The sequence below is a fragment of the Arsenophonus endosymbiont of Apis mellifera genome (genome assembly GCF_903968575.1).
GTDB classification, from domain to species: domain Bacteria; phylum Pseudomonadota; class Gammaproteobacteria; order Enterobacterales; family Enterobacteriaceae; genus Arsenophonus; species Arsenophonus apicola.
Genome location: NZ_CAJCFU010000078.1, coordinates 57,672 through 115,342, shown reverse-complemented (window position 1 = coordinate 115,342; position 57,671 = coordinate 57,672). Strand labels below are relative to the sequence as shown.

General features: G+C 32.5%; 49 protein-coding genes, 1 tRNA gene and 1 pseudogene (2 of these 51 cut by a window edge). 42 read left to right on the top strand and 9 right to left on the bottom strand.

The window, feature by feature from the left end:
- The 25 genes and pseudogenes from H1X92_RS13155 to H1X92_RS13030 form a co-directional block, all read left to right on the top strand.
- Positions 1-686 carry the 3' portion of a SpaN/EivJ family type III secretion system needle length determinant gene (locus H1X92_RS13155; RefSeq protein WP_180560568.1) on the top strand. The gene continues 364 nt to the left of window position 1, outside the view, so only the last 686 of its 1,050 coding nucleotides appear in the window; its start codon lies off the left edge, out of view; its stop codon occupies positions 684-686.
- The gene (locus H1X92_RS13150; protein WP_180560567.1) at positions 680-1,612 is read left to right on the top strand and encodes a FliM/FliN family flagellar motor switch protein; all 933 of its coding nucleotides are present in this window, start codon (positions 680-682) and stop codon (positions 1,610-1,612) included. The genes H1X92_RS13155 and H1X92_RS13150 overlap by 7 nt, the downstream gene beginning before the upstream one ends.
- 34 nt (positions 1,613-1,646) lie before the next feature.
- Positions 1,647-2,309 (top strand): annotated as a pseudogene (locus tag H1X92_RS13145) (EscR/YscR/HrcR family type III secretion system export apparatus protein).
- A gap of 12 nt (positions 2,310-2,321) precedes the next feature.
- On the top strand, positions 2,322-2,576 hold the full coding sequence (locus tag H1X92_RS13140) for an EscS/YscS/HrcS family type III secretion system export apparatus protein (protein ID WP_180560566.1): 255 nt from the start codon (positions 2,322-2,324) through the stop codon (positions 2,574-2,576).
- A gap of 9 nt (positions 2,577-2,585) precedes the next feature.
- Complete coding sequence (gene sctT / locus H1X92_RS13135) at positions 2,586-3,356, top strand: type III secretion system export apparatus subunit SctT (RefSeq protein WP_180560565.1); 771 nt, start codon at positions 2,586-2,588, stop codon at positions 3,354-3,356.
- 9 nt (positions 3,357-3,365) lie between these two features.
- Entirely contained in the window at positions 3,366-4,403 is a 1,038-nt protein-coding gene (locus tag H1X92_RS13130) for an EscU/YscU/HrcU family type III secretion system export apparatus switch protein (protein WP_180560564.1), read from the top strand.
- A gap of 109 nt (positions 4,404-4,512) precedes the next feature.
- Positions 4,513-5,043, top strand: coding sequence for a SycD/LcrH family type III secretion system chaperone (locus H1X92_RS13125; RefSeq protein WP_225507018.1), 531 nt, complete (start codon positions 4,513-4,515; stop codon positions 5,041-5,043).
- Positions 5,044-5,182: 139 nt separating this feature from the next.
- A complete protein-coding gene (sctE, locus tag H1X92_RS13120; RefSeq protein ID WP_180560563.1) occupies positions 5,183-7,063 on the top strand; it encodes a type III secretion system translocon subunit SctE in 1,881 nt (626 codons plus the stop codon).
- A gap of 15 nt (positions 7,064-7,078) precedes the next feature.
- Entirely contained in the window at positions 7,079-7,948 is an 870-nt protein-coding gene (locus H1X92_RS13115; RefSeq protein WP_180560562.1) for a hypothetical protein, read from the top strand.
- 15 nt (positions 7,949-7,963) lie between these two features.
- A complete protein-coding gene (locus H1X92_RS13110) occupies positions 7,964-8,170 on the top strand; it encodes a hypothetical protein (protein ID WP_180560561.1) in 207 nt (68 codons plus the stop codon).
- A gap of 116 nt (positions 8,171-8,286) precedes the next feature.
- Entirely contained in the window at positions 8,287-9,411 is a 1,125-nt protein-coding gene (locus H1X92_RS13105) for an IpaD/SipD/SspD family type III secretion system needle tip protein (protein ID WP_180560560.1), read from the top strand.
- Positions 9,412-9,427: 16 nt separating this feature from the next.
- Entirely contained in the window at positions 9,428-10,549 is a 1,122-nt protein-coding gene (locus H1X92_RS13100) for a hypothetical protein (protein WP_180560559.1), read from the top strand.
- A 212-nt stretch (positions 10,550-10,761) separates the two neighbouring features.
- Positions 10,762-11,019, top strand: a complete 258-nt coding sequence (locus H1X92_RS13095; protein ID WP_180560558.1) for an acyl carrier protein — start codon at positions 10,762-10,764, stop codon at positions 11,017-11,019.
- A 136-nt stretch (positions 11,020-11,155) separates the two neighbouring features.
- Entirely contained in the window at positions 11,156-12,340 is a 1,185-nt protein-coding gene (locus tag H1X92_RS13090; RefSeq protein WP_180560557.1) for a PrgH/EprH family type III secretion apparatus protein, read from the top strand.
- Between the two features lie 13 nt (positions 12,341-12,353).
- A complete protein-coding gene (gene sctF / locus H1X92_RS13085) occupies positions 12,354-12,665 on the top strand; it encodes a type III secretion system needle filament subunit SctF (protein WP_180560556.1) in 312 nt (103 codons plus the stop codon).
- A 36-nt stretch (positions 12,666-12,701) separates the two neighbouring features.
- Positions 12,702-13,001: a type III secretion system inner rod subunit SctI gene (sctI, locus tag H1X92_RS13080; protein ID WP_180560555.1), complete on the top strand. Its 300-nt coding sequence runs from the start codon at positions 12,702-12,704 to the stop codon at positions 12,999-13,001.
- A gap of 1 nt (position 13,002) precedes the next feature.
- Positions 13,003-13,794, top strand: coding sequence for a type III secretion system inner membrane ring lipoprotein SctJ (gene sctJ / locus H1X92_RS13075; protein WP_180560554.1), 792 nt, complete (start codon positions 13,003-13,005; stop codon positions 13,792-13,794).
- Positions 13,795-14,058: a hypothetical protein gene (locus H1X92_RS16280; protein ID WP_180560553.1), complete on the top strand. Its 264-nt coding sequence runs from the start codon at positions 13,795-13,797 to the stop codon at positions 14,056-14,058.
- A 271-nt stretch (positions 14,059-14,329) separates the two neighbouring features.
- Positions 14,330-14,995, top strand: a complete 666-nt coding sequence (locus tag H1X92_RS13060) for a hypothetical protein (RefSeq protein ID WP_180560552.1) — start codon at positions 14,330-14,332, stop codon at positions 14,993-14,995.
- Positions 14,973-15,209: a hypothetical protein gene (locus H1X92_RS13055; protein ID WP_180560551.1), complete on the top strand. Its 237-nt coding sequence runs from the start codon at positions 14,973-14,975 to the stop codon at positions 15,207-15,209. The genes H1X92_RS13060 and H1X92_RS13055 overlap by 23 nt, the downstream gene beginning before the upstream one ends.
- Positions 15,210-15,752: a hypothetical protein gene (locus H1X92_RS13050; RefSeq protein ID WP_180560550.1), complete on the top strand. Its 543-nt coding sequence runs from the start codon at positions 15,210-15,212 to the stop codon at positions 15,750-15,752.
- Positions 15,753-15,924: 172 nt separating this feature from the next.
- Positions 15,925-16,203, top strand: a complete 279-nt coding sequence (locus H1X92_RS13045; RefSeq protein WP_051296968.1) for a helix-turn-helix domain-containing protein — start codon at positions 15,925-15,927, stop codon at positions 16,201-16,203.
- 368 nt (positions 16,204-16,571) lie between these two features.
- Positions 16,572-17,222 carry a hypothetical protein gene (locus H1X92_RS13040; protein ID WP_180560549.1) on the top strand — a complete coding sequence of 217 codons (651 nt, stop codon included), beginning with the start codon at positions 16,572-16,574 and terminating at the stop codon, positions 17,220-17,222.
- Positions 17,223-17,281: 59 nt separating this feature from the next.
- Positions 17,282-20,758, top strand: coding sequence for a hypothetical protein (locus tag H1X92_RS13035; RefSeq protein WP_180560548.1), 3,477 nt, complete (start codon positions 17,282-17,284; stop codon positions 20,756-20,758).
- A gap of 547 nt (positions 20,759-21,305) precedes the next feature.
- Positions 21,306-22,577 (top strand): glycoside hydrolase family 68 protein, encoded by a 1,272-nt coding sequence (locus H1X92_RS13030; RefSeq protein WP_180560547.1) that lies wholly within the window; start codon positions 21,306-21,308, stop codon positions 22,575-22,577.
- Between the two features lie 565 nt (positions 22,578-23,142).
- Here the strand turns inward: H1X92_RS13030 and H1X92_RS13025 are convergent.
- The 4 genes from H1X92_RS13025 to H1X92_RS13010 form a co-directional block, all read right to left on the bottom strand.
- Entirely contained in the window at positions 23,143-24,261 is a 1,119-nt protein-coding gene (locus H1X92_RS13025) for an MFS transporter (RefSeq protein WP_180560670.1), read from the bottom strand.
- An 80-nt stretch (positions 24,262-24,341) separates the two neighbouring features.
- Positions 24,342-24,971: an HAD family hydrolase gene (locus tag H1X92_RS13020; RefSeq protein WP_180560546.1), complete on the bottom strand. Its 630-nt coding sequence runs from the start codon at positions 24,969-24,971 to the stop codon at positions 24,342-24,344.
- A gap of 20 nt (positions 24,972-24,991) precedes the next feature.
- The gene (locus tag H1X92_RS13015) at positions 24,992-26,053 is read right to left on the bottom strand and encodes a zinc-dependent alcohol dehydrogenase (RefSeq protein ID WP_180560545.1); all 1,062 of its coding nucleotides are present in this window, start codon (positions 26,051-26,053) and stop codon (positions 24,992-24,994) included.
- Positions 26,050-27,300, bottom strand: a complete 1,251-nt coding sequence (locus H1X92_RS13010) for a class-III pyridoxal-phosphate-dependent aminotransferase (protein WP_180560544.1) — start codon at positions 27,298-27,300, stop codon at positions 26,050-26,052. The genes H1X92_RS13015 and H1X92_RS13010 overlap by 4 nt, the downstream gene beginning before the upstream one ends.
- 661 nt (positions 27,301-27,961) lie before the next feature.
- Between H1X92_RS13010 and umuD the strand changes: the two genes are divergently transcribed.
- Positions 27,962-28,345: a translesion error-prone DNA polymerase V autoproteolytic subunit gene (gene umuD, locus H1X92_RS13005; RefSeq protein ID WP_225507002.1), complete on the top strand. Its 384-nt coding sequence runs from the start codon at positions 27,962-27,964 to the stop codon at positions 28,343-28,345.
- Between the two features lie 8 nt (positions 28,346-28,353).
- Positions 28,354-29,625: a translesion error-prone DNA polymerase V subunit UmuC gene (umuC, locus tag H1X92_RS13000; protein WP_180560542.1), complete on the top strand. Its 1,272-nt coding sequence runs from the start codon at positions 28,354-28,356 to the stop codon at positions 29,623-29,625.
- Between the two features lie 328 nt (positions 29,626-29,953).
- Here the strand turns inward: umuC and H1X92_RS12995 are convergent, their stop codons facing one another.
- The gene (locus H1X92_RS12995; RefSeq protein ID WP_180560541.1) at positions 29,954-30,166 is read right to left on the bottom strand and encodes a hypothetical protein; all 213 of its coding nucleotides are present in this window, start codon (positions 30,164-30,166) and stop codon (positions 29,954-29,956) included.
- 187 nt (positions 30,167-30,353) lie between these two features.
- On the opposite strand from H1X92_RS12995, the gene H1X92_RS12990 reads away from it, so the two are divergent.
- From H1X92_RS12990 to H1X92_RS12930, 12 genes are all read left to right on the top strand, one after another.
- A complete protein-coding gene (locus H1X92_RS12990; protein ID WP_180560540.1) occupies positions 30,354-30,671 on the top strand; it encodes a hypothetical protein in 318 nt (105 codons plus the stop codon).
- Between the two features lie 171 nt (positions 30,672-30,842).
- Complete coding sequence (locus H1X92_RS12985) at positions 30,843-37,208, top strand: pentapeptide repeat-containing protein (protein WP_180560539.1); 6,366 nt, start codon at positions 30,843-30,845, stop codon at positions 37,206-37,208.
- Between the two features lie 483 nt (positions 37,209-37,691).
- Entirely contained in the window at positions 37,692-38,018 is a 327-nt protein-coding gene (locus tag H1X92_RS12980; RefSeq protein WP_180560538.1) for a calcium-binding protein, read from the top strand.
- Positions 38,019-38,030: 12 nt separating this feature from the next.
- Positions 38,031-38,681, top strand: coding sequence for a calcium-binding protein (locus H1X92_RS12970; protein ID WP_370520700.1), 651 nt, complete (start codon positions 38,031-38,033; stop codon positions 38,679-38,681).
- Positions 38,682-38,790: 109 nt separating this feature from the next.
- Positions 38,791-39,012 (top strand): hypothetical protein, encoded by a 222-nt coding sequence (locus H1X92_RS12965; RefSeq protein WP_180560536.1) that lies wholly within the window; start codon positions 38,791-38,793, stop codon positions 39,010-39,012.
- Positions 39,013-39,200: 188 nt separating this feature from the next.
- The gene (locus H1X92_RS12960) at positions 39,201-39,938 is read left to right on the top strand and encodes a hypothetical protein (RefSeq protein WP_180560535.1); all 738 of its coding nucleotides are present in this window, start codon (positions 39,201-39,203) and stop codon (positions 39,936-39,938) included.
- A gap of 171 nt (positions 39,939-40,109) precedes the next feature.
- Positions 40,110-41,909: a hypothetical protein gene (locus H1X92_RS12955; protein WP_180560534.1), complete on the top strand. Its 1,800-nt coding sequence runs from the start codon at positions 40,110-40,112 to the stop codon at positions 41,907-41,909.
- Between the two features lie 107 nt (positions 41,910-42,016).
- The gene (locus tag H1X92_RS12950; protein WP_180560533.1) at positions 42,017-45,082 is read left to right on the top strand and encodes a pentapeptide repeat-containing protein; all 3,066 of its coding nucleotides are present in this window, start codon (positions 42,017-42,019) and stop codon (positions 45,080-45,082) included.
- A 483-nt stretch (positions 45,083-45,565) separates the two neighbouring features.
- Positions 45,566-46,492, top strand: coding sequence for a calcium-binding protein (locus H1X92_RS12945; RefSeq protein ID WP_180560532.1), 927 nt, complete (start codon positions 45,566-45,568; stop codon positions 46,490-46,492).
- 457 nt (positions 46,493-46,949) lie between these two features.
- Positions 46,950-48,053 carry a hypothetical protein gene (locus tag H1X92_RS12940; RefSeq protein ID WP_180560531.1) on the top strand — a complete coding sequence of 368 codons (1,104 nt, stop codon included), beginning with the start codon at positions 46,950-46,952 and terminating at the stop codon, positions 48,051-48,053.
- A gap of 48 nt (positions 48,054-48,101) precedes the next feature.
- Positions 48,102-48,572, top strand: coding sequence for a hypothetical protein (locus H1X92_RS12935; RefSeq protein WP_180560530.1), 471 nt, complete (start codon positions 48,102-48,104; stop codon positions 48,570-48,572).
- A gap of 35 nt (positions 48,573-48,607) precedes the next feature.
- A complete protein-coding gene (locus H1X92_RS12930; RefSeq protein WP_180560529.1) occupies positions 48,608-51,817 on the top strand; it encodes a hypothetical protein in 3,210 nt (1,069 codons plus the stop codon).
- Between the two features lie 36 nt (positions 51,818-51,853).
- On the opposite strand, the gene H1X92_RS12925 is transcribed toward H1X92_RS12930, so the two are convergent.
- The 4 genes from H1X92_RS12925 to mutY all read right to left on the bottom strand — a co-directional run bounded on the left by H1X92_RS12925 (position 51,854) and on the right by mutY (position 54,590).
- Positions 51,854-51,929: transfer RNA gene (locus H1X92_RS12925), tRNA-Phe, on the bottom strand.
- Between the two features lie 183 nt (positions 51,930-52,112).
- Positions 52,113-53,183: a membrane-bound lytic murein transglycosylase MltC gene (mltC, locus tag H1X92_RS12920; RefSeq protein ID WP_180560528.1), complete on the bottom strand. Its 1,071-nt coding sequence runs from the start codon at positions 53,181-53,183 to the stop codon at positions 52,113-52,115.
- A gap of 69 nt (positions 53,184-53,252) precedes the next feature.
- Positions 53,253-53,525: an oxidative damage protection protein gene (locus tag H1X92_RS12915; protein WP_180560527.1), complete on the bottom strand. Its 273-nt coding sequence runs from the start codon at positions 53,523-53,525 to the stop codon at positions 53,253-53,255.
- A 24-nt stretch (positions 53,526-53,549) separates the two neighbouring features.
- The gene (gene mutY / locus H1X92_RS12910; protein ID WP_180560526.1) at positions 53,550-54,590 is read right to left on the bottom strand and encodes an A/G-specific adenine glycosylase; all 1,041 of its coding nucleotides are present in this window, start codon (positions 54,588-54,590) and stop codon (positions 53,550-53,552) included.
- Between the two features lie 246 nt (positions 54,591-54,836).
- On the opposite strand from mutY, the gene trmB reads away from it, so the two are divergent.
- The 3 genes from trmB to glsB all read left to right on the top strand — a co-directional run.
- Positions 54,837-55,556 (top strand): tRNA (guanosine(46)-N7)-methyltransferase TrmB, encoded by a 720-nt coding sequence (gene trmB / locus H1X92_RS12905; RefSeq protein WP_180560525.1) that lies wholly within the window; start codon positions 54,837-54,839, stop codon positions 55,554-55,556.
- Complete coding sequence (locus H1X92_RS12900) at positions 55,556-55,882, top strand: YggL family protein (RefSeq protein ID WP_180560524.1); 327 nt, start codon at positions 55,556-55,558, stop codon at positions 55,880-55,882. The genes trmB and H1X92_RS12900 overlap by 1 nt, the downstream gene beginning before the upstream one ends.
- A gap of 920 nt (positions 55,883-56,802) precedes the next feature.
- Positions 56,803-57,671: the 5' portion of a glutaminase B gene (gene glsB, locus H1X92_RS12895; protein ID WP_180560523.1), read on the top strand. Its footprint extends 64 nt past the window's final position; the window shows 869 of its 933 coding nt (coding positions 1-869); it begins with the start codon at positions 56,803-56,805; its stop codon lies beyond the right edge, outside the window.

Below are 57,671 nucleotides of genomic sequence, written 5' to 3'. Positions count from 1 at the left end.
CCAATGGAGAAGAGATAAAGAATGATAAATTTAACAGTCATAAAAATTATCATTCCAGCAATAAAATATCTAGCCAAATACATGCTATAAAACATGAAGATAGCCTTGTAAAAAAAGAGAACATTATCAATGAATTAAGCATCAATAATACGATTGATGCAAACTATATAACGACTTTAATTGACACTGTGGATTTAGGATCTTGTGGGCAAAACAAAAAAAGTAGCGTGAATAATTTATTTGATTCTCCAGAAATGAATTTGATAGCAAGTTATGAAAAAATACCAATGACTGATAAAGATAGTTATGATTACCCTACTACATTTTTGTTATCCAAAAAAACATTTAATCAAAATATAGAGTTACCTTCATCAGAAGATCCACAAAAAAATAACAATATAAAAAATAGTTTTATTAGTTCTAATGAAAATAGAGAATTAAAATATTATTTCAGAAAATGGGGAAAAACACATTATGTAGATATAAGTATAAATAAGAATCTACAGCATTATCCATTATTTAGCTTTTGTCCATCAGATTCATTAGTTGATAATAGAATTCATAACTATTTAAATAGTAATAGCAATTGTGAAAAAAATTTTTTCATTATAAGAAAAGATGACAAAGATGAAGATAATAAAAAAAATAATAAATATCAAATGGTTATTGAGGATAAAGAATGTTAAAAAATTATTTGTCTACAAAAAGCCACAAGGAAATTAATTTCAAACAATTGTTAATTTCTTGGCAAAAAAAAGGAATTAGTCAAAAAAAATTTCCACTGCCAATTGGAGAATTCTTATTATCTTTTTTTACTGATAAAAATTGGAAAGGAATAATAGACTTAAGTGAATGGTTAGAATTAATAAAACCAGATTTAAACGGTTTATCTATGTATGCCTGGAAATTTGAAGAATTAGAAGCCCTTTTTTTAAATAGCTATACAATAAATGAACTTTTACCTTTTGAATTAGAATTTAATGCTATATATAGTAATGGGAAAGTTAATTGTAACGATAGCGATTATAAAAATATCATAGCTATGCTTAGGACAGATTATGGTAATATATGGATCCATGATATTGATAATGACTTAAATTATGTAAGTAAATTAGAGAAATATAAATGTGATCATATCCCAGTGGAATTAACTTTAAGAATGGGTTTTAGCAAGATCACAGTATTAACTTTAAATAAAGTCAATGTAGGTGATATTTTATTTGTAAATCAGCAAACGTACGATGTGGTTATTCAGAACAAAGTTATTGGTCGTTTTACTAACGATAATGGAGTTTATATGGTAAATACAAATTTTTATGATGAGAATATTGATGATGCAATCAGTGACGATAATATTCTAATTAATTCTAGCGATAAAATAAGATCTAAAGATGATATTCCTATCACTCTTGAATATATTTTACAAAAAAACAAAATTCCTTTATCGGAGTTAGAAAGTATTTTCCAAGGTAAAGTGTTACCATGTGATTTAGCAGCAGAAAATAATGTTAAAATTGTTGCTAATGGAGTTTTAATTGCAAAAGGTAATATAATTTGCATTGAAGATCGATTAGGCATAGAGATCACTCATTTATTTCATAACGAAAAATAACTAATTATTAATAAAGCGAGTATAAGTAGAAATTATGAATGATGATATTTCTCTGATTACCCTATTAGCGTTTTCAACCTTATTACCATTTCTTATTGCGACGGGAACATGCTATATAAAATTTTCTATTGTTTTTATTATGGCAAGGAATGCTTTAGGACTACAGCAAATTCCTTCTAATATGGTGTTAAATGGGATTGCATTAATGTTATCTTTTTTTGTATTACTGCCAATAGTGAAAACCAGTTATTAAGAATTTAATAAGGTCAATATAGATTATAAAGATATTGATTCTATTATTAATTCAGTAAATTCTGGGCTCAGTGGATATAAAAATTATCTAATAAAATATTCAGATGAAGATTTAGTCTCATTTTTTGATAAGTTACATCAAAACGCCAATGATGGAAATGATAATCACAATGAAAATGGTAATGATAGCTCTATTATTTCATTACTTCCAGCATATGCTTTAAGTGAAATAAAAAATGCCTTCACTATCGGTTTTTATTTATATTTACCTTTTGTTGTTATCGATTTACTTATTTCAAGTATTTTATTATCACTTGGAATGATGATGATGAGTCCGGTTACAATATCGGTTCCTATAAAATTAATTCTATTTATATGTTTAGATGGATGGAGTTTATTGTCAAAAGGTTTAATAACTCAGTATATTGAATTAGCAACAGGATAAGATATAAAATTTATGACTAATATTATTTTTGCGAGTAATAAAGCATTATATCTAATATTGATCTTTTCATTATTACCGGTCATAGTCGCAACAGTAATTGGTTTGGTTGTGGGACTTTTTCAGACGGTTACTCAACTACAAGAACAAACGTTGCCTTTTGGATTAAAGTTAATTGGGGTAATGGGATGTTTATATTTACTTTCAGGTTGGTATAGCGAAGTTCTTTTAAGTTATGCACAAGAAGTTATTAAATTAGCCTTATCGTGATGTAATATTATGCATATAGAACCTAATGCTTATTTTAATATTTATAATTTTTTATCTCATGTCGTTGTTATAGCATCCCGTATTTTTCCAATATTTTCTATTATTCCATTTTTATCTAACAATATTTTATCTCCCACAATAAAATTTCCTCTTGCGTTATTTATTGCTATCGGTATATGGCCTTATGATACCTATGATTTACCTCAACTAGAATCGGTGGGTTATTTAGTTATCTTGTTAAAAGAAATTATTATTGGGTTAATGATTGCTATTTTTATTTCTTTACCTTTTTTTGTGTTACAAATAACCGGAAATATTATTGATAATCAAAGAGGAGCGACATTAAGTAGTAGTATTGATCCTATCAATGGTGTAGATACATCGGAACTGGCTAATTTTTTTAATTTATTTGCGGTGACACTATTTTTAGCTAATGATGGAGTGATAACAATTTTGCAAATTTATCACCATAGTTATCGTTTGTGGCTACCTTTTGCAATGGAATTTCCATCAGTTACAAATATTTTAACTTTTATTTCTTATGCAATTTCAAAAGCAGTAATGTTAGCCAGTCCATTAATTATTATTTTTTTGGTCACAGAAGTTATGCTTGGACTCCTTGGTCGATATGCACCCCAATTAAATCCGTTTTCTATTGCTTTAACTGTTAAAAGTTTAATTTGTTTTACTATGTTGATGATTTATTTTTCTTCATCTTTTAGTGAAACGGTATTAATCATGCAGCAAATATCTTTTAAACTAATTCAAAACAGTATTTAATGGAATGCTATGTCAGCAAACAAAACAGAAAAACCAACGCCTAAGAAGTTAAAAGATGCAGCACAAAAAGGAAAAAGTTTTAAAAGTAAAGATTTGGTTATTAGCTGCCTTATTTTTTTAGGTTGTTTATATTTAATGAATTATATTAATTTTAAAACTATAATAGATATTTGGGCGAATACATTAAAAAATAATCATAGTATCAGACCATTAAACTATACTTTTATTCTTCTTTTTACAGCGTTAAAGATTTTTTTGCCCTTCCTTTTTTTATGTATATTAATTATTATGCTAACAACGATGGCGCAGACAGGATTTAAAATTGCAACTAAAGTACTTAAGTTAGATTTTAATAATTTAAATCCCATTAATGGGATTAAAAAGATATTTGGCATTAGAACTATAAAAGATTTTATTAAAACATTTTTATTCATTATAATATTTTTTATTGTTACATATATTTATTGGAATAATAATAAAAAAATTATTTTTTCTCAAATTTATTTAAATATTGAAAGCATTTTTATCGTTTGGAAAGAGTTAATTAGTGATTTTATTATTATTTTATTATCTTCATCTATTATTGTTTTAATTTTGGATTCAATTGCAGAATATTTTATTCACATTAAAGATTTAAAAATGGATAAAAATGAAGTTAAACGTGAATATAAAGAACAGGAAGGAAATCCTGAAATCAAATCAAAAAGGAAAGAATTGCATGTCGAGATTTTATCTGAACAAGTAAAAAGAGATATTAAGAGTTCCAAATTCATGCTCGCTAATCCAACACATATAATTATTGGTATCTATTTAAATCCGCAGATAGTTGCAATACCCATGGTTTCGGTACTTGAAACTAATCAACGTGCACTTGCTGCGCGAGCTTATGCTGAAAAAGAGGGCGTACCTGTGATAGAAAATATTGCATTAGCACGTCGAATATATAATACACATCAACTTTATTCTTTTATTAATTTAGAGGAAATTGGTGAAGTAATTAAAATTCTTAGTTGGTTACAAAAAGTAGAAAATGAGTGGGATAACTAAATTACATAAAGAATTACTATTTTTTAATGAGCGTTATTTATGTGAACATGATTTATTTATCTGTTTTAATTATGAAAATGAATGCTAATAGCAATTCAGGAGATTTACTATGCCCTGTAATAATGAAAATATATCTCTTACTCAGAATGAACAAGATAGTTTTGGTCTTGAAGAAACTATTCTGACAGTTATGAATACGGGTGCCACATTAAAAGATATCTATGAAATAGATGAAAATGTTTTAGAGAATATTTACGCCCATGCTTATGAATTTTATCAACAAGGTAGGCTTGATGAAGCCGAAAAGTTTTTTAAATTTCTATGTATGTATGATTTAAAAAATGCAGATTATTTCATTGGCTTAGGCGTTGTTTATCAGCTTAAAAAGGATTATGCCAAAGCTTGTGATATTTATGCTTTATCTTATGTGATGGCAAAAGATAATCATTGCCCTGTTTTTTATTCAGGCCAATGCCATTTACAAATGGGCGATATTGCTAAAGCTCTTTATTGTTTTGATTTAGTTTGTAATGAAAGCACGGATGCTAAATTAGTAAAAAAAGCTGAAGTTTATCGTAAGGTTATTAAAGAAACGAAATTATCAGAATCAGAAGTGAAAACAGAAAGTTCAACTTCGTAATAATATATATTTAATTAGGAGTTATTATATAGGAGAGATAGACACATTAAATATAAGGAAAAATTTTTCTAATAATTTTAATAATGAAAATATCAGTGATGATCATTTTAATGAAATTGCTAGCGTTATTAAAAATAAAATGACTATTTCTCCCAAAGAAAGAACTCAGTTAAGTAATAAAGCCAAATTAGAACTAATTCTAAAATCAGATCCTAATAATAAAGAAATTTGTAATAGTTCAATTGATATTCCTCAAATTAGAAAGCCAAATTCTTCACTACCAGGAAAAGGTAACTTATTATTTATTTTGGCTGAAATGCAAAAAATTACTGTCGATCTTCAAGGGGAAAATTTAAAACAGAGAATTGAACTGTTTAATGTTAAATTAAAGGCTAGGACTGAAAATGCTAATCAATTATCAAGCGAAATTGATCAATTGAATCATGAATATCAACAACAATTAGCGTATTTAAATAGCATGACGATGAAACTACAAGAAGCAAAATCTTGTAAACAAGCGCTTGAGAATGAACTTCATGCTAAAAAAAATGAACTGAATAATAAGCAGCTAGATTATAAAAATTTAACAGAAAATATAAAAGAAAATCTTACTGAAAATAGTTTGCTCTTAGAAAAAAAGTTAGCAGAGGAAATAAATACCCTTACAAATTTTATTCAGCAAAAAGAAAGTGAATTAATTGAATTAAATAACTTATTTGAGATGGGATCAAATGAGTGTGAAACTGCTATTAATAATGTAGCTCAATGTGCTGATTTACTTGATGATGCACTAAATAAATTGCGTGAATTTAAAGCATACGAGATAGAAAGCCATAAACCTATTGAACATCATATTGAAGAGGCTATGTCAAACACAGCTAAGTTGTTAGAAATTTTAACAACATTAATTATTATTATTGGCAATAGCGCCGTTGATAAATTACAGGATGATCTTGAAATCAATCGTAAACGAGCAACGGCGAATCAAAATGAACTAAAACGCAAAGCTGAAGAATATGAAGAACAGGTAAAAAAAGCCGAAGAAACGCAAAAAATAGCCAAATGTGTCGGACAAATTTTGGGTGGTTTGGTTATGGCTATTGGTGCAGTCGGTGCACTATTTGGCGGCGCTGGCATTGCTTTAATGGCGGTTGGCGTAGCGTTATTAGCAGCAGATTTTATTGCTGAAAAAGCGACAGGTCGATCATTAACCGATAGGATCATGAGTCCGTTAATGGAGCATGTTTTTATGCCATTAATGGAGATAATAGGTAAAGTTGTCGATGCGATATTCGAATATACGCCACTTGGTTATTTATTAAAAGAGATCGATAAGGCGGCTGGCACTGATTTATTGTCAATAGCAAAAGGCATTGCAACTGCGGCGGTCGCGGTTGCTGCAATGATTGCTTTAGCTTATGTGGCGAAATCTGCGGCAAAATTTCTCTTTGAAAAGATGTCGCAAACTTTTATCAACTCAATTATGCAAGTCGCTAAACAAGCAATTACTCAGGTAATAAAGAAAATTATTCCAAACGCAGTAAGGAATATGAGTAATCAAACATCTGCGCTAGTAAAAAAAATAATCAATGAAATTGCTAAAAAGTTAGAACAAGTTGCCAGTAAGATTTCAGCAATGATGGAAAAAGCAACTCACCACGTTAATAAGTCGGTATTTAAAAATATGAAGCTAAGTACACCGGAAGAAATTCATCGTTTGCTGAGAATTACCAGCAATAGATTAGCTATGGCTAATCAAGTAATCATGTTTAGCAATACCGCAACCCAAGGAGGATTGAGAATTAATGTTGCCAATGCTGAATTACAGAAAGCCAATATCAATGCTAATATGTTGTTAGAACGGTATGAAATTGACCGTTTAATGGATGATTCACAGCATTTATTTACAACTTATAAACATCTGCAAGAGGGCATCATGAAATTATTTTCTGATATTGCAGAGATAATTACTGCTCAAAATGATACTGGTAAACATATCAGTAAGTCTTTGCGTGCTTAAATTAACGAGGAAAATATGACAGCAATAAGTAATTCTGATAATAAAGCTATCTCATACCCAACTAATCCTAATATTGATGATCCAGAGATTATTTCTAATACGGAAAAACCTTCTTTAGCTGGATCTGCACCAACAGCAGCCGATATAAAAAATATAATAAATAATATAAATATAACAGGCGATGAATTGGTAAAACTTGTATTACGAAAACCTGTCAAGATTGGCGGAAAAGATTTAGCTAGTGATGTAAAAGAAGCTGTTGAAAGCTTACTCGCTAATGTTGAAAATAGAGCAGAATTATTTAACTTTTTGCTATCAGTTAAAGATAAAGAAGGGCTTATCAAAATTGATGATAACATAAATGATTGCAATCGTTTTGAGATCACCCAATTGGCTAATGGCTATACCGGTAACCAGGATAAATTAATTCAGGCAATGTTGATGGCGGCTTTAAGTCAGTTAGAGATGCGTCGTCAATTAGCTAATATGGAGGTTAAGATCGCCTATGATTCAATTAAATCAAGCGCTAATAATATGGTTGAAGCGGCTCAGGAAGGGAAAAAACAAGCAATAACAACGGCAATGGTTTCTATTGCCATGGCTGGTGCTGGAACTTTTGGGTCAATTAAGAGCTTAACTAAACAAAATTCGTCACTCAAACTTCATGATACTCAAGCCGTTAAATTAAATGCAGATGCAATAGAGCAACGAAATGCAGCCTACAATGCATCGCGTGCCGGTACGGATAATGAGACTGCATCAGTTTTTATGGCTCAATCACAGGAATCTCAAACTAAAGCACAGATGTTTCAGCTGACTGGGCGAGAAACGCAAAATGAGGCGCAGAAAAGTTTAGTGGCAGCAAATGCAGTAAATCAAAATTAGGCAGTGGTAGGCCAGATGGCTGGACAGCAGAATGCAACAGCGCAGGCAGAAAAATCGGCTGAATCGCAGGTTGATTTGGCAAAAGAACGTGCCTTTAGTGACATAGCGCAAATCTCTAAAAAAGCCCAAGAAGAATTTATCACATTGTTAAAACAAATTTTAGATATGTTCATGGAAGAATATCGACGTAGAGCTCAAACTTGTCGAGCTATTATTGGTTAATTTGTTAACGGTATTCGAGATAAAAAGTAAACTGCTAGACTAATACGACTAAAATTTAAGGCTGATATTAAGCGCCCTTATTGGAGTTTTTAGTCAAGATCCTTACAGGAATTGAGATGGAAATTTATAACCCTTTTATAAATCAGGCATTAATTTTTTATAAAAATGATGATAACGATGATAAGGCTGATAGTAATTCTTCCCAGGCAAGTCATAATAAAACGGTTATTGCTAATCAGGATGGTGAATTAAATAAACTAAAATATTTGCGTAACCGTAATGAAGATTTAGTTAGGAAAAATAAAAAGTTAATTCAGGCAATGAAAAATCCAGCGGGCAGTGAAAAATCAAATCAACAAGCAGCACAGATAAACAATAATGAACGTTTGTTGTCATCTGCAGACGCCCTACGAGGCGGACAACAGATAGAAAGTCAGGCAATAATACCGTTTTTGGATAGTCTTGATTATGAGGGGAAAAACAGTGAAGAGATTGCTACAAAAATAAGAATAATGCGTAGTGTAATAGATGAATATACAGAAGAAAATATACCTGGTGCAAAAAAATTATTATTTAATCGTGCTAATTTTTCTAAGGTTAAATCAAGCGTGGAAATAGCTAAAAGTTTATTTGAAAGTATTACTAATATTAATAAAGATTATTTGGAAGTTTTTCAACGTAGCGCTAAATCTTATGCGGATGCGCTAAGAGAACTTAATGAAATACTCGCCTCATTTAAAGATGCTATAAAAACCGATAAAGATACGATTGAGTTTAAATTTGATGAAACAAAAAAGATAATTGATAAGCTTACAGAACTGAAAAGTAAATATAGCCATAGAAGGCTGGTACCTGCTGAAGGTAGTCTAAAAAATCAAGATGAGGCGATTGCATGGGCTAAACAGCTGGGTTTGAATGCCAAGAAATCCATTAGTATTGAGAAGAATAATATCTATCTTAAAATGGATGTCAGCTTTATTGATGAAATCATCAACAATTTTCCAAAAGTTAGCGCGAAGAAAGGTGAAAAAAAATTTATATCGGATGCTACATTTAATTCAGCACGGTGGGCGGCATGGCAATCTGGTTTTGACCAATTTAAAACAGAAGCTCAAACCATTTCACAAACGGTAACGCAGAAATATTCAAATGCCAATGCTATTTACGATAATGTCATTAAAATATTGACTAATACAATTAGGGAGTTACAAGAATCAAATAAATCATTCCTTACTATTTAATAATTAGAGAGGAGTTATGCTTAAACCATCTTGTATTAATAAAGCTAGTTTAGTAGCAAATTTTAGTCAGCCAATAGATCAAACTAATTGTTCTGAAGACACATCAAATAGGTACGTAAGTAAAATCCAGAAAGTTAGCAATAGTAATAGTGATTCGATAGCTGGTATTTCTCATTCTAAACAATCTATTTCTGTTTTTAATGATAAATGTGATAGCAGTATTAATAAGAGTAATAATGTATTATTAAGTGAACGTATGTATAAAGCTAAGATCAAAATGCCTGATCAAAAAACAGCAATTGTGATGAGTTTTGATCGTCAATTAGATCTATTAGAAGGAAAAAGTCAATTAATCTTAAATCGTTTTTTGGAGATCTTTAAAAAACATTCTTTTAGCCAAATAAGCAAAAAACAAAAAGAACATCTTTATATTTTTATTGCATTAATAAATTTTATATTAACATCAAGTTTAGTTAAAAATAATAGAAAGAAAATATATGAAGAATTTAATGATTTTTTTAAAAAAATATTAGATTATAAATGTGATATTACAATATTAAATGGCACAACCACTAGCTGCGTAAAGGATGCGCTTAAATTTCAAAAAATGGCTAAGTATTTATTAACTAGATATAGTGAAACTATAAATACGGATGGATTATCATTTGCTCATTATATCAAAGAACTTGCATTAACAGAATTATATGCCCATTTTAAGCAGTATGGTATAGAACAAAGCTTAATTGATAGGGAAATAGAAAATGGACAGCTTTTTTCGGCAGGATTTAATATTTTTTATGATAAAAGAATGGCAACTCTCAATAATGAAGAAGATATTTTGATGCGCTTTAATAATATAGTTAATTGTGAATTTATTGCTTTTAACGCATTAAATTTTTCAAATAAATATGATATAGAACAACCTGGCTCTAGTGATATCACACAAAATCACAATAATGATAACTCTTGTGCCCAATCAATTGAAAATAATAAAGGTATTTTTCAACAATCATCAGTTGAAGCGAGTGCTCCGCTTGAAACATTGGCGACTAATTTTCAAAATGTTAAATATATTACGGGATGGAATCCAGAGTATCGATTAGAATTTCAACCAGAATATAATCCAAAGAATACTTAATTTGGTAATTGTTATTGCTAAATTATATAAAGAATAAATATTATATTAGTATAAATAGAGTTATAATTTAATATTATAAATAAAATATTTTATTTTACTTGTTAATTATAATTTAAAAAATATAATTTAATCAATAGTGCTTTGTTTTATAATATGTTATTATATTTTTTAATAAAATTTATTTTATTATCTATGGTTAGACAATATAATAAATGGATGCTTTAGATTATAAAATGATAAATAATATTATTGCAAGAAGTCTCAATTTATCCATTGAAGAAATTTCAGCAGAAATGCATTTAATATATGATTGTATGGCTGATTCTTTAATGCTAATAGATTTATTTATTGAGTTAGAAAATTATTATCAGATAAACTTCACCAGTAAAGATATTGAAAGTATAGAAACTGTTGGAGATATATATAATTTTTTAGGTTTATCTGAATTAGTTTTAAATAAAACATATTAATTACATTGGTAAATATTACATGGATTATTTTTTCATTTGTTAATTATCATTATAATTTGATGATTATCTGATTATGCTTTTTTTGGTAAAAAAACATATTGTAGACAAAAGTAATAATTAGATAAGTATTAACTGTATGGAGATGAATAAAGATAAGCAACTCGTTTTTAGGATCCTGAATGGAAAACTAGCTGGGTGTGAATTTTTGCTTGATAATCTTCATACTGTTTTTATGGTCACAAATGATAGCACAATTGAGACGATACATAAGGGAAACCTATATCCAAATAATCTTATTTACATTCCTTGTCTTGATCGTGAATATAGTTTTGAAATAATTATTGAAAATAATACATTAAGTGGTAATGGTAATATCATTGTTAGAGAAATCAGTGATGAAAATGTCGATAATGAACAAAGTATTACATTGAATGAAATATACTACATTAATGACCTTTCATTTGCGATTCGTAACATGGATGATAGCTTTAGTGAAAAGGTCTTACATTATCGTTACCCGATTATTGATATAACGGCAGATAGATTTTCTCCTGTCAAGAAAAATTATTTAGTCATTACATTATTTTTTTTACTGATATTATTAGTTATAGGTATCTGCGCTTATTTTTATTTTACTAGTGAACAAAGAAAAATATCTAAGCTTTCTGTTTTATTGCGTAATGATTTAGAACATTATCGAATAAGTTATGGTCAGGATAACATTATATATCTGTTAGCAAGTAAAGAACGCTATGTATATCATGCTAGAAAGTTATTGAATAATAGTGATGATGCTAGTCAAGTGAAAGTATTATCAAAAAAACAGCAACTTAGAGCTCTTGCTAGCTGGTTGAGAAAAAATTTTCCGCTAGTCTATTTTCATGCTATTGAGCTGGATAAAGCTGAGCAGCCAGTCATATCAGTTAGTAAAGAAAGAACAAGCTTAACGGATAAAGAAAAATCTTATCTGATCAAAAAGTTAAAAAAAGATTTTTTATTTGTAACTAATGTGGTTTTTAAGTCTATCAGTGATAAGTATATTGAAAATATTTCTGAACATGGAATTAAAAAACTAAAAATAAATTACAAAAAAATTGTCTCTAAAAATAGCATTACTTTTTTTATCTTAGATAATTTAAGTGATCAGGAAATACAGTCAATAAAGCTATTTATTAATAATTTTTATCAAAATTGGGGAAGAAATTATATTTATTTTACTATTGAGTTAAATAGTGACTGGCTACAAGATAAATCTTTTAGGTATGGTAGTAAAAATTATATACGTACTTCTCCATTTCACTATTATTTTAATAAAAATTAACAGGAGGTTTTATATGTCGGCATCAATTGGCAGTAGCAAAGTTAATGAGGCTAATACTGGTCAAAAACAAGAGAAATTTGATGCAACCCAGTCTGTTGGTGGTTATCTGGTTAAAACAGCGGCCAGCTTTGATAATGGTGTGAAAGAAATGAATATCGCTCTTGATGACACCTTAAAACAATTAACTAAGGATCCATCAAATCCAATGCTGTTAGCTAAATATCAATCTCTACTTTCTGAATATACCTTATATCGTAATCTCCAATCTAACGTGATAAAAGCGCTTAAAGATGTTGATAACAATATTATTTCTAATTTCCGTTAAACTTTTTAGAAAAATATTTTTTATTAAGAGTGATTTATGATAACAAAAATTATTAATTCCTTTGTTAGTAACCATGTTACTGATATTGTTAACTTACATCCTGGTTCGGTTGGCTTAGATAATTATTTAATTGCGCATTTTGCTAGGCTATCTTATACAACCAAAATGGAATATGAACAAATATTGAATATAGCAAATAACCCTGCCAATTATTCTGATCCAAAGTGTTTAAGTTATCTTCAACAAAGGACGACAGATTATAATTTACGCCTTTCTCTATTACAAACGCTCTCTCGCAAAGGAGTAACTGCTGTTGAAACATTATTGAAAACCTAGTATGAAAAAATTTTATCTCAACTTAATTTTGTTATTGGTGTTATTAACCGGTTGTAATGAACAGGAATTACTTAAAAATTTGGATCAAAACCAAGCCAATGAAGTGATAGCTTTATTACAACAGAATAATATTGATGCTTATAAAAAAGAGAGCGCAAAATCGGGTTATATTATTTATATTGAAAAAGAAGATTTTATTCCGGCGGTAGATTTGATTAATCGTTACGGTTTACCACGTAAACCCAGATTAGAAATTGCGCAAATGTTTCCGTCTAATAGCTTAGTATCATCACCGTTAGCTGAAAAAGCACGCCTCTATTCAGGAATTGAACAGAGATTGGCACAATCTTTACATTCTATTGAAGGCATCGTAACTGCTCATGTGCATATTAGCTATGAGTTAAATAGTGTTGAAAGCAAAAAAGAGCACAAATATCATGTCTCGGCATTAATTAAATATAATGATACGATTAAGGATGTAAACCTATTAATTAATGATATAAAAAGATTTTTAAAAAATAGTGTAAATGGCGTAAGTTATGATGATATTTCTGTAGTTACCACAGAAATGGAACAGATAAATCGATTAAAATTAATATCCCATCATCAGGGGACAACCTCTAGTTTTATATGGTTATTTTTTGCTAATATTTTTATTATCTTAATTATCTGTTTTCTATTTTTCTTGATAAATAAAAATAGAAAGATACCAGCATTACTTACTATGAATAATAATTCTATGACAAATTTTATTAAAGAAAAACTTATTCTAAAAGATAAAAGTAATAAATAAATGGTTATGATGTCTAGTGATAAAATTAATTTTTTCTTATATGATCCGATATCTTGGATGCATAGCGATCATTTTTCTATTCCTGCAATTTTTAATAATAAAGCTTGTAGGTCGATTTTTAATAGTGTAGTAATAAATTTTTATTCCCTGCCGATTGATAGTACTTTTAATTGCAATCATATTGAAAGATATATTATAAAAAATTGGAATATAATATTGCAAGTTTCCTTTATGTTAGCTTGTTTACGCTATCGTTCACTATGATTTCGCACTGGAAAAATAGTAAAATTAGATAAAAATATAAGAAATTTTTGTCAGTTAAATATTATTGATGATTTCGTGTTTATCGCAAAAAACAATTTTTCTGATATTGATTTATGGTTATTGGCCAGAAAAGAAATATATATATTTCAAGATTATTTGTCAGATACAGTAATGAAAAGATTGGCGATATTATTTCCTCGTATAGACAATGATGATTATAACTTTGCTAAATTAAATCCACAATTTAATTTATTAAAATTGGCTGTTCAATATGCAAAAAGATATCAATAGTCTCAATATAATAGATAATGTTTTATTAAAAAAAGAGATATTGACTGAACATAATAAAGCATTTTCAATTACTGAAAAGTCTAAAAATTATGCCGATACTATAGTCAAAAATGCAGTCAAAGAGTCGGATAGAATAAGCAAAGAAGCATTTTTAATTGGCTACAAAGCTGGGTTAAAGAGTATAATTGACAATATTATCTGTTATTTTAAAAATTCTGATGATATTTATCATGCAATTCAGCAAAAAGTACTAAATCAAGTTAATCAATGTTTAAATAAGATTATTGATGATGAAAAATTAGTTGCTTATTTTATCAATAGCTGTTTAGCTAGTTTTTCTAATAATTTAGAGAAAGATGAACTTATTATTATTCAGCCAGAATTATATAAAAAATTAGAATATAAAATTGTTAATTGTATTGAGTTTAAACAAGAAAATATTATTTTTGATTACCATGCTGAAAACTATTTTCTTATTAAATATAAAGATAATATGATAAGACTTGAACATAACTTGATATTAGAACATATAAATTTATCTATACAAGAAAAATATTTTTATAAAGAAATGATCCAAAATATTGTTCTTCTTATTAATAATCTTTCACCTTTAGGACAACAATATGAAAATTCCGATAATGAATAATATTATGTCACCTATTACAGAATCTTCTATTACAGAATCTTCTATTACCGAAAAAATTAAATCATTAGATGATAGACTGAAAGAAAATGAAATGATTGCAAATTATAATGATTCCTACTTAGTAAATAAAACAAGGGGCGTAGATCCTCTTTTTTATACTCAACTACGTGAACTATATGACAAAGCCAAAGAAAGTGAAGAGGAAGGATTATAAATGGTAAGTAAAACTATTTTTATTTATCTTGTTATATTTTTTTCTTGCATCATCAGTGGGTGCCATAATTTTCATGATCAGACTAATTTATCAATCAGCGGTTTAAATAATCATTTAGAATGTACAACGGTAAAAAATAATTTAAATAAATCTACACCGATTGTTTTATATAAGAGAATGGTGGATTGTATAAAATTACACCAATATGAAAAAGGTGTTTTTCTTTATTCATTAGCCGGAAGTTATACCTATTACGATGCAAATCGAATAAATACTTTTTATGCTAAAAAAGTTCATCATAATTTATTGATTAAGAATTTAGCCTTTTTAACTAAAGCCGAATCTAACTCTTTTTGGATTATTTTAAATAATTTTATGCAACAAGATAAACAGAAAAAGATGATCTGCAGTAAAATTGAGCAAGTTGGGGCTCCTGATTATCAACCCATCTATATGTTAAGAAATAAAATTAGAACAATCTCACGATATGATATTGATTATGTTTTATTTAAAAAAAGTTTAGATAACTATTTGAATTGTTGATGTCAATTGTTTTCAGCTATTTTTAATAAAAAATAAATTGTTTATCATAAGTTAGTCTTTTATTTTTTTTAAATGTTATATTTTAGTATTTATTAATTTTTTCATCATGATTATGATTAACATTTTAGTTAATATACCCTCATGCTAAATGTCTCATTTGATGGTGAATATTATGGATTGTATAAATTATAATATTGGACAAATGATAAGAAAAAAAAGACAAAAATTGCAAATTTCAGCAGCAGATCTGTCAGCTTTATTAGGTATTAGCCAACAACATCTTTCTCGCTATGAGAGAGGTGAAGTTAGGATTAATGTTGAATGGTTGATTAAAGTTTCAAGGGTACTAGATATCGCTATAGAAAGTTATTTTGTTAATTCGAGAATTAACTTTTGGGAGGATTATTATAGTATGGGTAATTGTTTAATGGTAACTAAAAATAAACGTTAGTATGTATTCATCTTGTTTTAAACTATCGATTAAAAATCAAGATAATATTGATATAAATAGAATCTTCTTCGTCCCTATGGAAAAATAAACTGCATTTTTATTTTTCTTTTTAATAACCAACACAGAGTTATTACCCCCATTTCTTTTATAGGAATTGGGGGTTTTTGTTGGTTTATTAGCTAAATATGTACTAGTGTGATTTTACTATGTTTAACTTAATCGAATTGAATAAATTATTTTTATTTTTTAGAGAAGTATTTAGCATAAAAAATAAATATTTTTTATGCTGTTATTTTTTTTATTACTAATTACTATTCTATTAATATAATTGTATTTTAGAATAATTTATTGTATAGACGAGAATATTTATGGAAATAACTTCTAGTCGTATTACAAATATAAATCCTATCAAATTAGACATGGACAATGAGAATAATAATAAGCTAAAAAAAGACAAATCAGTAAAACAAATATTAGATGAAAAAACGACAATGCTAATATCATCAGATAAAGGGACGGAAATCATTGATCATTTTGCAATGATGAATGCAATAAGTGATCAGCGCGCAGAAAATATTCGTAATACCTTTTTAAAGAAAACTATTTCAAGCGATATTCTTGTTGATATTCTCAATTTAATTAATGCTGCTGACAATAATATGAAACATCTAAATAACATAACTGGGTTGGATTATTATGTTACAGTAAAAGATAAAATTGCTACAAAAAAATTACAACTAGAAAATTGTCGACAGCAATTAACGATATTAAAAACAGATGAACAGAAATATAAAATAATACAAAATGAAATAATTGGAATTGAAAATGATATTGAAGTTTGTAGTAAGGTATTGTTGATAGCAGAAAAATCCACTCGTGTTCATCAACTAAGTACGCTGGGCTTTTCAATAAACACAATTCCTATTTTTAGATTTATTCAAGCGTTAAGCAATATAATTGAAAAAATTTTTATTATTCCCTTTCAGCTGATAGTAGTAAAGCATTTGTTTATGGATTAGATAATATCATTACTTTAATTGAACAAACTGATAAATATGTTTCTGATCACTATTTAAATATGCTTGAAGCATTATATGAAAATAAATTAAAAAGTATAGTAAAAACGCCGATACATTTTAATAAAGAAGATATTATCCAGCATATAATTACCCTCAATGTAGAAGGTTGGCAAAATAAGACTGCGGCAGAAAAAGCAGAAGTATATGAAATGATTAATGCAGCAAATAAAATAATAAAAAAAGTTAATAGTGGCAAATCTACAATTAATCCAGAAATTGAAACATTAAATATTTATGCAATATCTGTTTTAGCATCTATTTATGAAACCGATGCACATGTGTTTGGTAAATTATCATTAGAGGATATTACATTAACTGAGTATGTTTATAGTTATAAAGATCAAAATGGTAGAACTCAAGTTGATACAACCACAATTTATGAATATATGTTACGACATATACAAGAAATTGATTCACCTTTCTCAAAAAGAGATCACATTAAACTAAAGTTTCCTGCTGAATTTCAACCCGGTTTAATATATTATTTAGAAGAAGAGTGTGAAAATATCAAAGCGCATTATTATATTATTAAAAATTTTCAAAAGTTAGAAAAAGAACTAAATGATATTAATAAGTTAATGCCAAGCTCAGCTCAATATTTGACTGATTTTTTATCTAATCTTAAGGATAAATATCAAGTTGAAAACCTTTCTTTAACAGATGAAGTAGATTATAAAATAACTAGAAAAGGTTTTGGATATTTAAGTACTTTTGATCCCGTTAGCAAATATAAAAAATTTACAATATATGATATTCTTGCTGGTAGGGATAAAAAATATATATCACATGAGTTAGGTTTCATGATGTATAATTTAGATAGAAATTTTCCAAATAAATATAATAAAAAAATAATCGAAGAAATCGATTCATTTGATGTTCAAAAGGATTATATTAATAATATAGAGGGATTAAAGAATAATGGTAATATGAAAAATAAATTTTATCATTATATCGATACGTTACTTAATGATTATAATAATAAAAATAAACCCTATTATCTTATCGAAAATAGCCCATCATTGTTAGTTTATGCACAGCGTGAAATAATGGATCGCACCGGAAATGACCCAATTAATTATCAAAATCTCCATCCAGAGAATACCCCAATTAGTGTGATCTCGACCATTACCGGTCAACGTCTCCAATTTAGTTCACTACGAGATATGAAAAATCAAATAAAAGATAATAAAGAAATAAGTGATTGGTTTAATTATCACTTTCCGGTAGCTCATAAAATGGTTGCTGCAGAGTTAAGACTAATAAAGAAGGGTAAGGATTATTCTTATTTATATGAGAATATATTAGAAATGTATCTTGCTGATATAGATGTATTAGTTTTTTCTCATAGTGAAAATAGCATATTTAACATATTCGAACATATTAAATTATTTATATTACCTGCTTTTTTTATGGAACCTGTAGCTGGATTTTTATATGGTAGTTTAATTACTGTGTTACCTTCATTTGGCCAGGCCGCTAATAGCGATACCCTAGAAGAGCGTAATAATTATTTAAATCAAGCCGCTTTTGCGATGGGTTTAGAAGTTGCGGGCGTGATCTCTCTTGTGGTTTTAAAAAAGATAATTTCTAAGGCAGGGACGCTCTATGCCAAGACTAAATTACCTAAACAAGTATTTGTTGCTCCAAATAATATTTTGGATGATTTATCCCATTATGGGATGAATCGAACTGTTACGGCTAGTTTAGTGCTAGGAATGAAAAAAATGACGTTACAATCACAGAATATTAATATTCTTAATAGCACCAACACTATGAGTTACATAGGATTGGCGCCAAGAAATCGGATAAGAGAGGCTATTCGCTCAAATATGCTGGCGGGAACAAAGTATGAAACGGCTGAACTTTATATTGCCGATATATTAAAGCAAGCAAATGTCATTACTGAGCTACAAGAACGCTCATTAATTGAAAATTTAAAGAAGGCCAAATATTATACTGATTTTTTGCGTAATAGTGATTTATTTAATGATGTGCAAAAAATAACTACCATAGATGATCTTTTGCAAATTAAACAAGGACAGCTTGTTGTTTTTACCAAAACAGTGGCTAATGCAGATAGGCCAGTACATGCGATGGTTAGTGTTGGTAATGGACGTTTTGCCGGTATAAAAAATAGCTTATTGGATGCCAGTTTAGGCGATGGTAAGAAAATTATTACGGCAGAACAATTAGGCCAATTTGAAGGCGGTATTTTAAAACATTCCGGTTCATTAGAAGCCGGTGGATTAAATGTCTGGGCTGGTTATCCTAAAGGAGCAAAATACAGTTATGGCCAACCGATAGACCAAGTTGCGAAAGATTTAGTCTCAGAGGCTATGACCGATTCAGCAAAATGTATTGCTGAGCTATTAGAGCGATCAGGTGAGTTATCTTCTGAGCAAGCGTTGGTATTTTATGGTGTGGCGAAATCGCTATATTCCTCCAGTAATCATCAAAAAACGCTACAAAAGTTGATGACTAATCAAAAACAAATTAATCATTATTCGGAATTGGCGTCGTTGCCTAAAGGTAGCCTAGTTGCTTTTCACGAAAATAATTATTCTGTTAAGAAATTAATGGTTAGCCTGGGTGATGGAAAATTTGCCATTAGGCATACCGATCGTTTGGAATTAATTTTTGGTGGTAATTTTACCCAACTTGCTGATGGTAAATTTGGTTCTTATCAAGTAACGGCAGGTAAGGTTAACTTATCGGCGATGCGACAAGCGTCATTGTTAGGTAAAGATTCCATGTTTGGTTTAAAAGGTAATAAATTACTGATTAGGGCCCATGGGGCACCATCGATTATTAATTATATGGATTCAATAGAACTTGCCGATGTTGTTAGAGGTTTAATGTTAAGAACAGAAGATACGATTGATTTACGTGCGGTCGGCGCTATCGAGTTACAATCATGCTTTGGCGCTTATGGCAGGTATCCTTCTGGGCAGGTTTTAGCCAATAAATTAGGCAAAAAAGTCACAGCTTACCCGCTAACATACAGTGAAAAGATTGCGCATAATCCCGAATGGTGGCGGCCGTATCCTAAAACATTTATGCCAGCGAGTGATTTAAATTTTACCCAACAATGGCTAATTAATCAGCAACACATGCGCAATCATAACTTTTGGAATAAATTACTTGGTCTCTACAAAAACCTTACAGTGATTAATAGTCGCATTGCCCGGGCAGCAGAGCATAATAAAATGGACAGCATTATTGAATCAATGACCAATGATATAGCAAAATTAGTGTTAAAAAAAATAAGCATTGATAATTTTTTACAATTGCATGCAGAATATTATAGTGACGGTTTAACAGAGGTTCCGCCCGCTGTAATAAAGTCAGCATTAGAAACTTTATTGGCTAAGGATACACCTAGTGATGAGCAAAGCTTTGCTGAACAGATAATCGCCGTTTTCTCATTAAATAGATATTCATTTCAGTTATTAGATAACTATCTCTCTAATATATAATTGCCCTTAACGCATGACAATGTTATTAGCCGGTGTAGAGGTAACTGATAATAAATTAGCTTATAAGTAAAATACCGGCGCATTGAATTCTGCTATCCATAACGATGATAGCAGAATAATTGCTGCTAAAAAGTCATTAAAGGGGTCTGGTGTTAAAACACCTTTTCGCTCATATATCTTAGCAATGAGTACGAAAATTTTTACTGTGTAATGCTGAATTTTGTACTTGTGTACTAAAACTTATTGCTGTGCTAGCAATAGGGTAAATATCTTATAAAATGACAGAGGCAAATTTTTTATTTAAATTTTTTTAAAAATGCTTTTATTTTTTTAATTAAATTTTAAATTAAAAATAAACACTAAAATAAGCAACTAAACTTCGCCATATTTTTATCTATTAATGAAATAGTATTAGCTTTAATGCCAAATTAAAAACTATCAAAATTATCTTTACTAATTATTTTAATAAGTAACAAAATAAAAAAATGACTTTATTGAATTTTTTGTTAATTGTTTTTTGTAAGATATTTATTTTAAGGATAATAAAATGACTAATATAGCCTTTAAAACTAGTCGTTGGACAAGAGCTGATGCTCTTAAAGTTTATATAGATGATCCAACAACAACCCAACCACTTATTGATTATAATTTTCCGGTTATGGATGAAACGTTGTTTATCTGGGATACCATGCCGCTTAGAACGCTAGATGGAACGATTGTTTCGGTTAATGGATGGTCAATCATCTTTACATTAACGGCTGAAAGACGTCCAGATTTATTTAAATATAAAGATGGTCGATATGATATAACGAGTGATTGGCATGATCGTCACGGCCGTGCTCGTATCTGTTTTTGGTATTCAAGGGATGGTCAAAGTTGGGAATTTGGCGGTCGAGTGATGCAAGAGGGGGTTTCACCTACCAGTAGGGAATGGGCTGGAACCCCGATTCTTATGAATGATAAAGGTGAAATAGAATTATATTATTCCTGTGTAACTCCTGGTGCATGTATGGCTAAAATTTGTGGACGGGTTGTTACATCGCAAACGGATGTTAGAATGGTCGGTTTTGACGAAGTGATCCCGCTATTCTCGGCGGATGGTTTTTATTATCAGACAGAAGAACAAAATCAATACTGGAATTTTCGCGATCCATGGCCTTTTATTGATCCTATCGATGGGAAGCTCTATATGGTTTTTGAAGGCAATGTGGCCGGTGAACGTGGCACACATATTATTACCAGTGATGATATGGGGGACATTCCGCCTGGATATGAAGAGGTTGGAGGGGCGCGTTTTCAGTGTGGTTGTATTGGAATTGCGGTAGCAAAAGACAAATCTGGTGAGAACTGGCAGTTACTTCCTCCATTGCTCACTGCTGTAGGTGTGAATGATCAGACTGAACGGCCACATTATGTATTTAAAGACGGTAAATATTATTTGTTTACGGTCAGTCATCAGTATACTTATGCCGACGGTTTAAATGGACCTGATGGTGTATATGGTTTTGTTAGTAACAACCTGACCGGACCTTATGAACCATTAAATGGCTCTGGTTTAGTTCTTGGCAATCCATCAGCTCGCCCTTATCAAACTTACTCACATTATGTTATGCCCAATGGCTTAGTTACATCATTTATTGATAATATTCCCAATCCTAATATTGATGATGGTAAAGGACAATATCGCATTGGTGGCACTGAAGCACCAACGATCCAAGTCAAAATTGAAGGAAACCGTACATTTATGGTGAAAGAGTTTGGCTACGGTTATATTCCGCCGATGGAGAATGTGGTAGTAAGAAAGAGATGCCGTGGTTAACTTGTTATAGTTGCTCAATTTATTTTAAATTCTTATCCAGATGAATAAAATTTAAGCAATCGTTTTTCTGACTAATTTGATATTTTTGTTATTTAATTTATTAATTTCAATTTATGCCTGAAAAATTAACCTATTTTTTAACATTAAAATATAACATTTAGTTGTTACTTTTGGGGGCTATTACCGCAGAGCAATTAGTCAGCAAGAAAGATCAAATTAATTTGATAGATAATTTAGATAATCCAGCATTGATGTAAAAGATTTTCACCTAATAGTCATTGAGAAATAAACGTTTATTCGATTTATAAGAAATGAATGCATTATCTATCTTCAAGCAATAAACGTAATTAATTTTATGATGAATTTTGAAAATGTTAATGAAAAATTATTAAAGATTGATCATATTATTGGTTGTTTAATTTAGATTTCCATTGGAATATTTAATTGTCAGATGTTAATTAGTTTAAGCATTTTTTATTCGCTTTGATTTAGTATGATTAGCATTCTCCTCTGTTTAAAGGAGAATGCTAAATTCTAAAATTGTGATAATTTTAATTTTGTAATATTAAGTGAGTTTTATCAACCGCAGACAAAAAATTAAAGCGGTAGACATTAATGTCACGCAAATAAAAGCCACAGGAAGTGTGAACATATGAGCAATACCGCCAATCAAAGCAGGTCCAAGTAAAATACCAGAATAACCTAGCGTAGACACTGCGGCTACAGCTAATGCTTCAGGCATTGCAGTTTGTTTTCCTGAGACAGTAAATAGCATAGGTGCAATATTTGATAATCCGAGACCTATTAGCATAAAGGCTATTGCTAATGTCCATAATGGACCATTGGCTACCAAAATAGCAAAACCAAATACTGCCATAAAACTACCATTAATAAATACCCGCTGAGCGCCCCATTGGCTAATTGCTTTATCGCCAAAGATGCGGCCAAAGGTCATCATAATGGCAAATAATGTATAGCCTAGTCCGGCATGATTAGGAGCAATATTCTGTTGACTGAGGAGTAAAATACCACTCCAGTCGAGCATGGAGCCCTCCATGATATAAGCGATACAACATAATAATCCCAAGATAATCACACTACCTTTTGGTAGGACAAAAAAAGGCGTGTCATTTGCGGTAGTATAATTGGTTAGGCCATTCCAGGTTGATATCATTAGTAAGCTTATAAATAATATAACTAATATAATTACTTGTAATGGTGTAGCGCCAAATGTTAATAACAAGCTAACGATGCCAGCACCAGCAAATCCTCCCAAGCTAAATAGGGCATGAAAACCTGACATTATTGGTTTTTGTGCTTGTTTTTCCGTAATCACCGCATGAATATTAACGACAACATCCATTGCACCAATACCCGCACCAAACAGAAATAGTGTGATTGCTAATGGTAAAACCGTTTCTATTGAAACGAGTGCTGCTAATGTTACCAGCACTAATATTGTCGCTAGAGTAAATATTCGCCGGCATCCAAAACGAGCTGCTAGCATCCCAGATAATGGCATCATTAATAAAGAGCCTAAACCAAAAGCCAGTAGTATCGCCCCCATGGTGCCATTTTCTACCTGTAGCCGTTGCTTAGCTAAAGGTATTAATGGTGCCCAGCTTGCTAAACTAAAGCCAGCAATAAAAAATGCTTTACGAGTCGCAATAATAGGCAAGTGCATAGCTCTCACGATATTTATTTCAGACACAACGAGTTCCTCGACAGCGAACAGACAGCTTAAAAATTGATTGAAAATTAGCTTTAGTTTTTCAGCTTAGCCAAATCCACTATCTTATCGAGATGGTTAATGATCGCAGTGGCCTGATGATAATTTTGCCCAGTAGATAACGGATGCGGCCAGGCATATATCTTACGCAGACCGGCATCATAAGCTGAACTGATACCTAAATCTGTATCTTCAATAACGATGGTGTTATTGATGTTAGCTTTTAGTTGAGTCATCATCGTGAGATAGGGTTCTGGATGAGGTTTGGTATATTTAACATCATTACCTGCAATCAATTTAATGGGGGTTAATAGTCCAAGTAAATTTATGTTAGCTAAACATACATCACGTGGCGCCGTAGAAACGAATCCAAATGGAATATGTCGTTGTTCCAGTAGATTAATTAAATCAATGACCCCAGGTCGCAAATATTTTTTAGCTAATTTAGCTTTATAGGTTTCAATCACTTGAGCGGAAACCGATGGTTGCTGTTCTGGTGGGATACCAATATATGATAAGGTTTCCTCTAAACTTAGCCCAATTAATTGTTGAGCTTCAACATGCTGAGTTTGCTCAGTTGCCACAGTGCGTAGAACGTCAAAATGTAATTGTTCGCTATCAACAATAACACCGTCTATATCAAAAATAACTGTCAGTTTATCCATTTTACTATTCTGCTTATCTGCTAATTAATATTAGATAGTCGTAGTAGTACTTTGCAGTTGGGAGCTTCAAGTGGAACCATTGTTTTATTATTAATATCACAGCCAACGGTACGAAAAGCGGATAGATAATCGGAAAAACTGAAGGTATGGCTTATTAGTTTTTCTGCCGGGATCTGTTTATCGCGGATCATCGCGTAAGCACGTTCGAAGCTATTATTTAGTGAATCAATTGAACCTATTATCGATAAACTTTTATCAGCGATTTTTAGTACGTCTAGCGTTGCTTTTTTATCTTTTAAGGCAACATTAAGTAATTTACCGCCAGGGGCCAGGTGAGAAATGAGTAATTCGGTAATTTGGCCGGTAGTATCAATACATAAATCTATTTGACTATTGCTTGTACCATACTCTTGTTCTATTGCTGACTCAAAATCATGATAAATTTTGCTATTGGGTGGTAAATTTTTACTGGCAAACTGATAGCGGTGGGAATTTTTTTCAACAATAAATGCATTTACACCACGTTGATGAAGTACCCATAAATAGAGCATTCCCATTGGGCCTGCTCCAATTACAGCAGCACGAATATTAGTATGGGTAATGGCTAGTTTATCAACACCGGTAATGGTACAACTCAAGGGCTCAGTGAGTGAGGCCGCCTCCATACTGACATGCTCGTCTAACTTAATTAAAAAAGCTTCATTAGCTCGATATTGATCAGCAAAAGCGCCATCGTAAGAAACACCGGCTTCAGTCCCCATTTTCATTTCACAATGATTAGGATTACCGGTTAAACACATCCGGCATTTTTGGCAGGCATAAGTTGGATTGATAACAACCCGATCGCCAACTTTAAATTTAGTGACATTCTTACCAATTTCAGTTACTACGCCACTGACCTCATGACCGAGCGTAGTTCCCGCTATCGCAACTGGATAATTATCATTAATAATACCGATATCTGTCCCACAAACACCACATACTGCGATATTAACAATCACATCATCAGCCTCTTGGCAATGCAGAGCAGGGGTTTCATGGATATTGATTTGCCAAGCTTGTGAATATTTGAGTGCCTTCATGGTATCATTACCTCTGGTTTATTTGATTTTAACTGACTCATTTCATTAAACGTGATATCCAATTTATTGATAATTTCATCTATATGTTGGCGGGTACAAATGAGTGGTGGACGTACTTTTAGGGTGCAACTTTTACCATAACGCGATCCTCGAATGATAAGATGATGCTTGTTAGCGAGATCAATAATTTGAGCTGCGTATTCTGGTGATGGTGTGTCGAAGCCAAACATATATCCAAGGCCACGTACTTTAGTAATATCATCGTGCTTATTTTGTAATGCAATTAAACTATCTCGTAAATAACCTTCATTTTGTTGTACATTAGCCAAAATATTTTCATCTTCGATGATATCAATAATTTCATTAAGTGCGGTTAAGGCTAATGGATTGGCACCAGAAGTACTTGAGTGCTCATAGAATTCAAGCACATCTAATTCTTCTTTCATTAAAATGCCGCCTGTTGGAATGCCAATTCCGCCTGCACCCTTAGCAAAAACAATAATGTCAGGATCAAGATCCTTGGCATAACCATTAGAGGCAAAGAACGTACCAGTACGACCAAAGCCGGTTTGTACTTCATAAGCAATAATAATAATGCCGTATTTATGACAGACATCTCTTATATAGCGGTAGAAATCAGTGGGTATAACAATATTTCCACCATTACCCATAACAGGCTCAATAATAAGACAAGCAATATTGTCATTAGAGCCGAGTTGGATAATTTGATCGAGATCGGGATAAGACGCTAATATATTTGTGTCTTCAGCACCGGCTAGCAGGCTAGGCGGCATAGGAATTTTAAGCGATCCTTCAATATTAATGCGAAAATTTTTGATTCGAAAAGCATTACCGGATATTTGTGCCGTTGCCAGCGATTGGCCATGATGGGCCAGGTATAGTGAAATGACGCCAGAGCGGCCAGTCGCTTTTTGTGCCATCCTTATTGCACCTTCAACAGCACCCGATCCTGAAACATCTCTAAACCAAATACGATTGATTTTTTCAGGAAGATATTTGATTAATTTTTGTAGAATACAAATTGACATTTCACGGGTATAGGCAGAGCTTAAATGGGTACAGCGATCTATTTGCTGCTTTAGTTTATCGGCTATTCTTTTATTAGTGTAGCCAAGTGGTAGATTGAATGTCCCTGAAGCTGCATCAATATATTTATTTCCATCTATAATTAAGTAGGGACCCTCACCTTGGTATTTAGCAATAAGAGTTTCAAAGGTTTTCTGCATAATATTAAAGCCTCCAATTTAGTTAATATAATATATTTTATGATTTTATAATTATTGTTTATTAATAAATATCAAAAAATAAATCAAAAAAATGACAATTACATGCCAGTTAAAAAATAATAAAAATTAATCAGTGTTAAATTAATGAATTTTAACTTACTTTATTATTTTTTCTTTTTAAATCAATGTTTTGGTTTTTGTTAATTGAGTGTATTTAATGGATTGATTTGAATTTTTATAATCGTAATATAAGTTATCATATAGATGTGATATTAAAAATAATAATTTAAAATTAAAGATTTTGTTGATTCATCTCTATTATGATTTCTTTAATTAAAAAATTAAACAGATAATATTTTTTTTTACAGAGGATGTTAATTTTTTTAAAATATTATTTGATTATAAATATCGATTGATATTTTAAATTAATATTTTACATGATTAGAGTAATAATTATTTAAAAAATAACTTTAATTAACTAATCAGAAAAATAGTTTAACAACCAGTTAGTGGCCCTTAAATCGATGTTAGATGCTTTGTTGTTAGGCAAAATATCGACCACAACGTTTTTCCAATCTGTTTTGCCAGATAAAAATATTTTATTTTTTGTTATTTACTATATTATACTGTTTTTTTATACAGTATTATTATGGTGATTGATATGGGTAATTTGCCTTTATTTTTAGATAAGATTGCTTGTGGCTTTCCATCTCCTGCTCAAGATTATGTTGAAAAGCGGCTTTCTTTAGATAAACAATTAATTCGTTTTCCTGAAAGTACCTATTTTTTGCGGGCATCGGGTCATTCGATGAAAGATGCCGGGATCTTAGATGGAGATTTGCTGATTGTGGAGTGCCATAACACAGCAAAACAGGGTGAGATTGTGATTGCCGAATTAAATGGAGAATTTACATGTAAATATTTACAATTATCTCCATTTAAAGCACTTCTTTCAGCTAATGCTGTTTATCCGCCGATTGTTATCAATGAAGATATGTCTGTACGTATTTTTGGTGTTGTCAGATATGCTATTCATTATTTTTGAGTAATAAAATGTTTGCCCTGATTGATGTTAATAGTTTTTATGTATCTTGCGAACAAGTTTTTCAGCCTGATTTAAAAGGAAAACCAACGGTTGTTCTTTCTAATAATGATGGTTGTGTTATCTCACGTTCTGAGCAAGCCAAAGCTTTTATAAAAATGGGAGCACCCTGGTTTGAAATTGAGTCGATGGTTAAAGCTAACAATATAGCGGTATTTTCCTCCAATTATACCTACTATGCTGATATGAGTATGCGTGTCATGGAAGTGTTAGCCTCTTTGGTACCCAAATTAGAAGTTTATTCTATTGACGAGGCATTTTGTGATCTCACTGATATTGACTCATTACACGATTTAACCCAATTCGGTTGTTATCTACAACAACAAATTATGCAGCGCTGTCATTTGCCTATTGGGGTAGGGATAGCCACGACAAAGACGTTAGCTAAATTAGCCAATTTTGCCGCCAAGCAATGGAAAGGTGCAAAAGGTGTTGTTGATCTTAGTCAACGCGATAGGCAACAAAAATTAATGTCTTTAATTGCCGTTGATGAAGTGTGGGGGATAGGTCGAAAATTAGCCAAAAAATTAAAATTAATGAATATTAAAACGGCATTAGATTTAAGCCAGATGCCGCCAAGCGATGCGCGCAAATTTGGTTCTGTCATATTAGAAAGGACAGTCCGCGAATTAAATGGCGTTGCGTGTTTAACATTAGAACAGCAACAAAAAGCCAAAAAGCAGATAATTTGTTCTCGCTCTTTTGGCCGTAAGATCAGTGAGTTTGAATTTGTTAGACAAAGTATTTGTGCGCATGCAGAGCGTGCAGCAGAAAAATTAAGGCAACAAAGACAATGCTGTCGTTTTGTTAGAATTGCGATCCAAACTAGTCGTTTCTCATCAAGCGAGCCGGCTATTTATCGATATGCGAGCAAAATATTGTCTTATCCAACGCAAGATAGTCGAGATATTATTAAGGCGGCAACGGAGATTTTACTGCAGATATGGCAGCCGGGGATTAGATATAGCAAAAGTAGTGTCATGCTAAGTGATTTTAGTGAACCAGATTTGAGCCAACTTTCTCTTTTTGCAACAGAAAAGCCATTAGCTAACGCGTATTCCCTTATGCAAGTGATCGACACTATCAATCAAAATCAAATTGGCAAAATAGGCTTTGCCGGGCAAGGGCTGATTAATAAAAAATATCCCTGGGTAATGAAGCAAGAATATCTTTCTCCTCATTGGACGACAGATATTAATCAAATACCTATTGTAAAATGCTAATATAAGAAACGATTTGGCGATATTTAAGCTGTTGTATTTAGCCGCTGTGTTTGAAAAGCGTTGGTGATTTCACATCCCCTGCTAATGGCTATTATGTTGAGCGTATCGGATTTTTATTAAACAAATTCAATAGCGTTTTTTAATCTAATAGTTGGTAGCTATTTTTTAATAATCGATGATTTATTTATCATATCTGTACATTACATTCCACAATTAACTAATTTTTATCACCATAAAACAATCGATTAATAAATTATTTATTCATGTTTTCGATAACTATTTTTAACAAAAAATAACATTGAATTATATAATTTAACATTAATTAAAATTAAATATTGGAATGTCTCATGTAATTAGTAAACTCAAACACCTCATCAACTAACCGGTTATCTTCTGCATCAGATGTTGCGCAACGCGATAAAAAAGTAGCTGAAAATAGCGCCAATGAAGAAAGCTCAACGGATAATTCAATAAATTCAGACAGTATAATACCGCATGATGGAGAAACATCGTTAATTTCAGCGTCAAATAATTCTGCCACCTCGTATGAGTATGATAGTGCTGCGCTTATCAAACAATTACATCATAAATTACCAACAGTCATATCATTATCAACAGAAGATTTTTATTATTCTGTTAACGATGAACAGGTTAGACTCTTATGTGGCCTGCTAACCGAAGAAGGTTATATCACATGCCAACCTTGCGATATTATTTTAGTCAGTGAGTTGGTAAATCATGTCATTGATTATCTGATCCGCTATAAAGATAATGAAGAGCAGATAGCCAAGCTCGCTAGGGTACTATTAAAACCATTAGGTGAATATGGCGCTAATCCAGAGGAAAAAATTTCTTCTGTCCGCCAGCAAGCAGTCATTGCCAATTGGTTACAATATGCCGTATTAGGTATGACAATTGAGGCATGGATATTAAAACAAATCAGTGATATCCCATTCCAAGAACAAAAATCATTAGGTGAAAATGGTGCTGATCCAGAGGAAAAAAATTTTTCTACACAGCAGCAAGCAACTGCCAATTGGTCATAAACTACTAGATTAGATATATTATCTGAAGCATGGAAATTAAAACAAATCAGTGGGATCCCATCACAAGAACAAAAACCATTCAGTGAAAATGGTGTTAATCCAGATGAAAAAATTTCTTCCGTCCGGCAGCGATCAATTATTACCGATTGGTTACAATATGCTTTATTAAGTATGTCATCTGATGCATCGTTATTAAAAAAAAGTAGTGATATCCAATCACAGGAACATTCTCTCCTACGCCATGCTAATCTGCGACGGCGGTTATTCGAACAACTCAATAGTCAGAATGAGTCTGGTAAATTGTCGCCTGAAAGCTGCACTTATTTTCAACAGCAAGTTATTAATCATATCATGCCCATATTTACGCTACAGATTAAGGCGGATAAGGGGGCGGAAAAACTAGCAGAGATGATGATAGATCAACCAGAATGGGGCTATTTACATGCTGGAATGGCGCTATTAAAGGAAAGTGGTGCTGACATTAAGGGCATGAGCCTGGAAGAGATTAGCAATAATGGTATGCTGCTGGCCGCACTTTTGCAGGAAGAGCGTGTTAGCGCTGAATATAAGCGATACTTCAAAATACCGGCTATGATCCATGAGCAATTAAATAGCAAAGATTTCTTTCCCGCGACGACGTTGGAGATGACCAACGTTTATAACAATTATTTTGATTATTTAACGCAATCTGAACAAAACAATCCTTTTATCAAACTGATTAATTTATCAAAAAATTGGCAAAGCCGGCCAGAGCTTGCCCGCGAACAATTAAAAGCACATGATATTAGTGAGAACTGGTTAGATGAATATTTATATCACAATAGAGAAGTTGCTTTTATTAATCGACGGGGAGAAGAGCCATTATTACCCAATATAAATAAAGTTTTTGCCGATCAAAACCAGCAAATTGCTAAATTTACCGAACAGGCAGAAAAGATCTTACTGCCCATTGCTTTTAATTCAATCAGACAAACTGAACAAATCTTTATTGAACAGGCTGATATTCAACTGATTAAGGCCGAATTTAATGCTATTGGTAGTTATCGCAGTTACTCTATGGGAAAAGCAAGGCTGGGAATGGCTGCGGGTGGATTAGTAACCCGGGTACCTGAATCGATTGATCTGCTAAAGTGTACGCTTAATGGCGAAAAACGGATATACGCGTTAACCCTTGAGCAGGGTATAGGGTGTTATAAGTTATATCGTGTTGATGAGGATAAACTGTCAATTCTTGGCCTCTTTGGCCATGATGGTCGAGCCTATGATGATGATTATATATTAAAAACGCATCCTATTTTGACCTTAAAAACAACAAATGATAAACCCAACATACTGTTCGAAAAATTGGCTAAGCGGCGCAGTGAACGATTATACGAAAAACTACAAAAGGAAGGTTATCAGGCAACAACTCGGCAAAAAGTAGACGCTTTTTTCTTAAGTCTTATACCACTTTATACCTGTATTACTGAAGCCCAAAATGCGAATGCAGGGAAAGCGATTGAAGCCGGTTTATTAGATATCTTAGGCTTTTTACCGTTTATTGGCAAAAGTGTTCAAGTTGGTAGCCGGTTCAGCATCGCGATGGGAGAAGCAGCAGTTAATGGCTTACGAACTGGATTAATGCAGACTACACTCAGACAAGCATTACGGCAAGGAGGAGAACAATTTGTTAAGTTTGGCATTCCTCATGTTATGAATAGGGTACCACAAAAAACTTATATTAACTTAGGGGTTACTTTTTTACGTAGTACTGATCCGGGTTTTGGATTGTTAGCTTCGGGTGGCATAAAAGGGGTTAATGCGTTAAAAAATGCGGCAAAGTATTTACAACATAAAATTAAAGGATTAAGCCCATTAATCAAGGCGTTGGAAAAAAAGGCAAAAGATTTGGCTGTTGAGTCCGTTAAGTCGTTCAAGGTGGAGACAGCTTATCATCCTGAATTGGGAAAAGAAGTTCAGGTGGTTAATATCGGCCAGCAGCGAGGTAAAGACATTTGGGTACGAATCAATTTGGAAAACAATACCCTCTTGGGGCGAAAATATCTGCGTAATTCTGCTGGTGAGCTGGAATTAGCACCGGTACCAATCCACGAGCGGCTGTATCAACTAAAAACCCAAGGAATGGGCGGTAAAGGGGCAAGTAGAGCCGCTCAAAGATGGTCGATGGAATCTAAGCAAATATTAGGCTCGACAGCAAATGTTGAGCGATTAAATAAGCTAAAAGAATTAATTGTTAATCGGGAGGCTAACACGGTTATCAATTTATTTAATGCGGATTTGAGTAATATAAACTTTTCCAGTTATTTTGATAAGGTTAAAGTAACGATAGACCTCTCATTAGCGAACCTATCTAAGGCTAATTTAAGTAATAGTAACCTATATAAAGTTAATCTGATGAAAGCTAATTTGGATACTGCTAACTTGGCTGAAACAAATCTACAGTATTCAAATCTAACCGAAGCGTCAATGGTAGGCGTTAACCTATGCGATGCTAAATTGAATGAATCTATTTTAATCAAGGTTGATCTAAGGTCTGCTGAGCTAACAAAAGCGACCTTAAATGGCGTTGATCTGACCGAAGCTAAGCTCAAAAGTAGTAAGCTGGTAGAAGCGAAGATGATTTTTAGTAAACTAAATAACGCTGATTTAAGTATTGCTAATTTAAATAATGCAATACTGATTAATGCTGATTTGACGCATGCTAATCTAGTTGGTGCTAATTTGACATCTGCCGATATGACAGCAGCGACACTCACTAAAAGCAACTTGAATGATGCTGAATTAAAAAACGCAATCCTTAATAACGCTGATCTTACTAAAACTAAATTGCATGGCGCTAAATTAATTGACGCTCAATTGGAAAACGCTAATCTGACAGAAGCTAGACTAGGGCAGGCTAACTTATCTCGGGCTAACTTAGCCGGTGCGAAGTTGATAAAAGCTAACTTGGCTGACAGTAGGATGGTTAATGCTACTTTGTCCAATGCCGATCTATCGAATGCTTATCTAGTTGATGCTGAGTTAATGAATGCTAAATTAATGAATGCTAATTTACATGAGGCTAATCTCACTCATGTGAAGTTGGTTGAGGCTGACTTAACTGGAGCTAAATTAATTAAAACTCGATTAGAGCATGCTATTTTGTTTAAAGCTAATCTAAACAATGCAGATCTAACGCACGCGAAAATGCAGCAGATTGATTTAGCGGCAGCTGATTTGAGTGATGCTGTTCTCAATGGTGCGGATATGAGAGAAGCTAAATTGGCGAACGCGAATTTAATTAACGCACAATTACAGGGCGCTGATCTTACTGAGGCTAAACTAACAGAAGCTGTTCTAAAGGCCGCAGATCTGACGGATGTTAAGTTAATAAACGCTGAATTAAATGGTGCTAATTTGACTCGTGCTACGCTAATTGGCGTAGATCTGCATGGCGCGCATCTGATTGAAGTTAAATTTAACGGCGCTAACATGGCTAAAGCCGATTTGACAGACGCTGATCTTACTGACGCCGAATTGAATAATGTTAATCTGACTGGTGCTAATTTAACTAAGGTTAAATTAGGTGGTGCTAAGTTAATAAAAGCACAATTGGATGAAGCTAATCTATCTAACGCTCTATTGATTGAAACTGATTTAACGGAAGCTAGGCTGGTAAAAGCGAATTTACATAGTACGGTTTTATTCAAGGCTAATTTGACTGGTGCTGATTTGAGCGAAGCTAAATTGATTGAGGCTGATCTATTAGAAGCTGATTTGAAAAATGCTAATTTAACTGCGGTTAAAATGCATCGAGCGAATTTATCCAAGGCTCAATTGACAAATGCCACCCTGACTGAGGCAGATTTGACTGAAGTTAAGTTGAATGGTGCTAGTCTAATTAATGCTAACTTAAATGGCGTTGATCTAACCAAGGCGGAACTAAAAGAGGTCGATCTGACTAAAGCTGATTTATCGGCTGCTACCTTGACAGAAGCGAAATTAGAAGACACTAATCTGACTGAGTCTAATTTGACACAGGCTAAGTTGAATAAAGCCAGTATGCAGCTAGTTAATTTGACCAAGGCGGAATTAAATGGTGCAAAATTATGTAATGCTGACCTAAGTAAAGCTAAACTCACTGGCGCTAACATGGCTAACACTAAATTGGATGAAGCGATATTTATTGCTGCCGAGTTGAATAATGTAGATTTGACTAAAGCGAGTATGCGATTGGTTGATCTAAGGGAGGCCAACTTAAGACGCGCTAAATTGAATGATGCTGATCTAACGGGGGCTAAGCTGAGGAACGCGAAGCTAGAGAACACTGAATTAATCAATACAAATCTGTCTAAGACTGATCTATTCCAGGCGGAATTAAGTCAAGCAAAATTAACTGAAGCCAATCTATATAAGGCAGATTTGATTAAAGCGACTTTGACTAAGGCTAAATTAAGAGGCGCTAAATTAAATAAGGCTAACTTGACTGAGGTCACCATGGATCAGGCTGATTTATCTCAGGCTGATTTGAGTAATGCTGCGCTCTATAATGCCAGTCTGAGCGGAGTAAACTTCAGTAACGCTGTATTAAATAATACAAAATTGAATGGCGCTCATCTGGTTACTGCTATTTTAACTGAGGCTGATCTGACGAATGCTAATCTGACAGATGCTAAATTGATGTATGCAGATTTAACCGGCGCTAATTTAACTGGGACTAATTTGACTAATGCTATTCTGATTGACGCTAAATTAAATAAAACAAAATTGGCTAATACCAATCTAACCGGCGTTAAATTAATTGGCAATCAACTGGCAGACGTTCAGTGGCAGGGAATTAAGCTAGCAAATGCTGATCTAAATAGAGTGAAAATGTATCATGCCAATCTGAGCAAGGCCGATCTTACTAATACCAAATTAGTGGATACCGAGCTAACAGCAGCCAATCTAACTGAAATAAAATTAAATAAAGCGAATTTGTCTAATGCTAACCTAAAAGCGAGTAAACTGATTCGGGCTGATTTGCAGAGTGCTAAACTAAAAAACGCCAATTTGACTAACGCAATATTAACTGATGCTAATCTTGATGGTGCTGACTTGAGTGGCGTGACGTTAGTCGGTACTGATATTAGAAATGTTGATCTCAGTAAGACGACGTTAACACAATTACATATTAGGAATACTGATTTTACTGGCACGGTTCTCAACGACACATTTACCCTTGGTCTTCCTACCAACTGGAATGACGATAAGCTAGATTTGATGCTTAACCATTTTAATAATCCTGGCAGTATTTTAACCAGCATTAATAGTATTGATAATGCCTATGATAAATTAAAAACGCAGCTGGTTATTCAATTAATTCACTCTCTGGATCAGCCCGGCATTAATCTTAATCGGGTCACGTTACCATTATTAGATATTATCGCTAGATTGCCGTTTATAAAAAATCAGCAAATCAATCAGTTTGTTAATAAACTGCTAGATAATTACTTGAAGGATTACTCATCAGAATTGCTAAGTGCGTTAGAAGCGCATCCGACAATAGTTAATAGTTTACTCAATTATTTCGAGCAAAAGCCGAGCTTGATGGTGTTGCCAGGATTTCATAGTAGTTTTATGCAAACTTTGCTGGCGGCAAGAACTCAAGGTCTTGATGTTGCGAACGCGGGGCTAGCTTGTAATTTGTATGAAAAATATTTAAAACTACCTGAAATTCAACAACAACTGCAATATGAACAAATTAAAGATATTTTTGGTGATTATGCCGGTAATGTAGATTGGTCAGATAACAGTGCGCAAAACTATCTGTTTTTATCGCCGACTAAGCCAGGCAGAGTATTAGTTGTTGCTGAAAATATCCTGTCACAAATGTTACATCCTAATTCAGCAACCAAATGGGATAATATTTATCGCTTTCAGGATGGTGAATATTTAAGCTTTAGCGAATCTAACATAGATAAATGCTACAACGAAGAGTTTCCTCTATTCTCTAAATATTATACCTATAATCATCATCAGGCTACATTTCGTAAGTTAATCGAGGCGCTGGATTTGGGTGACCAACTTAAACCTCTGTTTCATGATGCCTTAAAAAACAATACATTTACGACAAAACTAGTCGATGATGCCTCGCAACAAGCATTAAGTAATGTTTTTTCTAAGGTACTTAATTTTGCTGATAATAGTTTAACAAGCGAAAATTATAGCCAGATCATGAAATTATATGGTTTGACCGCCAGCTCAGAGAGAGAAAAAGCGGAACATCTATTCTCACTATCAGCCGTTTTTACCCGTTATTCCTCCAGCACTATATTTGGCACTGAGCATCATTCGCCATTAATGCTAAGGTACTATGCCTACGCTTTAATGGAACAAGCCCACAAATGTGATCCAACACTAATTGGTCAAAATTTATTTAATGATTGGAAGGCGCGATTATTAGGAACAGGGGATGCTTTCACTTGTACGGCGCTTTTATCTGATGTGATGATTGAGCGAGCAAGAGAACGTTGTAATGAAGTTTTAAAAAGGATCCAACCACCGGCCTGGCGGTAAGGATTCTTATATATTAATCAGTTACTAAATAAAATGGCACTGGTGTTATTTATCACAGTGCCACCATTGAAATACCACTATTTTTGCTTAGCCAGTTTTTCATTGATTACGGCTAACAGATTAGCATATCACTAGTTAATAATATTATTTATTGTCACTATCTTTAATCTAACCATAGTAAAATATCTTTATTATTTTGCTGAATTTTTATTAGTAAAAAATATTGGTATATAAAATAAAAAAACATTAATTAAATATTGAAAAACCTTTGATCAAAAGAAGAAAAGTATTGCTAATCAGTAAATTTAAATAACTTGTAATAAGATAATAGTGAAGTCGTTAATAATAGAGGAAGTTATTATTCTATTATTAAAGTAATTTATTGAAAATTTATAACTCTATTTAATGTCAAAATTATATGCTCTTCTATAATTATTTTTCAATTTTTATTTTGGGACGACAAATAAATAGAGGATAAATTTAATGCAAGATAAATTAGACAGCCATGACACGACTAATGAGATAATTAATGGCACTGATGGTAATAATATATTACAAGGGACTAGAAGAAATGATGAAATATACGGTCATGGAGGGAATGATAAAATATTTGGTTATGCGGGTAATGATAACTTAGCCGGAGGTGCTGGCAATGATATTATTTCAGGTGGGAATGGTGATGATCACTTGGAAGGTAATTCAGGCGATGATCTCCTACAAGGTGATGCTGGCAATGATAATCTCGAAGGGGGAGAAGGAAATGATCATTTAACTGGAGGTGAAGGTGATGATCGAATATTTGGCAATTAGGGAAATGATAACATACATGGTGATAAGGGAGATGACACCATAGAAGGTGGTGAGGGAAATGATAATATAAAAGGCGGTGAGGGAAATTATAATATAAAAGGCGGTGAGGGATATGACAAAATAGAAGGCGGTGAGGGAAATGATATTATCACAGGTGATGCAGGACGCGATTATATCGATGGGGGTTTAGGAAATGATAATTTGGCTGGTGGTGAGGACAATGACATATTAATCGGCGGTGATGGCAATGACATTATAACCGGCGACAATGGCAATGACATCATAACCGGCGACAATGGCAATGATGTTATTATAGGCGGTTCTGGCGCCGATCAATTAACTGGTGGTGCTGGCAGTGATACTTATGTTTATATAACAGTAAATGACTCTTCAGTAGCAGCACCGGATAAAATAAATGATTTTGAAACGGGTATAGATAAAATAAATCTTAATTCTCTTAAACAATTTAATAATGAAGAAGTTGAAATTAAAAAAGTAGTTAATTTTACTAGAAAAATAAATGAATTATTGCTTGATTATAATGAAAATACTAACGTGACCAATCTAAAGTTGGATCACGATGGTAATGGGCAAGCAGAATTTAACATTGAAATTATAGGTAAAGTCGATTTCGAGCAGGATATTATTACTTCAGAACTGTAAAAAGTAAAATCGATTAATACGATATGATCATACAACGACTCGAAATAACCGGGTCGTTTGTCAAAATAATCTGATAATAGAGAGACTAAAGCTAAAAAGATGGCACTGAATGTCGTCAGTTAGCTTACAACGCCACTTCTGTTTGGGGCAGTTGAGAAATGTGGCTAACGTACAGACAGTTTATATGATCTATTCCGGTGTCATAACTTTCACCAGCAATGTCAGTCGACAGAACGGTCACCTCACTTTCAGATCAGAATTAAAGATGGCTAAAATTTTACCAATTTCATCTTCGGGCTACTTTCATTCTTTTTACCAAGCTTATCCTTAAGAGATAAAAGGTATTGAAGCTTTTTTAAATTGCTAACATAACTTAATAACCTTAATAAAATATATTAAATAAGATTAAACTAACTATATAAAGTAAAAAAATAATTAATAAGAAAAAATTTCGTTAGAAAAGGCAAATTTTCATAATTTAAATATAATTGATTATTTAAATTAAATAACGGCTCTATAATGACAATTATAAATTCAACATTTTCATCAACGGCCTGGTTATCATCTACTTCAGATCTTTCATATCATAATAAACGAGCAGTTGAAAATATATTAACTGAAGAACCGCGCTCAAATGACAAAGAAACGCTAAATAAGCAAATAAAAGAGAACGAAAAGCTACCATTAAATGCTTTACCGCATGGAGAATTCACTATTTCAACTGAAAACAGTGTCGATGTAACTAGCCAGCAATTTGCTTATAATTTAGAATTACTATTACGCACTTCAAATCATCCAATAAATATTACTTTACCCGTTTCAGAGGTTTTTCTTTTAAATTCAGTTGTCTATAAAGAGCAAAATCGTCTGTTATGTTCTCTGTTAAGTGAACAAGGTTATACAATAAATCAGCAAGATGATGGCATGTTATCATATCACTTAGTCAATCATATCAGCGATTATCTTTCACGCAATGAAAATGCGCAAGATGAGATAGCAACCGTCGCAAAGCTACTATTAAGGCCATTAGGTGAATATGGTGCTAATCCAGATGAAAAAATTTCTTCTGCCCGCCAACAAGCAGTCATTGCCAATTGGTTACAATTTGCTGTATTAGGTATGTCATTTGAAGCATGGATATTAAAACAAATCAGTGATATCCCATTCCAAGAACAAAAATCATTAGGTGAAAATGGTGCTGATCCAGAGGAAAAAAATTTTTCTACACAGCAGCAAGCAACTGCCAATTGGTCATAAACTACTAGATTAGATATATTATCTGAAGCATGGAAATTAAAACAAATCAGTGGGATCCCATCACAAGAACAAAAACCATTCAGTGAAAATGGTGTTAATCCAGATGAAAAAATTTCTTCCGTCCGGCAGCGATCAATTATTACCGATTGGTTACAATATGCTTTATTAAGTATGTCATCTGATGCATCGTTATTAAAAAAAAGTAGTGATATCCAATCACAGGAACATTCTCTCCTACGCCATGCTAATCTGCGACGGCGGTTATTCGATCAACTCAACAGTCAGAATGAGTCTAGTAAATTGTCGCCGGAAACCTGTACTTATTATCAAAAACATGTTTTGAGTAGAGTTTTGCCTATATTTGATCTGCAGTTTAAGGATCAGAATGAACAGTTAAGACTGGATAATATGATACTAGATCAACCGCAGTGGGGTTACTTGCATGCGGGTGCCCTACTACTTAAAGAAAGTGGAGCTGAACTTAACCGAATGCGTTTGGATGATATTATTGATACAGGAGTTCTACTGGAAACACTTATCGTCGATGAGAAAATAACCGCTGAATATATTCATTATTTTAAATTACCCGCTCTCATCCATCATCAATTAGAAACCGGTTATAAGACAGATAGCACAGAAATAAATCAACAAGCTATGCCATCTATTTATCAGAACTATTTTAATGAATTACGTCAAGCCAGCCAAAATAATCCACTGCTCCAATTTATTAACTTATTACAAAATTGGCAAAGCCGGTCAGAGCTTGCCCGCCAACAATTAAAAGCGCATGATATCGAGGGGAGTTGGTTAAATGAATATTTATATCACAATAGAGAGGTTTCTTTTATCAATCGACGGAGACAAGAGTCATTATTACCTAATATAAATAAAATTTTTGCTGATCAAAACCAACAAATTGCTAAATTTAGCGAACAGACAGAAAAGATCTTACTGCCCATTACTTTTAATTCAATTAGACAAACTGAACAAATCTTTATTGAACAGGCTGACATTGAACTGGTGAAGGCCGAATTTAATGCTATTGGTAGTCATCGCAGTTATTCTATGGGAAAAGCAAGGCGGGGAATGGCTGCGGGCGGATTAGTAACCCTAGTACCTGAATCGATTGATCTGCTAAGGTGTACGCTTAATGGCGAAAAACGGATATACGCATTAACCCTGGATCAGGATATAGGGCATTATAAGTTGTATCGTGTTGATGAGGATAAACGGTCAATTCTTGGCCTCTTTGGCCATGATGGTAAAGCCTATGGTGATGATTATAAATTAAAAATGCATCCTATTTTGTCCATAAAAACAAAAAATGATAAACCCAATATACTGTTCGATATATTGGCTAAGCGGCATGGTGAACTATTATACGAAAAACTGCAAAAGGAAGGTTATCAGGCAACAACTCGGCAAAAAGTAGACGCTTTTTTCTTAAGTCTTATTCCACTTTATACCTGTATTACTGAAGCACAAAAAGGCAATGTAGGGAAAGCGATTGAAAGCGGTTTATTAGATATCGTAAGTTTTTTACCCTTTATCGGCAAAAGTGCTCAAGTTGGTAGCCGATTTAGTGTTGCGGCGGGGGAAGCTGCTATTAATGGACTACTAATTGCCTTAAGACAAGCGACGATTGCTCAGGCTTTAAGAGAAGGAGGAAAACAGCTTATCAAATTTGGGGTACCTCATTTAATGAAAAGTGTACCGCCAAAAACTTATGTTGGTCTGGGGGTAGAATTCATCCGTTCGGCTGATCCTGGATTTGAGTTGTTGACATCAGGCGGAATAAAAGGTCTTAATAGCCTAAGAAATGCTGCTATAAAGATAAAACAGGAAATTAACGGCTTAACTCCGTTGGTAAAAGCGCTTGAGAAGCAAATAAAGGGTTATCAGATACACCCGTTAGGACGTTTAATACTGAACGCGCTTTTCGCCCTAATCTGGCTAAAGAAGTTCAGGTAGTTAACATTGGCCAGGAACGTGGAAAAGATATTTGGGTACAAGTACATCCTATAACCGGCGCGCTTTTTGGTCGAAAATATCTACGAGATGCTGCTGGTAACCTAGAGTTGGCACCTATTTCATTACGAGAGCATCTTTACCATTTAAAAACGCAAGGTATGGGTGGAAAAGGTGCTAGTAAAGCCGCCAGAAATTTATCTTCTCAATCTGATACCATTTCAACTCAATTAGAGAAAATATCGCTTAGGCAAGTGGAAAAATTATTAGTAAATCGACAAGCTAATACGATTATCAATTTATCCAGAAGAGACTTGAGTGACATGCAGCTTTCTCACTGCTTTAATCAAAACATAGACAGCACTTTCGTCAATCTCAATGGCGCTAATCTCACTAAGTCTAAATTGATTAAGGCTATTCTAATTAACATTAAGCTAAATGGCGCTAATTTGACCGAAGCAGATCTGACAAATGCTAATTTATTCGCCGCTGATCTATCAGAAGCAGATCTGACAAATACTAATTTATTTGCCGCTGATCTGACAGAAGTTAATCTGAATAATGCTAAGTTGTTTGCCGCTGATCTGGCAGAAGCTAATTTGACAAATGCTAAGTTGTTTGCCGCTGATTTGACACAAGTTAACCTGACAAAGGCTAAGTTATGTGCAGCTGTCCTGCCAGAAGCTAACCTAACAAAGGCTAACTTATTAAGCGCTAATCTGATAGATGCCAATTTAACAAAGACTAACTTATTTGCTGCTAATCTAACCAAAAGCAACCTCATTAATGCTGATTTATCAGCAGCTAATTTAAGTAACAGCAAATTGATTGATGCTGACTTAAGTGGAGCTAAGCTTTATGATGCCAAAATACTTTATGCTAATATGCATGGAGCTAAGCTGGCAGGTGCTGACCTGACTAAAGCGCATTTAACCCATGCTAATTTAGTCAATAGCAATTTCAGTAATGCTAACTTATCAGCAGCCGATCTGACAGGGGCTCAGCTATCAAATGCTAACTTTTTAAAAGCTAACCTGACAGAAGTAAACTTGACAAATGCTAACTGCTTAGACACTAATCTGGCAGGTGCTAATTTAACAAAAGCTAACGGCTTACAAGCTAATCTGATAAAAGCCAATTTAACAAAGACTAACTTATTCGCCGCTAATCTAACTAAAAGCAATCTCACTAATGCTGACTTATCAGCAGCTAATTTAAGTAACAGCAAATTGACTGATGCTAACTTAAGTGGGGCTAAGCTTTATGATGCCAAAATACTTTATGACAATATGCACGGAGCTAATCTGTCAGGTGCCGACCTGACAAAAGCGCATTTAGCCCATGCTAATGTAGTCAATGCCAATTTCAGTAATGCTAACTTATCAGCAGCTGATCTGACAGAGGCTGAACTATCAAATACTAACTTTTTAAAAGCTAATCTGATAGAAGTAAACCTGACAAAAGCTAACGGCTTAGAGGCTGATCTGACAAGGGCTGATTTAACCGGCGCTAATCTTACCAATAGCAACTTCACTAATACTAGGTTAGAGGACGCTAATCTAACAGATGCCAATCTGACAAAAATTAATTTAAGTGAAGCTGAACTCATCGATACCAACTTGGCAAATGCTAATTTGCAATTAGCTAATCTAACCGATAGCTACTTGATAAATGTCAACCTGGCAAATACTAACTTAGCAGGAGTTGATTTTAGTGGCGCTTTTTTGCGTAGAATTAATTTTAGGGGGGCTAATCTAGGTGATGCTAATCTGGAGGGGGTCGATATTATATCTGTTGATTTTTCTGGTGCGCTCTTAAACAATACACTTTCACTAAATCCATTTATTGAATGGAGTGACGCTAACTTGGATTTGATACTTAATCATTTTGCTCATGAAGAAGGTAGTTTTTTAACTAGTATTAATAGCATAGATGATAGATATCGTGAATTAAAAACTAAATTGGCGCTGCAACTTATTCATTCCCTTGACCGTACTGACATTAATCTTGCACAGGCCAGGCTACCACTGATAGAAGTGTTAGGGCAGCCCCCTTTTATAAAAAATCGAGAAATTAGCAATTTTATTAATAAACTGATAGAGAATTATTTAACAGACTCTTCCTTAGAACTACTCAATAACTTGGAGTCTCATCCTAAACTCATTAAGCCTTTTTTCAATTATTTCGACCAACATCCACATTTACTAGCCTCAGCACACGCTAATAGCGCTTTTATGCAAACCATATTAGCGGCCAGAATGCCAGGCATAAATGTGATAGAGATTTCGGCTGTGAATAAACTGTATGAAAAATATTTAAAACTACCTGAAATTGAGCAACAACTGCAATACCGTCAAATTAAAGACATTTTTGGTGATTATGAAGGCAATGCAGACTGGGCAGACAAATATGCAACAAATTATCTGTTATTGTCACCAACAAAACCAGGCAGAGTATTAGTAGTTTCTGAAAGTATTTTTACTCGTATGTTACATCTTGATTGGGACACAAAATGGGATAACATTGTTCTTTTTCAGGATGGCAACTGTTTGAGTCCGGCTGAATACAATCTGAGCCAATGTTATAAACAAGACTTTCCTCTTTTCGCCACACCGTTTATTAATTGTGAAAATCAGATAACGTTTAATCGATTAATAGAGAGCTTCGATTTAAATCACCAATATAAACAATATTTTCTTGAGGCGATAAAATCCAATTCCTATAGTACAAAACTCATAGCTGACACTCATCAACAGGCATTAATTAAAATTTTCTCTCCTCTACTTGATTTTCAACAGGGCTATAGCTTAAAAAAACAAAATTATGACCAGATTATCAATTTATACAATTTAACATCAAGTACAGATAGAGAAAAAGCTGAGCATCTATTGGCGTTATCTACCGTTTTTAATCGTTATTCATCCAGTACTATTTTTGGCACCGAGTCAGATTCTCCACAAATGCTCAGATATTATGCTTACGCCTTAATGGAAAAAGCTCACAATCTAGATCATACACTGATTGGTCAAGATAAATTCAATGATTGGAAAGATAGATTATTAGGTACAGGCAATGCTTTTACTTGTACGGCACTTTTGTCGGACATGATGATTGCACATGCCAAAGAACACTGTAATGGAACTTTAAAAAAGATCCAACCATCGGCATGGCGGTAAGGATTTTGCAATATTAATTAGTTTGCTCAATAAAATGGCACTGTCGTAATTTAACACAGTGCTAATAAAAGAGGCTAATATTTTTTTATTGAAGTACTGATTACAAATATCTAATTGGAGTCATTATTAGCTAATAATATTAGCTACTATATTTATTATTAATATCTTTAATGTAGCCATAAGAAAATATATTCACTCTTTTGATTTAATTCTATTAATGATGAATGTTTTTTTATATTAATAAATAATTGAAAATAAAAATTAGATATACTATTAAATTAAGATAGTTATTAATAATAACTAAATTTAACCATCTGATAAGACTATTATAATAAAGTCATTAATAATAGTGTAAGTTATAATTTTAGGGTTAAAATAATTAATTGAAAATTTTATGATTTTATTTAAGGTTAAAATAATATGCTCTTCTATAATTATTTTTCATTTTTTATATTTTGTGGTGATAAATAGAGGCGAAATTTAATGCAAAATAAATCAGAGAGTAAAAATACCACTTATAATATCATCAATGGTACAGATAATAGTGATATATTAACAGGTACTGCAAAAAATGATCAAATATATGGTAATGCAGGAAGTGATCAAATATTAGGTTATGGCGGTAATGATCGTATTCTAGGTGGAGCAGGAAATGATGTTATTTCAGGAGGTGATGGGGATGATTATCTAGATAGTAACTCAGGCGATGATGTGGTAGTTGGGGGTGCTGGTGCTGATAAGATAATCGGTGGTTCAGGAGCTGATAATTTATCCGGTGATGACGGGAATGATGATTTATCTGGAGGAGATGGGAGTGATAATATAGCAGGTGGTGCAGGAGATGATAATATCGACGGTGGTGACGGAAGTGATAACCTTGCCGGTGGTGACGGTGATGATACTCTTTTGGGCGGTGATGGTAATGATCGCCTTTCCGGTGATGATGGAGATGATAATCTTGCCGGAGGTAACGGGAATGACTCTATAAAAGGTGGTAACGGTAATGATAATTTATCTGGTGGAGCTGGCAATGATATTCTATCTGGTGGCGATGACGATGATTTTATCATGGGTGGTTTCGGTGCTGATGAATTATTAGGTGGTAGCGGAAATGATATTTTTCTTTATCAATCAATCGTTGACTCTTTGCCACAATCAGCGGATAAAATAACTGATTTTGAGAGCGGTAAAGATAAAATAGATATGTCTATTTTTAGAAGAATTAGTGATGAAGTTATTGAGTTTAAAAAAGTAGATAGTTTTACGCATCATAAGAATGAGCTGTTGTTTGCTTATAATAAAGAAGCTAATTTGACCAATCTAATGTTAGATCATGATGGTGATGGACAAATGGATTTTAAAATTGAAATTACCGGCGAAGTCAAATTTGCCGAAGATATTTTGATTTAAATGTTGTAAAAAATAAAATCTATTAATATTAAATTGATGATAGAAACGACTCGAAACAGCTGGGTCGTTTACCTAATTAAGTTGCTAATAACAAAGTTAGACTAGGATAAATGATGTAAGCGAGATTATGCAATATTCTACTGCTATTTATTATTTCGTTAAATTTGACCATAATAACCGTACCTTCATTGCTCTTTAGGTTGCTTATATTAATATGACATAACTAAAGTAGATTATTTTATAGAAGATAGATGTTTTTTAATAAAAAATCGTCTCTTATCAAACGTTAATTTATTTTTGAGTATTGTTATTTTTGCAACTACCTAAATTATAAAAATATATTTTTAACATATATAAAATTGTGAAATATATAATTGGTTATTTTTTGTAAATTTCACATAATAATATATACTAAAGTTTTATATTATTAATTATGTGAAAATCATGGAAAATATAAATGAAAATATCAAATGATGGTTCTAATGGAAAATATATTTATGTTGATAATAAATTGAGTGATGAAAAGACATTATATGATAAAATTGAAAATAATGAAAAAAGTGTTAATGTTAATGATGAACAAGTGACGGTAATTAATTTAGAAAAAAATATAGCTAATACTGATAATTTTTATTATTTAATTAATAAGAGTATTTATAAAGAAAGGGAAGTAAGAGATGTATTTCCAGAAGAAGTAAATGAACCAAATTTTCAAACAGATGCTTTAATTAATTTAATCAAACGGGCTAAAGATAATATTACTAATTTAATTAGCATAAAAGATACTAATGAATATTTAAGATTAAAAGAACAAATATATTGCCTCCAGTTAAAAATAACAAATGAAAAACAATTAGCTTCAGTGCTTAAAGATGAAAATGAACTTTATCTTATGATTAAAGAAGATATTCGCATTCATGAAAGAACTATTAAACTTTATCGTGATATTTTATTTCTAGCTGAAAAATCGACAATTATAAATCATATATATCAATTAGGGTTTAACATTAATTTAGGGCCTATTTCTAAAGTAATTGATAAAATGGAAGAAATAGAGAATGCTATTTCCACATTTTATAAGTTAAATCTAAGTGCCGCTAAAGAGGATTTTTATGGACAAAAAGAAAAATTAATTAAAGATTTAGATGATTTTACTAAATCAATAAATATAGGACGTGAACGACTTAATGATCATTTTGTTAAAATTTTACAAATTGATATTGATAGTAAATTATCTGCGATAGCTCCTACGCCTATCGGTTTTAGTTTACATAACATCTTTCAGCAAAAGATCAATTATGAACTTCAGCATACAGATAGTAATGATGAAAAAGCAGTCTTACAATCGATTTATAAAATAGATCAATTAACTAAACTATTTAATATAAAATATCATTTTGATCATATTAACCCAACCCAGGATATTATTAAAACTTATGCATTACAGAAAATATATGCCATCTATGATACTGATAAACATGCCTTTGGTGAATTATCAATAGAAGATATTATTAATACAGAAATAATATATAGTTATACTGCTCCTAATAACAATACTTAGTATTCTACTTTCACTATTTTTGATTATTTGACTCGACATATAAATGAGATGAGTTCTCCGCTAATAAAACGAGAGAATGTTAATATAAGATTTCCAGTAGAATTTAGTTCTGAATTAATCAATTATTTAAACGAAGAAGCCATTAATTTAAAAAAACAAATTGATTTCATCAACAATATTAATTCATTAAAAGAAGAAAAAGATAAACTACAAGAAAAAATGCCCAACCTGGAAAAATATTTAGAAATATATTTAGCCAAAATAAGTAAAGAGCATAATGTTAATCCTACTAGCTTAGATGATCTGGTTGAATTTCGCTATAAAGCTTCTTCATTTAATCCCGAATTGAATGCTGCTATCAATAACATTCATCCGCCTGTTGAAAAACTATATACTATACGTGATATTTTGCTAGGTAGAGAGCGAAAATGGTTATCTGAAAATACCAATTATAAATTAGATGAAGTATTAGGTGCTTTATATCCCACTCAATATACAAAAAAATTATCAGTGAAATAAATTCTGCTGATATTCAAAATAGTTATATTGTTGAAATGGAACATATTAAAAAAAATCAGGAAATAAAAAAGCAGTTTTATGAATTTTTAGAGCATGTATTAACCATTTATGATAAAAAGGATGTTTTATACTATTTGCTAGAGAATAACCCGTTATTATTGGTTTTTCCTGATGAGGATCGAGGGCCAAAAACTGGCATTGATAAAACTATAAAGAGTATTGCTCCAGAACAAACACCTATTGCATTAATATCTCTTCTGACGGGGGAATGCCTTCGTTATCCATCTTTTCGTGATTTTAAACTCTCAATTATTGATGATAATGTATTAAATTTATGGATAAAACAACATGTTAGTAATTACAGTGAAATTAATCCTTCTCAACTTAAATTATTTAGAGGAAATGATGATTTTTCTTTTTTATTTGAGGATATTATCAATTTTAATATAAAAGAAGCCGATATATTAATTAGATCCCATAATGAAGCATTAATATTTGAATTATTTGAACGATTTAAGGATATAACATTTCCTTATACTTTTTTTACATTTTTAATGGGTAATATCCCTGGGATTGTCTATGGTAGCGTTTTATCAGCAACGCCTTCATTTTTACAAGCGTCGATTAGTGATACAGAAGCTGATTATAAACGCTATTTAAACGAAGGGGTAATGAATATTATGGCGGAAATTCTAGGCACAGTAATTCCTGAGGCTTTTAGTTGCAGCGCTGTGGCCGCTGTAAAAGCAATTAATCTTTTTGTCAAATATAGATTTAATAGAAAAATTCTTCAACTTGATAAAGATATAGTCACAAAGTTAGCTAATGATTTTCACCATAAACACAATAAATTAAATATTGGTTTAACCCCTATTGAAAATGAAAATCGATTTTTACTGGAAATAAAACCGGCATTCAATCCAAATAATCTAACAATTAATATTCCAGCAGCTCAATATCTGACTGAGCTTCAATTAACTTCTTCAGTTGCCGCAAAAATTAATAATCCAGCTGCAGAATTTGATACATCAATGATCGCAATTACAAAATTTATGAGCGAGCATGGAATGACTGATATTAGATATCGAGGTATATATATCTGGCATAATATAATGGATGACACACCGATAAACCATATTGCAGTAATTGGCAAAAAAGGGGATAAAAATTATGTTTTTGACTTAACAGCCCATCGCTTTAAAAAAATTAGCCGTTCCAGTTTAGATGGCCCACTTATTTTAGAGGAATCAGAATGGAAAAACAGATATCTGCTAGCTTTTGCCGATAGTGTTGTTAAATATAAAGATTTTGTTGGTGAGCAAATGGCGGCTAGTGAATTTAAAAAATATTCATATATGTCAGCTACTGAAGTTATTGACGGAACTCAAATATTAACAAAACCAGATTGGTATTTAAATGAACTGTCAGGACAAAGAGTTTTTAAAAACAAAATTAATTATTCAATTAACTACAATCCAATTCGGGATATAGTACATAAAATGTATTGGTATAATAAATTGCCAAAAGATAATAATAATTATATTTCTGAGGTGTTATACAATGCTAAATTATTAATAAATAAAGAATATAAACAAAAGTTAGCAGAAGGATTGTCAAGAATACAACAGAATCAGGCTATTGAAAATAGTCAAAGCTTGTGGTTGCAAGTACTACATAGTTATCGTGAAATTAACAATATGGATGAATTATTACTTGTTAAACCAGGAGAAATTGTATTTTTAAATACTGAGGAAGGGAAGCTTATTTCTATGATGATTAGTTTAGGCAATGGTTTATTTTCTAGTTTAGAGAATAATAAATTATGTGCTTCTCTTATAAATAACAATGGTATTATTATGGCAGAACAAATTGGCCAATTTGTTGAAGGTCAGTTAGAACGATTTGGTATGCCATCAGATAAACTAAAAATATATGCCGGTCAAGCTATCGGTTCTCAAGTACCTAACAACTCAATTAATGAGGTTGTTGAGCAATCTTTAAAAGATGAAGTTTTAGAATTACCAGAATATATGACAAAAATTTTAAAACAAGCTAATGAATTAACTGATGAGCAGGCAACAATTTTTTATCAAGATCTCAAAGCGCTCTGTACCACTGGTAATAATAAAAAAAGTATTAAAAATTTATTAACAAATATAAAGCTAATAGACAATAAGAATACAAAACTAATAGACATGAACAGCGTTATATCATTAGCAGAATTACCACCTGGTCGCTTAGTGGCTTTTTATGGTACGGATTATGAATTAAAAAGTATGATGGTGAGTCTAGGTGAGGGTCAATTTGTTATTAGCCATGGGGCGCGCATTGGGATATACACAGAGAAATATAATGGAATTGTTTCGGCTTCTCAATTTGAAGATATCGTAAATGGTAAATTTCAAAACTCAAATGTTATTTCAGGTTCAGTTAATTTACAAGCAATACGGCAAGATTCTTTGCTGGGAAAAGATTCCATTTTCAATTTGGAAGGAAATACATTATTTATTAAGGCACAGGGAGTACCGACCATAGTAAATTATATGGATGGAGAGGATTTTAGTAATATTATTGAAGGATTAGCCATAAAATCACTTGGTTTTAATAACTGGCAAAAAGTAGAAACTATTGAGTTGCAATCTTGTTTTGGCGCAATGGGTTCAATCCCCGTCGCTCAAGTGCTAGCAAATAAATTAAATAAAAAAGTAAACGCCCATCCTCTTTCATTAGAAAAAGATCTGGTGAAAAATAATCTCCCATCAGCGCCAAAAGCTAAAATATATGAAGCTGGAGTTTATCTTAGTGATGATGATTTAAATCTTGCCAGTGAACAGAGTTATAAAAATAACTTGTTTTGGCGGCAGTTATTGCTTTTATTTGAAAACACAAAAAAATTAGTTGATAGTGAAAAGAGCCTCGAGAATGGCGTTGATGATAAAATATTATCTCTTATCGTAGAGTTGGCTAAATTAATTTCAAAGAAAATAACGGTAGATGATTTTTTGCTATTACATCCAGAATATTATGGATTTAATGCTGAATTAGGTAAAGAGCTAATCCCAAAAATGGATATGTTGCTAAAAACAACAGAAATTACTAATGCAAATGAATTTGCTGAACTTATGATAAAGGTTATCTCTTTAACGAGTAATTCTTATATTTTGTTGGATAAGTTTATGGGGCAAAGTTTGGAAGCGATTAAATCGCTAAACGAATACTTAATCGAGGATAATTTTAAGAAATAATTGAAACTCTCAGTTTCAATGACTGTGCTAGCAACTTGGTGCCCGGAGGCGGAATCGAACCACCGACACGAGGATTTTCAATCCTCTGCTCTACCGACTGAGCTATCCGGGCAACAGGGCGTATTAAACCTGATTATAATATTTTCGTCAATTAAAATTATTGCAATAAGCTTTCTTATGCTTGTTTTTTCAACAATTTAAGTAGTGTTATAGAAAAATCGTTCAAAGCTTTTTCGCCAATGAGACATGCTGCCGTTTATTTTCAGGCTACCAACTTAGCTAAGTAAAAAAGTTATTATCGATAATTTTTTTGCGCATTATTTACCTTAATCAGATAGTTACGTGATTGAGCTGCTGGATGTTTAGTCACTAATGTTTGGTAAACATCACCTGGTGGCATTTGATTAATAATTTGCGCTGCCAACTTTTTATCGTTGTGGAATACTCTTAATACGCTACCGGCTCCGCCGTTATAAGCGGTGATGATCGCATAACGACGCGAGGTAGCATTAGTGATTTCACCTAGATAAGTGTTTTGTAACAATGATAAATAGGCAGTCCCTAGATCGATATTATTGGCGGGATCAAATAAATAATTGCGGCTTGGAAGGCCCGATTTTCCTTGGGTACGAAAAACGTCTCTACCTGCGGTGTTTGGCATAATCTGCATTAAACCTATGGCATCAGAGCGACTGACTGCATAAGGATTAAAACTAGATTCTATTTGCATAATTGCTAGGATCAACGATTCATCAACGCCATATTTTGCCGCTGCCTGACGAATATAAGGTAAATATTTATGAGCACGTTTATCCAGGTGATTTGGCACTAATTGGATGGTAATTGACCAGATAATGTGTAATCCTGACTGACGGCGCTGTAATTTATTTTGCAATAAATAATCGGCGAATTTTGTCGCCCGCCATTCCCAGCGGATTGGTTGATTTGTCTGATCAAGTACTTGTCCATACAAAAACGGCTCTTTACTAATAGCGATATTATTAATATCAGAGTAGAGATCAATAGAGCCTGGATCATCACCCATCAATAAGGTAGTAATAATTGCTTTTTTTAAGTATTCTTTCGGCTCTACGCCAGCAATAGTTTCTATTGTAATGCGGCCGCTATCAAAATTAATATGGCTACGGGTTTGATATTGATCAGTATATTTGACGTAATCTTTTGGCCCCGCAATCAAAACTTCCTGAATGCCCCAAATATTCTCAATATTATGTGCAAATTGCTGAACTAAAATATCAAATCCATTGGTATCTTTGATGTATTCAGGATGAAATGAGACTTCTTTTTTACTGGAGCAAGCCAGCAAAAGTTGGGCAATAATGAGAGGGAGCAGCAGCTTTTTCATATCACATATCATTCACAGTTTGTCAGATAAAAAGCCATCAGAATGGTCAAGATTCTGATGGGTTGACCATTATTTTTCAGGTGGGGTATAGCCTTCGATATGAATGTCTTGCTCTTCAAATAAAAATTTTACCATCTCTTGCTCTAGTAATTTTCTATCTTCAGGATTCATCGTGCTAAGCTTTTTTTCATTGATCAGCATGGTCTGTTTGCTCATCCATTGCCCCCAGGCTTCCTTAGATATTTGATTAAAAATCCGTTTACCTATTTCCCCAGGATAAAGCTGAAAATCTAAACCTTCCGCTTCACGTTGTAAAAAAGTACAAAAAATAGTTCTACTCATTAAGTGATCCTCAAAACGGCAAAGTTAATTTCTAAATTGGTTAAGTAAGTTTTCAACCGGTGCGGCTAAGCCAATTTTTATATCTTGCTGTAAGTTATACCAAAGTCCTTGCGTTTCATCCATGCAAGCGGAGAATTGATTAATAGTGACATAAATGGGGATAACATCTAAATGAAAATGGCTAAAGGTATGACGAAATGGAATGAGTTGTTCTATTTTGTCATATACAATACCCGAATTCTCAAGCCACTCATTTAGTGCATTAAGCGTATCAAATTGTGGAAAAATAAATAAGCCTCCCCAAATACCAGCAGGAGGGCGCTTTTCTAACCAAATTGAGTTGTCATGTTGTAGGATCAAAAACCAGCTACTTTTGGCGGCAATTTGTTGTTTAGGTTTTTTGGCAGGAAAATTTTGCCAGCTATGGTTTATAAAAGCATGGCAACCTTTTTGTAACGGGCAAAGTTCGCATTTTGGTTTACTGCGACTACAGATCATAGCACCGAGATCCATCATCGCCTGATTAAAATATTGCGCATCATTAGCTGGGGTTACCTGGGTACTGAGAGCCCACAATTGGTTTTCAACTTCTTTTTTACCGGGCCAACCTGCAATGCCATAGTAACGTGTAAGCACGCGTTTTACGTTACCATCCAAGATTGGGAAATGTTGATTTTGTGATAACGATAAAATAGCGCCTGCGGTAGAGCGTCCGATACCTGGCAGCGAAATAACCTGTTCAAATTTATTAGGGAAATTGCCATTATATTTTGCCACAATTTGTTGTGCTGCTTTATACAAATTGCGCGCTCTGGCATAGTAACCGAGGCCAGTCCAGAGGTGCAATATTTCATCTAGTGAGGCATTAGCTAAACAGGTGATGTCAGGGAAATGGTTAATAAATTTCTCAAAATAAGGGATAACGGTAGCAACTTGTGTTTGCTGCAACATGACCTCAGATAACCAGACATGATAGGGTGATTTTTCTCGTTGCCAGGGAAGCGTTTTGCGCCCATAACGATGATACCAGTTAAGTACAGAATGAGAAAATTGCAGTGTATCCATATAAAAAGTCTTTACCCTAAATAGTTTTGATAAAAATTAGGTTTTGATATGAGTAGTGTTATCATCGATAGCCGTTTTTGTTAGGAATATATATTTTTTACTTTTTAGTCAGATATTAGCTTTGACGAGGGCTTTTATTCCGTCAATCAAGTAATGCTTATACCAGCCATTTTCTTATTCAACTACTCGTAATATAATTGTCTCTATTATGAATAGTATTAATTGGTAGAAATAATCTCAATAATTATGATGAAAAATGTTATTACTCCAGAAGTGAATGACGAGGGCAAAGTAATGCGTCGTGTTCGTAGCTTTGTTCGTCGTCAGGGAAGATTAACTCCCCGTCAGGAAAATGCGCTGCAAATGTTATGGCCTAAGATGGGGGTAGACTTTACTGGCCAGCCTCTATTATTTAATTCGCTATTTGGCAATAATGCGCCGGTGATCCTGGAAATTGGTTTTGGTATGGGAGCATCATTAGTTACCATGGCAGAACAAAATCCGGCTAAAAATTTTTTGGGCATTGAAGTCCATGCCCCGGGAATTGGGGCTTGTTTGGCAGCCGCCAATGAAGCCAACTTGAGTAATTTACGCGTGATGTGTCATGACGCAATTGAAGTATTGGAGAAAATGTTACCAGATGATTCGTTAAATATGGTGCAACTTTTTTTCCCGGATCCCTGGCACAAAGTAAGGCATAATAAGCGTCGAATTGTGCAGCAACCTTTTGCTGAGCTTGTTTTACATAAATTAGAGTTAGGCGGTATATTTCATATGGCAACCGACTGGCAGCCTTATGCCGAGCATATGTTAAATGTAATGCGCGAAATCAGTAATTATCGAAATTTGTCAGTTGCAGGCGATTATGTTGAGCGCCCCGCTTCGCGACCAGTGACTAAATTTGAAAAGCGTGGCCAACAATTAGGTCATGGTGTATTTGATCTTATGTTTGAGAGGATAAAATAATGTCTAAGCAACGTAGCCGTCGTTTACGTAAAAAACTACATATAGACGAATTTCAGGAGGTCGGTTTCTCAGTAAAATGGTCTTTTCCTGCTAAAACACCGGTTGATAAGATTGATAGTATGGTTGATACCTTTATTATAGAGCTTATTCAGCCTAATGGTTTAGCGATGGACGCCAGTGGTTATTTAGATTGGGAAGGATTAATCTGTATGGAAAAAACTGGCAAATGTACAGAAGAGCATCGTAAATTAGTCGAAGAGTGGTTAAAAAATCAAGGTATGAAAAAGGTGGTTACATCGGAATTATTTGATATTTGGTGGGATTAATCTGTTTAAAATATTATTAGACAGATTATTGTTACTAAGTGTCTTTGGCATCTTTAATTTGTCTAACCGAAGAATAAATATAAGGGATTATTTAATCCACATCTAACGATTACTTTTTTGGTGTAGATAAGTTTATCAATAGATTATTTCACTATAAAACTATATTTTTAAAGATTAGCAGTTATTTATTTTTTGCTTAGTATCAATTAAAGAAAAAGCAAATGAAATATTTAGCAATTTTAAATGTATTTTTATAACTTTAAATTACAGATGGTTCATTACAAAGTTGGCAAATATTACGCTATCTTATTTTTTAATTCATCATAATAAATGATGATAAAATTAGATTTATATTAACTCATTGAATAAAAAAATAAATAACTATTTTAGTCTCTTTATTTTAAGTAATAAATATTGTCTTTATTACAACAATATATTTTTTAAAACTTTGAATCAATCAAAATGATGTCTGCCATTCTATCCATTATACATATATAAAAAATATTAATATATTTTCAAATGGTTAAATTTAGCATGCTTATAATATAGGCTAAAAAAATATTCAGTTAGTATTTAATTAACTATCTATTTTTACATGGAATTCGTTAAAATTATTAATTAATTTTTCTGATGTTTAATAATAGGTGGTTATGTTTTGCATTATAAGTTAAAATTTTATTATGTTTTTAAATTATAATTAATGATAGAAGCTTTTGCTCTTTAACTTAACTAGGTGATATTTTGCCGTATAATAGGCACTTGATAATTATGAGTTTTGGAATTAATTAAATTTTTTAATCATCAATTGGGTGAAATTTAAGCATCAAGAGAAAATAGATAAAAGTTAACCTGATAAATAGATTATATTTTTATCATGGTAATTTATAGGAAATAAAAATAATATCGGATAGTATTAAGACATGAAAACTTTAAACACAACACTTTCTAATACCTTACTCATAGATATTTTACAGCAGGTCCGTGCTTTGATCGGACAAGGAAAAGTAGCAAATTATATCCCAGCGTTAGCAGAAGTACCGAATCACCATTTGGCTATGGCTGTTTGTACTGTCGAAGGAGAGATATTTTCGGCCGGTGATGCATATGAGCGTTTTTCTATTCAGTCAATTTCTAAAGTCCTTGGCCTTACCTTAGCTATGACTCGCTACCGCGAAGATGAAATTTGGTGTCGGGTTGGTAAGGAACCGTCAGGACTACCTTTTAATTCATTGGTACAGTTAGAAATGGAAAAGGGCATACCAAGGAATCCTTTTATTAATGCCGGGGCTATTATCATCACTGATATGTTGCAGTTTCGATTCAGCACCCCTAAGCAACGAATGTTAGAATTTGTTCGCTCACTTACCGGTCAAATGGATATTGGTTATGATAACCAAGTGGCGCGCTCGGAAATGGAGCATGCGAGTCGCAATGCAGCAATTGCCTATTTAATGAAATCTTTTGGTAATTTTAAGAGTGATGTTTTAGCAGTATTAGAAACTTATTTTCATTATTGTTCACTAAGCATGAATTGTGTGGAATTAGCCCAATGTTTTAATTATTTAGCCAATAATGGACGATTATTAAATAAGGAGCAGATCATCACACCAATCCAAGCTCGACAAATTAACGCCCTTATGATGACTTGTGGTATGTATGATGGCTCTGGTGAATTTGCTTTTCGTATCGGTATGCCGGGTAAATCAGGTGTTGGTGGCGGTATCATTTGTGTTGTGCCTAATGCTTTTACTGTAGCGGTATGGTCACCTGAATTAAATAAATCAGGGAA

Bases quoted from the DNA above. Each gene is read 5' to 3' on its own strand.
- umuC (WP_180560542.1), top strand. From the start codon at position 28,354: ATGTTTGCCCTGATTGATGTTAATAGTTTTTATGTATCTTGCGAACAA.
- sctI (WP_180560555.1), top strand. From the start codon at position 12,702: ATGATAACAAAAATTATTAATTCCTTTGTTAGTAACCATGTTACTGAT.
- sctJ (WP_180560554.1), top strand. From the start codon at position 13,003: ATGAAAAAATTTTATCTCAACTTAATTTTGTTATTGGTGTTATTAACC.
- H1X92_RS13100 (WP_180560559.1), top strand. From the start codon at position 9,428: ATGCTTAAACCATCTTGTATTAATAAAGCTAGTTTAGTAGCAAATTTT.
- sctT (WP_180560565.1), top strand. From the start codon at position 2,586: ATGCATATAGAACCTAATGCTTATTTTAATATTTATAATTTTTTATCT.
- H1X92_RS13090 (WP_180560557.1), top strand. From the start codon at position 11,156: ATGGAGATGAATAAAGATAAGCAACTCGTTTTTAGGATCCTGAATGGA.
- H1X92_RS13035 (WP_180560548.1), top strand. From the start codon at position 17,282: ATGCTTGAAGCATTATATGAAAATAAATTAAAAAGTATAGTAAAAACG.
- H1X92_RS12940 (WP_180560531.1), top strand. From the start codon at position 46,950: ATGAAAATATCAAATGATGGTTCTAATGGAAAATATATTTATGTTGAT.
- H1X92_RS13140 (WP_180560566.1), top strand. From the start codon at position 2,322: ATGACTAATATTATTTTTGCGAGTAATAAAGCATTATATCTAATATTG.
- H1X92_RS13110 (WP_180560561.1), top strand. From the start codon at position 7,964: ATGGCTGGACAGCAGAATGCAACAGCGCAGGCAGAAAAATCGGCTGAA.
- H1X92_RS13045 (WP_051296968.1), top strand. From the start codon at position 15,925: ATGGATTGTATAAATTATAATATTGGACAAATGATAAGAAAAAAAAGA.
- H1X92_RS12955 (WP_180560534.1), top strand. From the start codon at position 40,110: ATGTCATCTGATGCATCGTTATTAAAAAAAAGTAGTGATATCCAATCA.
- H1X92_RS13030 (WP_180560547.1), top strand. From the start codon at position 21,306: ATGACTAATATAGCCTTTAAAACTAGTCGTTGGACAAGAGCTGATGCT.
- H1X92_RS12980 (WP_180560538.1), top strand. From the start codon at position 37,692: ATGCAAGATAAATTAGACAGCCATGACACGACTAATGAGATAATTAAT.
- H1X92_RS13125 (WP_225507018.1), top strand. From the start codon at position 4,513: ATGCCCTGTAATAATGAAAATATATCTCTTACTCAGAATGAACAAGAT.
- trmB (WP_180560525.1), top strand. From the start codon at position 54,837: ATGATGAAAAATGTTATTACTCCAGAAGTGAATGACGAGGGCAAAGTA.
- mutY (WP_180560526.1), bottom strand. From the start codon at position 54,590: ATGGATACACTGCAATTTTCTCATTCTGTACTTAACTGGTATCATCGT.
- sctE (WP_180560563.1), top strand. From the start codon at position 5,183: ATGACTATTTCTCCCAAAGAAAGAACTCAGTTAAGTAATAAAGCCAAA.
- H1X92_RS13130 (WP_180560564.1), top strand. From the start codon at position 3,366: ATGTCAGCAAACAAAACAGAAAAACCAACGCCTAAGAAGTTAAAAGAT.
- H1X92_RS12915 (WP_180560527.1), bottom strand. From the start codon at position 53,525: ATGAGTAGAACTATTTTTTGTACTTTTTTACAACGTGAAGCGGAAGGT.
- H1X92_RS12930 (WP_180560529.1), top strand. From the start codon at position 48,608: ATGGAACATATTAAAAAAAATCAGGAAATAAAAAAGCAGTTTTATGAA.
- H1X92_RS12900 (WP_180560524.1), top strand. From the start codon at position 55,556: ATGTCTAAGCAACGTAGCCGTCGTTTACGTAAAAAACTACATATAGAC.
- H1X92_RS13010 (WP_180560544.1), bottom strand. From the start codon at position 27,300: ATGCAGAAAACCTTTGAAACTCTTATTGCTAAATACCAAGGTGAGGGT.
- H1X92_RS13050 (WP_180560550.1), top strand. From the start codon at position 15,210: ATGGTAAGTAAAACTATTTTTATTTATCTTGTTATATTTTTTTCTTGC.
- H1X92_RS16280 (WP_180560553.1), top strand. From the start codon at position 13,795: ATGGTTATGATGTCTAGTGATAAAATTAATTTTTTCTTATATGATCCG.
- sctF (WP_180560556.1), top strand. From the start codon at position 12,354: ATGTCGGCATCAATTGGCAGTAGCAAAGTTAATGAGGCTAATACTGGT.
- H1X92_RS13015 (WP_180560545.1), bottom strand. From the start codon at position 26,053: ATGAAGGCACTCAAATATTCACAAGCTTGGCAAATCAATATCCATGAA.
- H1X92_RS13040 (WP_180560549.1), top strand. From the start codon at position 16,572: ATGGAAATAACTTCTAGTCGTATTACAAATATAAATCCTATCAAATTA.
- H1X92_RS13060 (WP_180560552.1), top strand. From the start codon at position 14,330: ATGCAAAAAGATATCAATAGTCTCAATATAATAGATAATGTTTTATTA.
- H1X92_RS12965 (WP_180560536.1), top strand. From the start codon at position 38,791: ATGTCGTCAGTTAGCTTACAACGCCACTTCTGTTTGGGGCAGTTGAGA.
- umuD (WP_225507002.1), top strand. From the start codon at position 27,962: ATGGGTAATTTGCCTTTATTTTTAGATAAGATTGCTTGTGGCTTTCCA.
- H1X92_RS13115 (WP_180560562.1), top strand. From the start codon at position 7,079: ATGACAGCAATAAGTAATTCTGATAATAAAGCTATCTCATACCCAACT.
- H1X92_RS13105 (WP_180560560.1), top strand. From the start codon at position 8,287: ATGGAAATTTATAACCCTTTTATAAATCAGGCATTAATTTTTTATAAA.
- H1X92_RS12985 (WP_180560539.1), top strand. From the start codon at position 30,843: ATGTCATCTGATGCATCGTTATTAAAAAAAAGTAGTGATATCCAATCA.
- H1X92_RS12945 (WP_180560532.1), top strand. From the start codon at position 45,566: ATGCAAAATAAATCAGAGAGTAAAAATACCACTTATAATATCATCAAT.
- H1X92_RS13150 (WP_180560567.1), top strand. From the start codon at position 680: ATGTTAAAAAATTATTTGTCTACAAAAAGCCACAAGGAAATTAATTTC.
- H1X92_RS13095 (WP_180560558.1), top strand. From the start codon at position 10,762: ATGGATGCTTTAGATTATAAAATGATAAATAATATTATTGCAAGAAGT.
- H1X92_RS12960 (WP_180560535.1), top strand. From the start codon at position 39,201: ATGACAATTATAAATTCAACATTTTCATCAACGGCCTGGTTATCATCT.
- H1X92_RS13025 (WP_180560670.1), bottom strand. From the start codon at position 24,261: ATGCACTTGCCTATTATTGCGACTCGTAAAGCATTTTTTATTGCTGGC.
- H1X92_RS13055 (WP_180560551.1), top strand. From the start codon at position 14,973: ATGAAAATTCCGATAATGAATAATATTATGTCACCTATTACAGAATCT.
- H1X92_RS12935 (WP_180560530.1), top strand. From the start codon at position 48,102: ATGAGTTCTCCGCTAATAAAACGAGAGAATGTTAATATAAGATTTCCA.
- H1X92_RS13020 (WP_180560546.1), bottom strand. From the start codon at position 24,971: ATGGATAAACTGACAGTTATTTTTGATATAGACGGTGTTATTGTTGAT.
- mltC (WP_180560528.1), bottom strand. From the start codon at position 53,183: ATGAAAAAGCTGCTGCTCCCTCTCATTATTGCCCAACTTTTGCTGGCT.